Annotated in this window: 45 protein-coding genes, 1 tRNA gene and 1 other RNA gene; 5 read left to right on the top strand and 42 right to left on the bottom strand. The window is 29.8% G+C overall.

Features of this window, described 5'->3' with window-relative positions:
- Positions 1–129: 129 nt before the first annotated feature.
- From Q0F58_RS03470 to Q0F58_RS03480, 3 genes are all read right to left on the bottom strand, one after another.
- Positions 130–984: a PRD domain-containing protein gene (locus Q0F58_RS03470; RefSeq protein ID WP_294372630.1), complete on the bottom strand. Its 855-nt coding sequence runs from the start codon at positions 982–984 to the stop codon at positions 130–132.
- Between the two features lie 63 nt (positions 985–1,047).
- Positions 1,048–2,013 (bottom strand): GNAT family N-acetyltransferase, encoded by a 966-nt coding sequence (locus tag Q0F58_RS03475; RefSeq protein WP_294372633.1) that lies wholly within the window; start codon positions 2,011–2,013, stop codon positions 1,048–1,050.
- Between the two features lie 235 nt (positions 2,014–2,248).
- Positions 2,249–3,019, bottom strand: coding sequence for a tRNA threonylcarbamoyladenosine dehydratase (locus tag Q0F58_RS03480; RefSeq protein ID WP_294372635.1), 771 nt, complete (start codon positions 3,017–3,019; stop codon positions 2,249–2,251).
- A gap of 454 nt (positions 3,020–3,473) precedes the next feature.
- Between Q0F58_RS03480 and Q0F58_RS03485 the strand changes: the two genes are divergently transcribed.
- Positions 3,474–4,166 carry a 5'-methylthioadenosine/adenosylhomocysteine nucleosidase gene (locus tag Q0F58_RS03485; RefSeq protein WP_294372637.1) on the top strand — a complete coding sequence of 231 codons (693 nt, stop codon included), beginning with the start codon at positions 3,474–3,476 and terminating at the stop codon, positions 4,164–4,166.
- 58 nt (positions 4,167–4,224) lie between these two features.
- Here Q0F58_RS03485 and Q0F58_RS03490 read toward each other — a convergent pair whose 3' ends face one another.
- The 10 genes from Q0F58_RS03490 to dnaX form a co-directional block, all read right to left on the bottom strand.
- Positions 4,225–5,481, bottom strand: a complete 1,257-nt coding sequence (locus Q0F58_RS03490; RefSeq protein ID WP_294372640.1) for a DUF1015 domain-containing protein — start codon at positions 5,479–5,481, stop codon at positions 4,225–4,227.
- Between the two features lie 227 nt (positions 5,482–5,708).
- Positions 5,709–6,617 carry a D-2-hydroxyacid dehydrogenase gene (locus tag Q0F58_RS03495; protein WP_294372643.1) on the bottom strand — a complete coding sequence of 303 codons (909 nt, stop codon included), beginning with the start codon at positions 6,615–6,617 and terminating at the stop codon, positions 5,709–5,711.
- A gap of 157 nt (positions 6,618–6,774) precedes the next feature.
- Entirely contained in the window at positions 6,775–7,857 is a 1,083-nt protein-coding gene (gene serC / locus Q0F58_RS03500) for a 3-phosphoserine/phosphohydroxythreonine transaminase (RefSeq protein WP_294372646.1), read from the bottom strand.
- A gap of 255 nt (positions 7,858–8,112) precedes the next feature.
- Positions 8,113–8,298 carry a hypothetical protein gene (locus Q0F58_RS03505; RefSeq protein ID WP_294372649.1) on the bottom strand — a complete coding sequence of 62 codons (186 nt, stop codon included), beginning with the start codon at positions 8,296–8,298 and terminating at the stop codon, positions 8,113–8,115.
- Positions 8,299–8,371: 73 nt separating this feature from the next.
- A complete protein-coding gene (locus Q0F58_RS03510; RefSeq protein WP_294372653.1) occupies positions 8,372–9,778 on the bottom strand; it encodes a CHAP domain-containing protein in 1,407 nt (468 codons plus the stop codon).
- Positions 9,779–10,248: 470 nt separating this feature from the next.
- Positions 10,249–10,518: a pro-sigmaK processing inhibitor BofA family protein gene (locus Q0F58_RS03515; RefSeq protein ID WP_294372655.1), complete on the bottom strand. Its 270-nt coding sequence runs from the start codon at positions 10,516–10,518 to the stop codon at positions 10,249–10,251.
- Between the two features lie 27 nt (positions 10,519–10,545).
- Positions 10,546–10,824 (bottom strand): DUF2508 family protein, encoded by a 279-nt coding sequence (locus Q0F58_RS03520; RefSeq protein WP_294372658.1) that lies wholly within the window; start codon positions 10,822–10,824, stop codon positions 10,546–10,548.
- 243 nt (positions 10,825–11,067) lie between these two features.
- Entirely contained in the window at positions 11,068–11,664 is a 597-nt protein-coding gene (gene recR / locus Q0F58_RS03525; RefSeq protein ID WP_294372746.1) for a recombination mediator RecR, read from the bottom strand.
- A 308-nt stretch (positions 11,665–11,972) separates the two neighbouring features.
- The gene (locus tag Q0F58_RS03530) at positions 11,973–12,311 is read right to left on the bottom strand and encodes a YbaB/EbfC family nucleoid-associated protein (protein WP_294372661.1); all 339 of its coding nucleotides are present in this window, start codon (positions 12,309–12,311) and stop codon (positions 11,973–11,975) included.
- An 85-nt stretch (positions 12,312–12,396) separates the two neighbouring features.
- Positions 12,397–14,040, bottom strand: a complete 1,644-nt coding sequence (dnaX, locus tag Q0F58_RS03535; protein ID WP_294372664.1) for a DNA polymerase III subunit gamma/tau — start codon at positions 14,038–14,040, stop codon at positions 12,397–12,399.
- Between the two features lie 180 nt (positions 14,041–14,220).
- Here dnaX and Q0F58_RS03540 point away from each other — a divergent pair, with 180 nt between their 5' ends.
- From Q0F58_RS03540 to Q0F58_RS03550, 3 genes are all read left to right on the top strand, one after another.
- Positions 14,221–14,628 (top strand): VOC family protein, encoded by a 408-nt coding sequence (locus Q0F58_RS03540; RefSeq protein WP_294372667.1) that lies wholly within the window; start codon positions 14,221–14,223, stop codon positions 14,626–14,628.
- Positions 14,629–14,776: 148 nt separating this feature from the next.
- Positions 14,777–15,568: a thymidylate synthase gene (locus Q0F58_RS03545; RefSeq protein ID WP_294372670.1), complete on the top strand. Its 792-nt coding sequence runs from the start codon at positions 14,777–14,779 to the stop codon at positions 15,566–15,568.
- A 28-nt stretch (positions 15,569–15,596) separates the two neighbouring features.
- On the top strand, positions 15,597–16,088 hold the full coding sequence (locus Q0F58_RS03550) for a dihydrofolate reductase (protein WP_294372672.1): 492 nt from the start codon (positions 15,597–15,599) through the stop codon (positions 16,086–16,088).
- Positions 16,089–16,296: 208 nt separating this feature from the next.
- Here Q0F58_RS03550 and ffs read toward each other — a convergent pair.
- The 24 genes from ffs to Q0F58_RS03670 all read right to left on the bottom strand — a co-directional run bounded on the left by ffs (position 16,297) and on the right by Q0F58_RS03670 (position 43,540).
- Positions 16,297–16,562, bottom strand: an RNA gene (gene ffs, locus Q0F58_RS03555) — signal recognition particle sRNA large type.
- A gap of 414 nt (positions 16,563–16,976) precedes the next feature.
- Positions 16,977–17,624, bottom strand: a complete 648-nt coding sequence (locus Q0F58_RS03560; RefSeq protein WP_294372679.1) for a CatA-like O-acetyltransferase, family 3 — start codon at positions 17,622–17,624, stop codon at positions 16,977–16,979.
- Between the two features lie 377 nt (positions 17,625–18,001).
- The gene (locus tag Q0F58_RS03565; protein WP_294372683.1) at positions 18,002–18,265 is read right to left on the bottom strand and encodes a CD3324 family protein; all 264 of its coding nucleotides are present in this window, start codon (positions 18,263–18,265) and stop codon (positions 18,002–18,004) included.
- Positions 18,266–18,606: 341 nt separating this feature from the next.
- Entirely contained in the window at positions 18,607–19,206 is a 600-nt protein-coding gene (locus Q0F58_RS03570; RefSeq protein WP_294372686.1) for a nucleotidyltransferase family protein, read from the bottom strand.
- A gap of 64 nt (positions 19,207–19,270) precedes the next feature.
- A complete protein-coding gene (gene xdh, locus Q0F58_RS03575; protein WP_294372688.1) occupies positions 19,271–21,823 on the bottom strand; it encodes a selenium-dependent xanthine dehydrogenase in 2,553 nt (850 codons plus the stop codon).
- A 16-nt stretch (positions 21,824–21,839) separates the two neighbouring features.
- The gene (locus Q0F58_RS03580; protein WP_294372690.1) at positions 21,840–23,444 is read right to left on the bottom strand and encodes an amidohydrolase family protein; all 1,605 of its coding nucleotides are present in this window, start codon (positions 23,442–23,444) and stop codon (positions 21,840–21,842) included.
- 15 nt (positions 23,445–23,459) lie between these two features.
- Positions 23,460–24,644, bottom strand: a complete 1,185-nt coding sequence (locus Q0F58_RS03585) for a YgeY family selenium metabolism-linked hydrolase (protein ID WP_294372691.1) — start codon at positions 24,642–24,644, stop codon at positions 23,460–23,462.
- A gap of 12 nt (positions 24,645–24,656) precedes the next feature.
- Positions 24,657–25,850, bottom strand: a complete 1,194-nt coding sequence (gene dpaL, locus Q0F58_RS03590; protein WP_294372693.1) for a diaminopropionate ammonia-lyase — start codon at positions 25,848–25,850, stop codon at positions 24,657–24,659.
- A 1-nt stretch (position 25,851) separates the two neighbouring features.
- The gene (locus Q0F58_RS03595) at positions 25,852–27,453 is read right to left on the bottom strand and encodes a selenate reductase (protein WP_294372694.1); all 1,602 of its coding nucleotides are present in this window, start codon (positions 27,451–27,453) and stop codon (positions 25,852–25,854) included.
- 34 nt (positions 27,454–27,487) lie between these two features.
- A complete protein-coding gene (gene ssnA, locus Q0F58_RS03600) occupies positions 27,488–28,813 on the bottom strand; it encodes a putative aminohydrolase SsnA (protein WP_294372697.1) in 1,326 nt (441 codons plus the stop codon).
- Positions 28,810–29,661, bottom strand: coding sequence for a xanthine dehydrogenase family protein subunit M (locus tag Q0F58_RS03605; RefSeq protein ID WP_294372700.1), 852 nt, complete (start codon positions 29,659–29,661; stop codon positions 28,810–28,812). Before Q0F58_RS03605 ends, ssnA begins: the two co-directional genes overlap by 4 nt.
- Positions 29,655–30,131: a (2Fe-2S)-binding protein gene (locus Q0F58_RS03610; RefSeq protein ID WP_294372749.1), complete on the bottom strand. Its 477-nt coding sequence runs from the start codon at positions 30,129–30,131 to the stop codon at positions 29,655–29,657. Before Q0F58_RS03610 ends, Q0F58_RS03605 begins: the two co-directional genes overlap by 7 nt.
- Before the next feature lie 15 nt (positions 30,132–30,146).
- Positions 30,147–32,246, bottom strand: coding sequence for a xanthine dehydrogenase family protein molybdopterin-binding subunit (locus tag Q0F58_RS03615; protein WP_294372703.1), 2,100 nt, complete (start codon positions 32,244–32,246; stop codon positions 30,147–30,149).
- A 1-nt stretch (position 32,247) separates the two neighbouring features.
- A complete protein-coding gene (locus tag Q0F58_RS03620) occupies positions 32,248–33,543 on the bottom strand; it encodes a dihydroorotase family protein (RefSeq protein WP_294372706.1) in 1,296 nt (431 codons plus the stop codon).
- A 145-nt stretch (positions 33,544–33,688) separates the two neighbouring features.
- On the bottom strand, positions 33,689–34,708 hold the full coding sequence (locus tag Q0F58_RS03625) for a molybdopterin-binding protein (RefSeq protein WP_294372709.1): 1,020 nt from the start codon (positions 34,706–34,708) through the stop codon (positions 33,689–33,691).
- 13 nt (positions 34,709–34,721) lie between these two features.
- Positions 34,722–35,315 (bottom strand): TetR/AcrR family transcriptional regulator, encoded by a 594-nt coding sequence (locus Q0F58_RS03630; protein WP_294372712.1) that lies wholly within the window; start codon positions 35,313–35,315, stop codon positions 34,722–34,724.
- A 230-nt stretch (positions 35,316–35,545) separates the two neighbouring features.
- Complete coding sequence (locus Q0F58_RS03635) at positions 35,546–36,526, bottom strand: ABC transporter permease (RefSeq protein WP_294372714.1); 981 nt, start codon at positions 36,524–36,526, stop codon at positions 35,546–35,548.
- Positions 36,527–36,528: 2 nt separating this feature from the next.
- Positions 36,529–37,638 carry an ABC transporter permease gene (locus Q0F58_RS03640; RefSeq protein WP_294372716.1) on the bottom strand — a complete coding sequence of 370 codons (1,110 nt, stop codon included), beginning with the start codon at positions 37,636–37,638 and terminating at the stop codon, positions 36,529–36,531.
- Positions 37,631–39,169 (bottom strand): ABC transporter ATP-binding protein, encoded by a 1,539-nt coding sequence (locus Q0F58_RS03645; RefSeq protein ID WP_294372718.1) that lies wholly within the window; start codon positions 39,167–39,169, stop codon positions 37,631–37,633. The genes Q0F58_RS03640 and Q0F58_RS03645 overlap by 8 nt, the downstream gene beginning before the upstream one ends.
- Positions 39,170–39,246: 77 nt before the next feature.
- Positions 39,247–40,476 carry a BMP family ABC transporter substrate-binding protein gene (locus Q0F58_RS03650; protein WP_294372720.1) on the bottom strand — a complete coding sequence of 410 codons (1,230 nt, stop codon included), beginning with the start codon at positions 40,474–40,476 and terminating at the stop codon, positions 39,247–39,249.
- Between the two features lie 395 nt (positions 40,477–40,871).
- Positions 40,872–40,962 (bottom strand) — tRNA-Ser (locus Q0F58_RS03655).
- A 60-nt stretch (positions 40,963–41,022) separates the two neighbouring features.
- The gene (locus tag Q0F58_RS03660) at positions 41,023–41,589 is read right to left on the bottom strand and encodes a phosphatase PAP2 family protein (protein ID WP_294372722.1); all 567 of its coding nucleotides are present in this window, start codon (positions 41,587–41,589) and stop codon (positions 41,023–41,025) included.
- Between the two features lie 133 nt (positions 41,590–41,722).
- Complete coding sequence (locus Q0F58_RS03665; protein WP_294372726.1) at positions 41,723–42,184, bottom strand: nucleoside deaminase; 462 nt, start codon at positions 42,182–42,184, stop codon at positions 41,723–41,725.
- Positions 42,185–42,256: 72 nt separating this feature from the next.
- Positions 42,257–43,540, bottom strand: coding sequence for an HlyC/CorC family transporter (locus tag Q0F58_RS03670; RefSeq protein ID WP_294372728.1), 1,284 nt, complete (start codon positions 43,538–43,540; stop codon positions 42,257–42,259).
- A gap of 326 nt (positions 43,541–43,866) precedes the next feature.
- Between Q0F58_RS03670 and Q0F58_RS03675 the strand changes: the two genes are divergently transcribed.
- On the top strand, positions 43,867–44,124 hold the full coding sequence (locus Q0F58_RS03675; protein WP_367118149.1) for a TM2 domain-containing protein: 258 nt from the start codon (positions 43,867–43,869) through the stop codon (positions 44,122–44,124).
- Positions 44,125–44,306: 182 nt separating this feature from the next.
- Here the strand turns inward: Q0F58_RS03675 and adhE are convergent, their stop codons facing one another.
- From adhE to Q0F58_RS03700, 5 genes are all read right to left on the bottom strand, one after another.
- Complete coding sequence (adhE, locus tag Q0F58_RS03680; RefSeq protein ID WP_294372733.1) at positions 44,307–46,934, bottom strand: bifunctional acetaldehyde-CoA/alcohol dehydrogenase; 2,628 nt, start codon at positions 46,932–46,934, stop codon at positions 44,307–44,309.
- Between the two features lie 454 nt (positions 46,935–47,388).
- Positions 47,389–48,555, bottom strand: a complete 1,167-nt coding sequence (locus tag Q0F58_RS03685; RefSeq protein WP_294372736.1) for an iron-containing alcohol dehydrogenase — start codon at positions 48,553–48,555, stop codon at positions 47,389–47,391.
- A gap of 126 nt (positions 48,556–48,681) precedes the next feature.
- Positions 48,682–49,629 (bottom strand): carbohydrate kinase, encoded by a 948-nt coding sequence (locus Q0F58_RS03690; RefSeq protein WP_294372738.1) that lies wholly within the window; start codon positions 49,627–49,629, stop codon positions 48,682–48,684.
- Positions 49,622–51,076, bottom strand: coding sequence for a sucrose-6-phosphate hydrolase (locus Q0F58_RS03695; RefSeq protein ID WP_294372740.1), 1,455 nt, complete (start codon positions 51,074–51,076; stop codon positions 49,622–49,624). The genes Q0F58_RS03690 and Q0F58_RS03695 overlap by 8 nt, the downstream gene beginning before the upstream one ends.
- A gap of 21 nt (positions 51,077–51,097) precedes the next feature.
- On the bottom strand, positions 51,098–52,096 hold the full coding sequence (locus Q0F58_RS03700) for a LacI family DNA-binding transcriptional regulator (RefSeq protein WP_294372743.1): 999 nt from the start codon (positions 52,094–52,096) through the stop codon (positions 51,098–51,100).
- Positions 52,097–52,705 lie beyond the last annotated feature (609 nt).

The raw sequence follows: 52,705 nt of genomic DNA on the forward strand, positions 1-52,705 counted from the left end.
TTTAGAATACACTCTTTAATGAATAAAAAACCACACTGATGTTTTTAATTACTTTCCATTATTGAAATGGTAAAAAACTGAAAGCATGCTTTCACCAATCTCTGCAACATCGATGTGGTTTATATTCGATTATTCTTTTCTACACACTCTAAATCTCTCAATATGAATACTCAAACATGCTATTTCTTCTTCTGTAACTAAAACCCCTATATTTTCTTCAATTATTTTGGCTACTCCTTCAGATATTTTATATGACTTTTTATATGCTTTTTTTATAATAGATGCCAAATCATTATCAACAGTATTGTTAGTCAATATTCTCTGAATTGCAAATTTAACATGAGTTGAGAATCTTGCATAATCTAACGAATTTTTATTTATTGACATGCCTATCTTCTTTTCTACATAGCAGGCAATTTCATTTAATAAGCTTGTATTTTTAACAGTATTAGATATTTTTTCTCCATTTAATGCAGAATATATATGTAAAGCTATAAACCCAATTTCTCCATCAGGTATACTTATACTTGAATAGTCTGATATTATTCTTCCAACTATCTTTGCCAGCTCATATGCTTTAGGATATAATGTTTTTGTCTCTATTAAAAACGGATTTTCAATTTCTTCATTATTCTTAAGTCTCTTTACTGCAAAAAACAAATGATCTACAAGTCCTATATGTATCCTTTCATTTAATTCTATATCTATCATATTTGAAATTTTATAAATAGCTTCTTCACATACAGCAAAAAAATCATTATCTATTTCATCAACAAGATATTTTAAATCATTTATATTTTCTTTATTTTCTATAACAAAAACTTTTTCAACATCTGTTCCTTGAGGGATTACTTCATTAGGCTTCTTAGCAAAACCTATTCCCTTTGCAAAAAGTATCTTTTCTTTATCATTTGAATTAACCAAAACAATGTTATTATTGAATACTTTTGACACAACTTCATCTTTAACAAGTCTTATCCCCATAATTTTACTCCTTATAAATAATATCCATTTTAATGATATTTTTCATTAATTATAAACAAACTATTATTTAAAAACACAATGATTTATTTTATAGAAATCATCTTTAATCATATAGTATGTAACATGATCTTGCCATTTGCCATTTACCATAAGATACTTTTCATTAATTCCTGTCTCTTTAAAACCTATAGATTTTAAAACGGCTTTAGATTTTTCATTATCCAATAATACTGAAGCTTCTACTCTATGAAGTTCCCATTCATCAAAAGCATATTCTAGAAAGAGACAGACGCTCTCTTTCATATATCCTTTTCCTTGTTCATCTTCATCTATTGAATATCCTAATATCCCACTTTTTAAAGAACCATAAACAATATTAGATAATTTAATTTTTCCTATAAGTCTATTGCTTTTAAATATTCCTAATTCTATATTAGTCCCATTTATTAGCTGTTTATAGCTCTCATTAAGAAGATTTCGTTGTCCTTCTAATGAATAAAAATTATTATCTCTAGCTGGTTCAAATGGTGCAAGATAATTTTTATTCTTTATATAATAATTGAGAAGTTCTTCTGCATTACCTGGTGTCAAATTTTTTAATGTTACATTTTCTCCTATAAGTTCAATAGCTGTAGCACTTTTACGCTTTAAATATTCAGCTCTTGTTATTCCAAAAGAAAACTCTGTAAGATATTCTCCTTTATAATATTCATTCTGACTTAACACGCCTTCTAAAGTAAATCCAATATCTAAAAAAGCCCTTATATCTATATTTTCTAGAACCCTTATGTTTACTTTAAATGTATTATTGTTATTAAAAGCTGCTTTTACAATCATATTTAAAGTCTCAATTAGCAATTCATAATTACTTTTTCTATAAAAATTCAGTTTTATATCGCATCGTTTTGTAGAATTACTAAGCTCAATCATATTAAATCGACCTATTATTATATCATTACTATCTTTTATTATATATTCTTCTTCAGATGATTTATCTGTGAATATCTTCACCTTTAAATCAGATTTCATAATTATTCTCTCCCAAAATTCTAATGATTGATATTGTTTTATTATTTTTACTTGTCTATATACATGATTATATTATACTATATAGAACTCTTATTATTAATAACATAAATCTTCAATAGAATTTTATATTTTATCCACAATTTTTTCATTATATAATTACTTATACACAAAATCCACAATATATTGTGGATAACTTTTTTGTCGTTTCAATATATTGTGGATTTTTTACTTTTTTCTATTTTTTATTATTTATTCCGACTATATCCTTTATAACTTCTCCTGCTATTATCATACCTGCAACTGGAGGTACAAATGATATACTGCCAGGAATCTGTCTTTTTTGAGCACATTTTTTAGTTCCTCCTGTACATACGCATCCAGTTTTGCATGTAACTACATCTTCTACTTTAGGTTTCATAGGAATCTCTTCAGAATATACTACTTTTAATTTTTCAACTCCTCTTTTACGTAATTCATATCTCATAACCTTAGCTAATGGACATACTTTTGTTTTAAACACATCTGTAACTTTAAACTGTGTAGGATCTAATTTGTTTCCTGTTCCCATACTGCTCATTATTCTTATGTTGTTTTTATAACAATATTCTGCTAATCCAAGTTTTGCAGACACTGTATCAATTGCGTCCACTACATAATCTATATCTTTGGGTACTATTTCTTCAATATTATCTTTAGTAACAAAAGTCTGATGAGTTATAACATTACATTTTCTATTTATAGATAAAATTCTTTCTTTCATAACTTCAACTTTAGGTTTACTTATAGTATCATATGTAGCATGTATCTGTCTGTTAAGATTAGTTAAACATACAGTATCATCATCAATAAGCGTTATTTCTCCAACTCCAGCTCTTGCTAAAGCTTCTACTGTAAAACTTCCAACTCCTCCAACTCCAAAAACTATAACTCTGCTGTTTCTTAATTTTTCTAAGCCCTCTTTTCCTATTAAAAGCTCTGTTCTTGATAAAGAATGTTGTACTTGCATTTCATCTACTCCTTAAATTTAACAATTTATTTTATATTGTTTCAATATATATTCCAATTAACAATGCACAATTGACAATAAATAATGAACTCTTTGATCAATATACAGTAACTATACTTGCTTATAATATACTATATGTTGATTTACATTTTATATTTATGTTAGTATTAAAAATTCTCAATTATCTTTTTTAATCTCAAGCTTTATACTTTACAAATATTAGATAGATTTTAAATATAATTTTTTTAACTAAACATCTGCTTATATTTATTACAGACTAATTATACAACAACTCAATTAATTAAATCTATCTGTTTACTATATATTTTATTCTTATAGTTAATATTACTGTAAAAAATAGCTATTAAATTTTATTTTTAATGTTTATAATAATAATTGAGACTTCAAATAATTTTGATCATGTAATTTTATTTTTAATATCGGAGGAATAACAATGACAATAGGAATCATTGCTGCTATGGCAGAAGAGTTAGAAATTTTATTAAAAGATTTATCTCTAGAAGAAAAAAAAGAAAAAGCTAATATGACTTTTCATAAAGGAACTTTATATGGAAAAAACGTTGTAGCTGTAGTCTGCGGAATTGGTAAAGTAAACTCTGCTGTCTGCACTCAGATACTAATTTCTGAGTATAACGTAGATAAAGTAATAAATGTTGGTGTTGCTGGAGGAATTGGTAAAGATATTTACCCAGGTGACATTGTTATTGCTGAAAATTTAGTTCAACATGATATGGATACAAGTGCATTTGGTGATAAACTAGGACAAATTCCTAGACTTGACACATTTGATTTTAAATGTGATCCAGAATTAATATCTTTTGCTAAAAAGTCATGTGAAGAACTTTCAGATTTAAACAGTTTTACAGGAAGAATTGCTTCAGGAGATCAATTTATTGCAAATATTGAAAAAATCCAATGGCTTGATAAGGAATTTGGAGCTATTTCATGTGAAATGGAAGGTGCAAGTATTGCTCAAGTATGTTATTTAAACTCTGTACCATTTGTAGTTATAAGATCAATTTCTGATAATGCAAATAATGGAGCTCATATGGATTATGAAAAATTTGTTCCAATAGCTGTTCAAAATTCAACTAAAATTTTAAAAAGAATGTTAGAAATGATGTAAAATTCACAAAGCAAAAAAGAATGTAAGCAAAATACTTACATTCTTTTTTGTGATACAATTATTTTAATTTATGAATAAATAATCCACTTCTAAGTTTTGGTTCAAACCAAGTTGATTTAGGAGGCATTACTTCTCCCATATCTGCAACATCCATTATGTCATGAACTTCAGTTGGATACATTGAAAAAGCAACTTTCATATCAGTATTTACTCTTTTTTCAAGTTCCTTTATTCCTCTTATTCCACCAATAAAGTCTATTCTGTCTGATGTTCTTACGTCTTCGATTCCCAAAATAGGAGTCAATACATTATTTTGAAGAATTGCAACATCAAGTTGTTCTATTGCATCAAATTCATTAAATGAACCTGGTTTAGCTTCAAGAAGATACCATTCTCCTTCTAAATCCATTCCAAAAGTATGCTTTTTATAAGGTTTTATTGGTGCATTTTCTTCAGACTTGCTTATTATAAATTTATCCTCTAATTTGTTTAAGAATTCTTCTTTTGTCAATCCATTTAAGTCCTTAACTACTCTGTTATAGTCCATTACCATTAAATCATTATCAGGGAATGCAACTGCTAAGAAATAGTTAAATTCCTCATCTCCAGTATAATCTGGATGTTCTTCTCTTCTCTTTAATCCAACCTTTACAGCTGATGCTGACCTATGATGTCCATCTGCAATATATAAGTAATCTACTTCTTTAAATAAATCAACCAATTCACTTATTATTATTTCATTATCTATCACCCATACAATGTGTTGAATTCCATCTTCAGCTACAAAATTATATACTGGTTTTCTTTTACTTTCATTTTCGATCCATGCTTCAATAATTTCTGAAGCAATTTGTTCTTCTTTATAAGTTAAGAATATTGGACCTGTATTAGCATCACAGTAATCAACATGATTTATTCTATCTTGTTCCTTATCGGCTCTTGTAAATTCATGTTTCTTTATTATATTGTTCATATAATCATCTATTGATGCACAAAATACAATACCAGTCTGTGCTCTTCCATTCATTATTTGTCTATAAATATATAAACATGGATGTTCATCCTGAATATATTCTCCATCATTAATCATTCTATCAAGATTTTCTCTAGCTTTTTCATAAACCTTTTTATCATGAACATCAATTGATGGATCTAAATCAATTTCAGCTCTATCAACATGAAGAAATGAATATGGATTTCCTACAACCATTTCTCTCGCTTCTTCGCTGTTCATAACATCATAAGGTAATGCAGCTATTTTTGATGCTAATTCACTGATAGGTCTTATACCTTTAAATGGTCTAACTATTGCCATTAGAAACTCCTCCTGTTCTATATGAATATTATCAATTCTGAATTTCTCAATTCAATACATGATAATTATCTTTAATAATTAATCCTATAATTAATATATATTCTATATGTAAAATAAATGATACATAATAATTATATTTTATCTTACATCTATTTTCTTCTACTTATTAAAGCTCAGAAGAGCAGACTTTTGTAAGTACACTCTCTGAGCTGAAAACTTACTTAATATTATAAGTTAAAAAATTCTTTTATTATTGATACTACTTCTTCACCAATTCTAGTCTGTGCTTCATTAGTAGCAGCTCCAATATGAGGAGTTACACTTACCTTTGCATTATTAACTAATGAAGTATTCTTTGTTGGTTCTTCTTCAAAAACATCAAGACCTGCACCAGCAATCACTCCATTATTAAGAGCTTCTTCTAATGCTGCTTCTTCAACAACTTTACCTCTTGCACAGTCAATTAAGAATGCAGTATTCTTCATTAATTCTAATTCTTTCTTTCCAATTAATGATCCAGCTTTCTTATCATATGGAACATGAAGAGAAACGAAATCTGAAGTCTTTAATAAATCTTCTAATGATAAGAAATCATATGCTAATGAATCATTCTTTCCAAATAAATCAGTATATACAACCTTCATTCCTAAAGCTTCAGCTTTCTTTGCTAAGGATTGTCCAATTCTACCCATACCAATGATACCTAAAGTCTTACCTAAAATTTCAGTTCCTTGGTATTTCTTTTTATTCCATTCACCATTTCTCATTGTGTAGTTTGATATTCCTACAAATCTTGCAAGTGCAAACATATGAGCTAAAGCAAGTTCTGCAACTGAATTTGAGCTTGCAGCTGGAGTATTCTTTGTAGTTACTCCTACTTCATTACCTGCTGGTATATCTATATTATCAACACCAACACCTGCTCTTATAGCTAACTTTAATTTTCCGCCTTTTTCTGCATTGAAAACATCAGCAGTAAGCTTTGTAGCTGATCTTATAACAACTGCATCAAAATCCTTTAATTTTTCACCTAATACATCTTGTTCAATATGTTCGTTAACAACTTCAACACCTAAAGCTTTTAATGCTTCAATTGATGCTGCTTGTAAACCATCGTTTGTTAATACTCTAACCATTTTAACTAAATCCCCCTTGATATTATGCTTATCAGATTCTTGTAATAATCTTATCTTTTTCTTTCATGTAAATTTCCCCAAACAATGAAAGAATTCTATCAGAACATGACTAATAGAATTTCACTTCTTAACATCATTGTCCAATATTTATCTTAAACTATTTATTTTCTGCTTCAAACTTCTTCATAAATTCAACTAAGTATTTTACACCTTCTATTGGCATTGCATTGTATATACTAGCTCTCATTCCACCAACTGTTCTGTGTCCCTTAATATTTTCAATTCCGGCTTTTTTAGCTTCTGCTACAAATTTAGCATCTAATTCTTCATTTCCAGTTACAAATGGAACATTCATTAATGAACGGTCTTCTTTTACAACTGTTCCTTTAAATAATTCACTTTGATCTAAGAAATCATAAAGAATTTTAGCTTTTTCTTCATTTCTCTTCTTCATAACTTCAAGACCACCTAATTTCTTAAGATGCTTGAATACTTTTCCGCATATATAAATACCATATGCTGGTGGAGTATTATATAAAGATTTTGCATCTGCATGTGTCTTATATGTTAACATTGTTGGTGTTCCTTCAAGTACATCTTCTGTAATTAAATCTTCACGAATAATTACAACTACAGTACCAGCTGGTCCAATGTTCTTTTGAACTCCAGCAAAAATCAATCCATATTTAGTAACATCAACTGGTTGTGATAATATGTCTGATGACATATCTGCAACTAATATCTTTCCTTTAGTATCTGGAAGATCATGATATGTAGTTCCGTAAATTGTATTGTTGTGACAGATGTATACATAATCTGCATCATCACTAATTTTTAAATTCTTTAAATCTGGAATATAAGTAAATGTCTTATCAGCTGAAGATGCTATTCTATTTACCTTACCATATTTTTCTGCTTCAGCTGCTGCTTTTTTTGCCCATTGCCCTGTTATGATGTAATCTGCAACTTTATTCTTCATCAAGTTCATTGGAACCATTGCAAATTGTGTTGATCCACCACCTTGAAGAAATAATACTTTGTAATTATCAGGAATGTTCATTAATTCTCTTAAATCTTTTTCTGCATCTTGAATAATTTCTTCGAATGCTTTGGAACGATGACTCATTTCCATTACTGACATTCCAGTCCCCTTATAATCTAACATTTCTTCTGCAGCTTCTTTTAAAACCTCTTCTGGTAATACAGCAGGTCCTGCTGCAAAATTATAAACTCTTGACATGAAAATTGCCCCCCAATTTTTATATTTTATAACTATTATAACATATTTTATATGATTAGGAATAACATATCAATAAAATTATTTCTATTTTTCATTGATATGTTATTCTTTGCCCTAAAACTTTATCGACTTATTTTTTAAATCCCAAATACCTTAAAAATATGAAAATACATATTTTTATTTATTAATACATTTTTTTCATATTTTCATTGATAAATTAAAAGCACTAGAAATATTTTTTCTAGTGCTTTTAATTTAATCGTACATTTTATCATCATCAAAATATAATACAGATTCTGTTTCTCTGCAATATTTTACGCACATACATTGAGCCAATTTTCTAGGACATCTATAACACAGACAAGTTAAATCTTTTCCATTACAGTTTCCTTTCTTTAATTCCACACAGTCGCTACAGTTTACTCCATTTCCTGCTGCCATAATTATCACTACTCCTTAAAAATTATACTGCTACATTAAATCTTAACTCAAAGTTCTTGAATGTCAACAAATCTTAATAGTTAGGTTCATCAATATATATGTATCCATACAAATATTCTTTAGAATATATTTCTTGATAATTAAAACATTCTCCATGCCATGCAGATTCGGATATATACACTTTATCATTATCTACTTTTTCTACCACAGCAACATGTCCAAATCCACCTGATCCTGGAAGATCTGCTTTCCATACTGCAATAGCTCCCACTTTAGGTTCAGAACCATATCTATATTTCCCACTTTTTAAGTTTGCATTCCACCATTCATATGCATTGCCTATAAGATTGGCTTCAGTCGGTTGCTTTCCTGTTAACTCCCATATACGTCCCCATGCATACCATGTACAATTTCCCTTAATTTGTTCACCTGTACTCTTAAAAAATGGAGGAGATAATCTTACTTTATAGAATATATTTGAATCAGAATAATAATGTATATCATTTTTATCTGGTTCTGTAGTTCTGATTCCTCCTAAAGTAACTTTAATATTCTCTTTAGGTTTATCCTTGTCATTATTTTCAATACTATTTTCCTCAGATTCCTTTCTGTCCACAACTGTGTCTTTATTTGTTTCACTTGAAGAATTAAAAAAGGATTCATTATTATCTACTGGTTTATCAAAACTTATCCAATCAGCACTTACCCATGCTGTCATGTTGTTAAATTTAATAGGATAAAATCCATTTTTTCTTTCTCCTGTAATAATAATTTCAGTTCCTCTTGGAAGTTTTCCTAAAACAGCTGAATTCACATCTGAATCTGAACGCACATTTAAAATGCCACTATTAGTATTAACATATCCAGTAATTGTATAGTCTTCTTTGGAATCAATTATTGTTTCTTTATCAGAATTAGTTTCATTTTCACTTATAAGAGCTCCACCTTCTGAAAATTTATAGACCTTTCCATCAATACTTAATTCACCTTTTTCCAATTTTCCATTTATCCCTGCATAGTACCATGTTCCATTATCATCAATCCATCCAGTTTTCATGATACCACTGTCATCAAACATATACCATTCTCCATTTATTTGAACCCATCCAGTATCCATGTTTCCGCCACTAGACATATAATACCACTTTTCATTATCTTGAACCCAGTCCGTCTGCATTACTCCAGAATTATTAAAGTAATACCACTTATCATTAATTAATTCCCATCCAGTACTCATTTCTCCATCATTGTTAAATCGATACCATTTGTCATTATCTTTAAACCACCCTGTATTCATATAACCATTTTCATCAAAATGATACCATTTATTATCTACCTGTTTCCATCCATTAATTTTTTGTCCATTTTCCATCCAAATCCATTTGTCACTTTCTTTATTCCATTCTGCAGAAACAGGTATAGAAATTGTAAAACTCATAAAAATACCAAAAATTATTTTTCTAATATACGACCTTTTCACTGCTTTTTCCCCTTTTTACTTCATTATTTAATAAAATGTCATTCATATAACACTTAATAAGTTTTTTAACTTTATCTTCTCTTGTTGATTTTAATTATGTAAAACAATAAATCCATATATTACAAGATAAAACTGCATTTAAAATTTATCTCATCAATGAAATATCAAAAAAATCTTAAAAAGATTTCGTCCTTTATTCATTATAAATTATTAAATGTTCATTATTAATTGTAATATATATAAAAAACTATCATACTTCATATCAAAATTCCACCTATTACATATTATATTATAATAATCCATATAACAAACTAAAAATATATATTTTTAGAAAATTTATACTAAACAAAAAATACTTGTCCAACAAAAAGGTTTTTTAACATATATTTATACTTAATAAACAAAATATTTGTATTAATATAAAACATATATAAAACCTTATTGTAGACAAGTATAATTAAAATTTCAACTTATAAAAATAATACAATTAATGCTATAACTACAACTCCAGGAATACCTAAAAAACCTGCAATCAACGCCGTTATGGGATTGATTGGTAATGTGAAGCTTGTATTAAGACCAATTATCCCTAGATTAGAAGTTATAATATTAACTATATATAATAAAATAACTCCTGCTATCCCATTTATAAGTATTTTTAATGGCCATTTTAAAAGTTTTATTAAAAGAAATAAAACAACAATTCCTATTAAGCCATATAAAATATATTGTTCACTCATAATTAACTCCTGATATATTTTTTCTATTTATTCAACTACTTTTAAATTTTTTTCATATATATAATCATATCCGACTTGAATATCCATAGATCTCGCTATTGATAACAAATAATCATATCTTTTTCTTGCTACATTTTCTGAATAAATGGCAACTTCTATAAGTGTCTCATCACTGACATTATTAAACATACTGCGTGCTGCATTAATTTCTTTTTTTGCTTCTTCCATTTCCTGCAGAAGATTTTCATAAAATCGGGATGAATCTGTGTCATTTAATACATATTTTAGAATCTTTTTTCTGTTCACATAAATCCCTCCAAAAAAGTTCTTATTATAATTTTATCCATTTTTGGAATTATTTATGCATGCCTTAAATAAAATTTAATAAATATCTATTATTAAATTTTATCTACCTTGTAACAAATTATTAATATATTAATATAATATGAGTATAAGAAGCTTTTCACTCATGTCAAACAAAAACTTCTAACTCCCATCTATGTAACACCTTTTTCTAGGAATCCAAAGACCCTCTTTGGATTCCATTATTTATATTTCTTTTCTTCCTTCAAGAGCTTTTGATAAAGTAACTTCGTCAGCATATTCAAGATCTCCGCCTACTGGTATTCCTGCTGCAATTCTTGTCACTTTTACATCTAAGGGTTTTAATACCTTTGAAATATACATTGCTGTAGCTTCTCCTTCAATATTAGGATTAGTAGCTAATATAACTTCTTTTATGTCAGAATTCATTCTAGCTACAAGCTCTCTTATTCTTATATCCTGAGGTCCTCTTCCCTGCATTGGTGATATATTTCCATGAAGCACATGATAGACACCATTATATTCTTTCACTTTTTCCATGGTCATAATATCTTTTGGCTGCTCAACAACACAAATCGTTCCTTTATCTCTATTTGGATTTGAACATAAAGAACATGGATCTGAATCTGTAAAATTTCCACATACAGAACAATATTTTATTGTTCCTCGTGCTTTTACTAAAGCATTTGCAAATTCTTTCACTTCATCTTCAGGAAGATTTAATACATGGAGTGTCAGTCTTTGTGCTGTCTTCTTTCCTATACTTGGAAGCTTTGCAAATTCTTCTATTAATTTTTCTATGGCTACTGGATAAAATTCCATCATAATTTCTAATATCTCCTTTTATTCCTAATTATACTTTACACATTTATTTTTATTGTTCATATGCAACTATCAAATTACTCTATATATTTCAATAATAAAACTACATAATAATTAAAGAAATCTTGAAAAGATTTCATCATTTATTGTTCATTGCTAATTAGAATCTATATATGATAATATAATTTTTTAATTTTCTTAAATTATCTATTATTATTAATCAAATTACAATCTTTCATTTAAAAAAGCATACAAGCTGATGGATAATCCAACATTCCTGTATGCCATATTCAACCAATTAAAACCAATTAGAATAGTCCACCCATTCCACCAGTTAATTTACCCATTTTACTTGAAGTTTCTTCATCAGCTTTCTTCATTGCTTCATTAACAGCACTTAGCACTAAATCTTCAAGCATTTCAACATCATCTGGATCTACAACTTCTGGTTTTATGTTTATAGCAGATACTTCCTTCTTTCCAGTTACCTTAACTACTACAGCTCCGCCACCTACAGATGCTTCAAATTCTTTGCTTTCGATTTCTTTCTGCATATCTTCCATTTGCTTTTGAAGTTTTTGAGCCTGTTTCATAAGATTATTCATGTTTCCGCCGCCAAAACCTCCTGGGAATCCACCTCTTGCCATAAAAAATCCTCCTCTTCATTCTTTAAATATCATTTTTTTATTATAAAACATCTTCAGATAATAAACAAGTTTCACATAAATTTCACTATTCATCGTATACTTCAAATGGTATTCCATCTATTTTACTTTTAATCATCTGTTCATTATTTATTATATCTTCTTTTTCTTCTATAAGAGTATAATTAACTATTACTTTTTCCCCTAAAACTTTAGAAAATACTTCATTTACTACTGGCTTAAAATCAGGATTTTCAAGTCTAGGCTTACTTTTAGAATATAGTTCATTAAAACCTATTGTAACAATTCCATTTTTAAAAGAATAAGGTTTTCCTGTAAGTAAAGACGCATGAATTACCCTTGCCCTCATAGATTTAAACATCTCCAATATCTCAGTCCATGACCTTGCCACATCATCAATAGTAAGTTTTGAATCTTTATTAAAGCCTTCACTAAAATCTGCTTCTGGAACTTTTGCTTTATCATCCGCTTTTTTATGCACTCTTGATATTGTGTCATTTACATTATCCCGTACTATTTCATTTTTCTCATTTGATTCGCCTTTTACAATTTGAATTGATCCATTTTTCAAATTTTCTTCTAATCTATTTATTCTTGTTAAAATAACTTCATTTGATGTATCATATTCTATTTTGCACATTTTTATTATAGATAATTCCAAATATAATCTGCTTTGTTTGCTCATTTTAGAAGTAACTTCTGCTTCTTGAAGAATTCTGATATCTCTCATTATTTCTTCCACACGTATTTTTCGTCCCTGTTCCCTCATCAATGTAATATTTTCAAGGGACATATCCAAAACTTCTTCTGGATTAGTAGTAACTTTTATCATAAGAAGATTTCTAAAATGAGCTATCAAATCTTTTATAAACAACTGTATATCTTTTCCCGAATATACAAGTTTATCAACTATAATCATTGATTTTTCTATATTTTTTTCTATTATTGAATCAGTAATATTAAATAAATATTCATTAGTAACTAATCCAAGAATACCTACAAGATCTGTATAATTTATCTCATTCTCACCCATTGCAATAGCCTGATCTAAAATACTTAAAGCATCTCTCATCGCACCATCGCATACCCTTGCAATAAGATCCAGACTCTTTTCTTCACATTGAACATTCTGAGCCTCTGTAATTTTTCTCAATCTATCAGATATTTCTTTATGATTAATTCTTTTAAAGTCAAATCTTTGACATCTTGAAAGGATTGTTATTGGAAGTTTCTGAGGATCTGTTGTTGCAAGTATAAAAACCACGTTAGCAGGAGGTTCTTCTAAAGTTTTTAAAAATGCATTAACAGCAGAAATACTAAGCATATGTACTTCATCTAAAATATAAACTTTATATTTTGCCTCTTGAGGTGGATATTTTGTATCATCTATAAGTGTCCTTATATCTTCAACTTTATTATTAGATGCTGCATCCAGTTCAGTTACATCTATAGCTAATCCTTCATTTATTTTCCTGCACATTTCACACTTATTACATGGCTCTCCATCTTGTAGATTAAGACAATTTAGAGCTTTAGCCATTACTTTTGCAGTAGATGTCTTACCTGTACCTCTTGTTCCACAAAAAAGATATGCATGTGCTACCCTGTCATTTATGATTTCATTTTTTAATGTTGTAGTTATGTGTTCCTGACCAACTACATCATCAAAAGTTTTTGGTCTCCATTCTCTATATAATGCTGTATAACCCAAAGGCATGTCACCTCTCTATTTATCTTAAATATATCCTTATTATACACTACTGATACTTCAATTCAAAATATCTATAAATAATTGAATTTATGTATTTATTTCAGTTAAAATTAAAATAATATCTTAGTATAATTACTTTTACTTTTATAAATAATCTTTAAAGGAGAGATTTCTTCAATTATGTCAAAGAAAATTATTCATCATGTATGTATCCAAACAAACAAATATCATGAATCACTGGATTTTTATACAAAAATACTCGATTTTGAAATTATTCATGAAACTAAAAATTTTCATAATCGAGAATATAACACTTGGCTCAAATGTGAAAATTTTATGATTGAACTGCAAACATCTAAAAATAATACCACATTAAATGAATATAATACTTTAAATGAAGGAATTGTTCATATGTGCTTTTATGTTGATGATATTCATTCAGAATATGAAAATATAAAAAAATGCGGCTATTCAAATTTTAAAATAAAAAATGAAAAAGAAATATATAAAGTCGAAGATGGATATCTTTTTAAAGTAAAAGCTCCAGAAGGAACAGAAATCGAATTTAGAGATAGCTTAATCATCTAAATAATATAGTATATTTTTATAATTTTCCAAGTATTTTTCTCTAATAATTAAATAAATTTGTTATTAATATAATTAGGAATGATTTTTTGCTTTCAAGTATATGATACAATAAATGTACACTATATATTAAATGGAGGAATTTATATTAATGAGTACTTATGATGATAAATATTTATCAATTGCTAAAGATATATTAGAAAACGGCTATTACGATAACAATAGAACTGGTATGCCTACTTATAAGCTGCCTCATCAAATAATGCAGTTTAACTTAGAAAAAGAATTTCCTATTTTAACAACAAAATTTGTTGCATTTAAAACTGCTGTAAAAGAACTTTTATGGATATTCAAAGATCAATCAAACAGTGTTAAAGAATTACAGGAACAAAATGTCCATATATGGGATGAATGGGAAATGGAAGATGGTACTATAGGTACATCTTACGGATGGGTTGTTAAGAAGTTCAACCAAATTGACAAATTAATTGATGCATTAAAAAATAATCCTCAAGACAGAAGAATGATGCTTAACTTATGGCAATGGGATTATCTTGATAGTGGTGCATTGTACCCTTGTTGTTGGGCAACTATGTGGGATGTAACTGATGGAAGACTTAACTGTATGCTTGTACAGCGTAGTGGTGACTGGCCACTTGGAGTTCCTTTCAATACCAGCCAATATGCAGTTTTAGTACACTTATTAGCTCAAGTCACAGGACTTAAGCCAGGATTATTTACACATGTAGTAAATAATGCTCACATTTATGAAAATCAAGTTGAAGGAATGAAGACTCAATTAACTAGAAAAGATGATAGTTATGATGCTCCAAAGCTTTGGATTAATCCAGAAATCAAAAATTTCTACGACTTTACACCAGATGATATAAAACTTGTTGATTACAAGCATCATGAATCAATAAAAATGCCAGTATCGGTTTAATTCATATTAAATTTAAGGAGGGCTATATATGTTTTCATTAATCGTAGCTGTTGCTGATGAAAATGTAATCGGTAAAAATAACAAATTAATATGGCATCTTTCAGAAGATCTGAAAAGATTCAAATCTATTACTTCAGGACATACAATGCTTATGGGAAGAAAAACTTTTGAATCACTTCCTGGAGTACTTCCTAACAGAAAACACGTAATAATTACGCATGATAATAATTATTCTGTTGGTTCTAATCAGGTTTCTACAATTACTGATTTAGATTCATTTATAAAGGAGCATGAAAATTCAGAGGAAGAAATCTTTGTTATTGGTGGTGCCGAAATTTACAGACAGCTACTGCCACACTGCAACAAGCTTTATATTACTAGAGTTCATAAATCTTTTGAAGGTGACACTTTCTTTCCTGAAATAGATTTCTCTAAATTTATTAAAGATTATGAATCAGATAAAATAACTGATGAAAAAAGTGGAATTGAATTTTCTTTTATAAATTTCATAAGAAAATAATATATGCCGATATATGAACTAAGCATTTCATATATCGGCTTTAATTAAATTTCAGAAAAAGAAAATGAGGGTATTTCATTTACATGAAATCCCCTCATTTTCTTATCCTATTGATTGTGTCCTATATTGTTAATCCTATTGAAGAATAACCTATTTAATTCAGTAAAAATTTCTTCATATTAAGCATGAAGAATCATTAATTAATAAACCACGCACCTTGCGTTGTTATCAACTTTCTGCACGTTACTTCTGCAGTTAGCTCAGACCAGATTGATCCACGGCACATGAAAGTGACCACTTATCGCTGCTTCCTTCCAGACCTGACGAGGTTCATGGGCTTCCATTGCGTGGGACCCGATCATCAACACCACTTACAAAAGTCGACTACAAATTATTGATACCTAAGCAAGGAATTCAATCCTGCTATAGCGGATTGCAGGTTACAGGGCACCGCTAACTCCCCATCTAGCGTGGCAATGGCGGAATGAAGAGGGATTGAACCTCCAAACTATTTTCTTAAATCTTTTAAGAAAAAGTCTCGCTCCCAGTGAACGTCAGACCATAATAACATTGCATTGCTCTAAAATATTTATATATATCTTATGTCAATAACATATCTTTTATCACAACAATTAAACAAATTCCATTGTTTTGATACTTGTTAATGATAACATATAAAATATTTAAATTCAAGGCTATAATGTTTAATTTTTGCATCATATTTGTAATTGCCATTATTTTTATTTCAAAAGATAAAAAATAGAAATGTCATATTAAAGAATTGTAGCTACAATATTTAAATATCTATTTAACATTTACTTCTCAAAAAAGTAAAGTATTTAAACCAAAATCATCATATTAATTATTTCCAATAAATAAAACATACATTTATTTTTTCAATAATGGTATTTCTTTTTCAAGTAATCTGAATACCTTAGAAATAAGATATCCATCAGCTATCGCATGATTCATTCTCACACTAACAGGCATCACATATCTTTCGTCTTCCTTCCTATATCTTCCCCAGTTTACTATTGGCATAAAATATAAATATCCATCTGGGAGTTCTATATTAAGCGAATCATATGAAAGCCATGAAATATATGATGCATCAAACCAGTTTGGATGGTTTTCCATATCTAATCCATACTTTCTTGTTTCCTTTGCCTTCTGTATATCTTGTTCACATGATTTATAAAATACCTCATAATCATCAAAATATTCTGTATAAACTGGTGTACATGTTTCAGTATCTTCATAGAATATATATTGAGTTGGATTAATCTTGTCATATACAATAAGCTCATCAGTCTTATATAAATATGACATCCTGTAATCTTCTCTTGAATTCAATACTTTTGAAAGTACATATAAAAAATTTATATAAAACTTTGTTCCTGAATTCTTAGAATATTCTACAAGTTTTGTTACATCAATTCTACAAGTCATTGATACTGAACATTTACAGTCTTCTGAGAAATGACGAAACACTCCCTTTCTATAATATTTTTCCATATCAACAATTTTATAATTCATTTTATTCCTCCTTAAAATAATTATATATATGTTATAAGATTAAAATTACATTCAAAATTTACCTGATGCATGAAATATCAAAAATATTGAAAGGATTTCAATCTTAATTGTAAATTCTAAATTGTACATTATTAATTACAATATATATTAATTCAAATTTTACAAACTCTTTTAACTAACATTTCAAATGCTAACTCTTCAAATTTTTTATACATTAGTTAAAATGGATTATATAAATTTTTAAGTTAACATTGTTTACAATAATATTTTAAGTCCTTAAGATACAAAATTGATATGCCTAAAATTTTTATAACAAAAAACTACAGAAGGCTGCTGTACAAAAGTTAATTTCTTTTAATACAACAGCCCTTTTATGTTTAGCTTGAATATATTATTTTCTTTATAGTTTCAATAGACAGATAATATATATCTGAAAGCTCATCTAATGAATTACCATTTTTATACTTAGTTCGTATTTCATCATTTCTTTCTCTACATTTGTTTTTAGTACCATTCTTTTCTCCCCATCCCACTCTTTTTCCTTCTTTATTAGGGATATATATTATATTACCTTCTACATATTTTTGTATTTCAGAAATAAGCTCCTTTGGAAGTATTTCAGATGCATTTACATATTTCATATAAACTCCACTCCTCAATTATTTAATATTAAGGATATAAAGTCTGCCTATTCTCTGAATTAACATCGATGATAATTACTGCTACTCCATATAAAGCATCATCAACTATTTAGCAGACTTTATATGGAATTTTTCCACAGCTAATATTCTCATAACTACACATCTCCAAACAAATTATTATTTATTACATTATATCATAAACCTTCATTTATTTTCCTATAATTTCTTAGTAACTGAACTTCTCAATAAAACTATGTTCTCAATTTTATAGCTTTAATATAAATTTTGTTATTAGAATATATATTGAATTTGTACTTATTAAATGTAATTTTAGTGTCAGTTTATTGATGAGATATTTTTTCTTTATTATATTCTAATAATCTTTTAAAATCTTCCTGAGTATCTGCATCCAATAGTATTCCTATATCATCAACTTCAATTCTCATTATTTCTGCATTTGTTTCAAGTAATGCATTTTTCAAACCACCTGATCCATTATAAGATAGTATGAACTGAACTATTTTTGTATCTAATAATATAGGATGTCCTCCTCTTCCTTTATATATAGGTTTTACTACCATCCCTTCAGAATTTATAATCTTTTTTACTGTATCTATTGAAAATAGTGGAATATCAGCAGGCGTAAATAAAATTTTATCACATTTATCAACCAGATAGGTAAAGCCTATTTTTGCTGAATCAAACATTTCAGTAGTCTCATACTTTTCATTATATATACATACTACATTTTTACCTGATAAATGTTCATTCAATATTTCTGATTGAAAGCCTGTTATTACAACAATTATTTCTGCTCCTGCACATTTCAGTGTAGATATTACTCTGCTTAGAATTGTTATTGAATCAATCTTCATCATCGGCTTAAAATCATTCATACGAGATGACATTCCTGCGGCAACTATTACCGCTCCTATCTTCATATAAATTCCCCCTGCCCTATCTTTTATAACTTATTTCATAGCAAGTATTTAAATATTTATTATTTTATTTACTATATGCTGTATTTTTTAAAGGGAGCGATGTACGAAAAATTCCATCTCTTTTATAATAAGCACCTTGCACAGCAGGTGCTGTTGGAACCAATGTAATTTCTCCTACGCCCTTTGCTCCATAAGCTAATTTTGATTTATTCTTTTCAATAATAATTGTCTTAATTTCTGGTACATCAGTTGCTCTCATCAATCCCAATGTTCCAAACTTTGCAGTTGGTCTTCCATCAACTATTTTCAGATTTTCAGTCAACGCATATCCCATTCCCATAACAACTCCGCCTTCAATTTGGCCTTCTACATTTAATGGATTTATAGCTCTTCCAACATCATGTGCTGCAATAACCTTACTAATTTTTCCATTATTATTTAAAATTACGACTTGAGTAGCATAGCCATAAGCAATATGACTTACCGGATTTGGTTTATCTGATCCCATTGGATCAGTTACTGCTACAAATTCATCATAATATTCATTACCTTCAAGTTCTTTTAATGTATGATTTTTAAGATCCGCTTTTAATTTTAATGAAACTCTTCTTGTTGTTTCACCTGTAATAACAGTTTGACGAGAAGCTGTACTTGTTCCTGAATCAGGAGTTATAGCTGTGTCTGGAGACTCTATTATCACATCTTTTGCTTTTAATCCTGTTGTTTCACAGCATATTGTTCTTACAATTGAAGCTATTCCTTGTCCCATGCATGCTGCACTTGTTCTTAAACTTACTTTTCCATTTACTATTTTTAATTTCACTCGTCCAGTATCTGGCACACCAACACCTAAACCAGCATTTTTTATTGCACATGCAATTCCTGCATTTTTCTCATTAGCATAATAACTATCTTTTACTGCTTCCAATGTTTCTACAATTGCTGTTCCTTCATCTGCAATTTGACCATTAGGTAAAACTTGTCCCGGTCTTAACGCATTTAAATAACGTATTTTATAAGGATCAATCCCTGACATTTCTGAAAGTTTATTAAGATTACATTCAGTTGCAAATATTGTCTGAGTTACACCAAATCCACGAAATGCACCTGCTGGTACATTATTTGTATATACAGCAGTTCCTATTATATCTATATTTTGATAATTATATGGTCCAGCTGCATGAGTGCATGCTCTTTGAAGTACAGGTCCCCCTAATGATGCATAAGCACCAGTATCACTTATAAGACGCAATTTCATAGCAGTAAGTTTTCCTTCTTTATCACATCCTGTTGTCAATTCCATTTCCATTGGATGACGCTTTGGATGAACCAGCATACTTTCTTGTCTTGTAAGAGTTACTTTTACAGGAACTTTAGCAAGATATGCAAGTAATGCAGCATGATGCTGTACGCTCATATCTTCTTTTCCTCCAAATCCACCTCCTACATATGCACTTTTAATTCTTAATTTTTCTTTTGGAATTCCAAGAAGTCTTTGTATTTCCCTATACTCATCATATATAGATTGTCCTGCTGTATAAACAGTAAGAGTGTCACCTTCAGGAACTGCCAAAGCACTTTCAGGTTCTAAAAATGCATGTTCCTGTGCTGGAGTTTTATAAGTATTTGTCACTACATAAGCAGATTCCTTTAAAGCTTTATCAACATTTCCTCTTTTAATATGTTCAACTTTATAGACATTTCCTTCTTCATGAATCTTATAATTATGTAAATTCATAGATTCTTTAGGATCAAAAACAGGTATTCTTTCTTCATATTCTACTTCTATAAGATCTTTTATCTCTTTTAATGATTTCTTTGTTTTTGCAGCAACAAGCGCAACTGCATCTCCTAAATAACGTGTTTCCTCACCTGTTGCAATCAAAGCAGGCCAATCCTTAGTTAAATGTCCAAGGATTCTATTTCCAGGTATGTCCTCTGCTAATACTATTTTTATAACATCTGGATGTTCTAGCGCTTTTTCTATGTTTATTGATTTTACCAAAGCTCTTGGATATTTAGTACGTAATGCACTTCCATATGCCATTCCTTCTACTTTTAAATCATCTGCAAATTTTCCTGTTCCAAGGATTTTATCTTTAGCATCAGGACGTACACTTCTTTCTCCAACATATCCTTCTACTTCATTTAAAATTGGTTTTTCCTCTCCCTTAAAACATTTTGCTGCTAAAAAAATAGCTTTTATAATTTTTCTATACCCTGTACAACGGCATATATTTCCCTTTATAGCCTGACATATATCTTTTTCTGTAGGATTAAGATTACTATCTAGCAATGATTTTGCACTTATTATCATTCCTGGAATACAGAATCCGCATTGAACTGCACCTACTTTTGAAAATGAATATTCATATATATCTTTTTCCATTTGGGTAAGACCTTCTACGGTTATAATTTCCTTATTATCAGCTCTAGCAGTTGTTAGTATGCATGCTCTCATTTTTCTTCCATCAACTAAAAGAGTACAGGCACCACATGCTCCTTCACCACATCCATTTTTTACTGATGTAATATCTAATTCCTCTCTTAAATATTCTAAAAAATTCATATCTTTTTCTGTGGAGTACTTCTGCCCATTTATGATAAAACTGTACATTCATTATACCTCCCTTCTATTTCCTACGTATTATTTTTCCATTTCTATCTTCTGATACCTTTCCCTTTTCTAAAGCCACTTCTCCATTTACCAGAACATATTCAATTCCTTCTGGATATTGTTCAGGTTCTGTAAAAGTTCCCTTATCAATTATTGTTTCTGGATTAAAAATTGTTATATCTGCAAAATATCCTTCCTTTATAAATCCACGATTTTTCATATTAAATGCTTTTGCTGCCTTTCCAGTCATTTTATATACTGCTTCTTCCAAGGAAATAACTTTTTCTTCTCTTACATATTTTCCAAGTATTCTTGGAAAAGATCCATATACCCTTGGATGTGGTTTCCCAGCTAAAAGTCCATCAGTACACGCATTCATTTCAGGGCGTTTTATAATTCTTTTTACATGTTCTTCAACTCCATAAAAGTCAACCATTCCCACAGCATTTTTCTCTTCAAGAAGCAGATCAAATGTAGCATCTAATGCTTCTTTGCCTCTCTTTTCTCCTAATTCATCAAGGCTTAATCCAACTACATCCTGATTTTTTTCAGAAACAACACTTGTTATATAAATCCCCTCTGTTCCTGCAAATTGAATAAAATTATCCCAGCCTGGAATTCCATCAATAATATCTTTTTTCATTTTTCTTCGTAATTCCTCATCTTTTAAACGTTCAACTAATTTATCTGTTCCTCCATCATGCACCCATGGTGGAAGTATTACTCCAAGCATTGTACTTCCTGCTATATAAGGATATTGATCAAATGATACTTCTATATTTTCCTTTTCTGCATCATCTAAAATTTCAAACATTTCATCCAGTTTATCCCAATTAATCTTTCCACATACTTTAAAATGTGAAAAATGAATATGTACACCAGACTCTTTCCCGATTCTAACAATTTCCTCCATAGAATCTAAAATAGTATCTGCTTCACTTCTCTGATGAACTACAAAAAGTCCATTATATTCTTTTACAACCTTGCACATTTCAATAATTTCTTCAGTTTTTGAATATGCACATGGCATATATATTAAGCCAGAAGATAAACCTACACATCCAGCTTCCATTTCTCTTCTTGTAATCTCGCACATCTTTTGAATCTCTTCTTTTGTAGCTTCTCTGTCTTCCAAGCCCATTGCTTCCATTCTTACATTTCCATGAGGAAGAAGATAACATTCATTTAACGCTGGCTTCACTTTTTCTATCATGTTTAAATAATGTTCTGAATCTTTATAAGTCCAGTCAATATCATCATTTTTCCCATCTAGTCCAGCAATATTCTTTTTCCATGGTTCGATATATTGAATAGGAAGCGGAGCCATGGACACTCCATCCTGCCCCAATACTTCTGTTGTTATTCCTTGATGCAGTTTAGGAAGAAGCTGTGGCTTAGATAACACTTCCAGATCACTATGACTATGAGTATCAATAAAACCTGGTGCACATATTAATCCATCTGCATTTATTATCTTATTTGCTTTGTCTTCAAATTTCTGAATCTCATTTTTTCCAGTTAATATCTTTTCAATCTTTTCTTTTTCTATATAAACTGCTCCATCATAAGCTTTATTTCCACTGCCATCTATAATCTTTGCATTTTTTATCAACAAAGCCATATAAATCCCTTCTTCCTATTTCAATAATGCCTTCATAATTCCATAGTAGCATTCAGTTACTTTTAACAATTGATCTATCTCAACATATTCATCAATTGTATGTGCAAGACTTTCAACAGAAGGTCCCATACCTATTGTCTGTATTTTTGCTTCTCCTGCATAATGGCTTCCATTTGTACAGAAATTATATTGAGTTATTTCAGGTTTAAATCCCATTTGGTTAAGTTCTTTATATACATCCTGAATATATTGTTCATTTTTATCAAACAGCCATCCTGGGAAGAAACGTTCACCATGAATTTTATTGCCTGTATAACACATTTCTTCACCTGTTGCAAAAGACACCTTTGCTTTTAATTTTTCATCCTTTTCCATTAATTCATCTAATACTTTTTGAATAGGTTCAATTACGCTTTCTTTTGTTTCACCCACTAAAAGCCTTCTATCATAAGTAGCCATACAATAATCAGGAACTACTGATGCTCCTGGATAAGGACTTGATTTTATATCTGTAAGTTCTAATATTCCATCGCCTAATACATCATGATGAGGTGCCTTAATATTTTTAATTGCATCTACTACTTTACACATTCCATAAACTGCATTTACACCTTTCTCAGGATTTGCAGAATGGGCTGGAACTCCAAATGTCTCTACCTTAATTTCTCCACGTCCTCTTTGTCCAATTTTCAAATTCAAATTAGAAGCTTCTCCAATTACTACATAATCTGGTTTTACAATTTCACTTATGCTCCTTGCTGCAACTCCTTCAAAACATTCTTCATGTACAACTCCAGCTACATATATCTCACCTGCAAAATTCTTATTACAGTCTTTTACGAAATTAGCTGCTGCATTAGCCATTGCTGCAAGCGCTCCTTTCATGTCGGTTGTTCCTCTTCCATACATCTTTCCATCACATATTTCAGCACCAAATGGGTTATGTGTCCATTTGCTTTCATCTTCAACAGGTACTGTATCCATATGACCATCAAAGAGAATTTTCTTTCCTGGTCTGTTTCCCTTTATCTTGCCTATTGTATTTCCATATTTATCAATTATCACTTCATCAAAACCATTTGCTTCACAAAATGCTTTTAATTCATCTGACACCTTATTTTCTTCTCCTGAATAACTTCTTGCCTTTATAAATTTTTCACATAATTTAATTACAGATTCTTCTCTTTCTTTTTCTAACATAAAATCTCCCCCTTATTTAGCATAAGCTCCATTCCATACAATTTTTTTATAATTTTCTTTATCAGTATCACCTTCTGTACTAAAAAATAAGATTACAGAATTTTCATCTATCTTTAAACGTTCCTTCAATTCTTTTAAATCTAGATTTGTCAGTATTTCAAATGCAGCTCCAAATCCAGCAGCTCCGCTTTCTCCTGACACAATACGCTCATCTCCTATAACTGGTGAAGATAATACTCTCATTCCCTGTGCAGCTACATAATCTGGACATGAGATAAAATAATCTGCATAATTTCTTAATATGTCAATTCCAACAGTTACTGGCTCTCCACACGCAAGTCCTGCCATTATTGTATTCATATCTCCTGCAACAGGATGAATCTTTCCATCATCTGCTTTTATAGTTTTAAAAATACACGCTGCTTCATTTGGTTCTACAATTGTGATTATTGGCTTATCTTCTTTATAAACATCAGAGAAGAATCCTGTAACAGCTGTTGAAAAAGAACCAACTCCTGCCTGAAGAAAAATATGTGTTGGTCTTTTTCCTTCAAGCTGTTCATAAGCTTCATCCGCCATTGTAGTATATCCTTTCATTATATTTACTGGTATTTTTTCATAGCCTGTCCATGAAGTATCCTGTACTAAAATCCATCCATTTTTTTTAGCATTTTTATCAGCAAGTCTTACTGCATCATCATAATTTAAATCAGTAATTGAAGCATCTGCTCCTTCTGCCCTAATATTTTCAAGACGTTCTGCTACACTTCCTTTAGGCATATATATTATTGATTTTTGTCCCAACTCTCTTGCTGTCCAGGCTACTCCTCTTCCATGATTACCATCTGTTGCAGATATAAAAGTAATATCTCCTAATTTGTCTTTTACTTCTTTTGAGATGATTTTCTCATATGGAAGTTCATCAATATCAACCCCCAGCTGTTCCGCTATATAATTTCCAATTGCAAAACTTCCTCCTAAAACCTTGAATGCATTTAATCCAAAACGATATGATTCATCTTTAACATATATATCTGAAACACCTAACTCATGTGCAAGATTATTCAATTTTCGAAGTGGAGTTTTCTTATATATTGGAAAACTTTCATGAAATCTTCTAGACTTTTCTGCTGTTTTCTTTCCTAAAAATCCTACTGAAGGTTTTTCTTTATTGTTAGTTTTATTAGAAATCATTTCAAAACTCATATTAAAAACATCCTTTCTCATAACCTGCTTTAATTACATTTTTTATCCACTCTTTTATCTTCTCTGTATGTTCATCAAATTTATATTTTCCTTCATTTTTTATATATAAAACTTTAGATCCATTACATATTTCAAATTGCTTCTCATTTTCAGTCAGCATAATCTTTTCTTTATAAGGGATATGTCCCATTGCGCATGAAAAAGTACAGCAACCACATTCATTACAGAGACGATCACGATGAACCACATATTTTTTATCCTCTATTGTGACTTTTACATTTGCACGATTAGGACACACATCTACACAATTGTTGCATACACTACACAATGAACTATATTCTTTACAATTTGTCTTTCTGATTTTTGTTTCCTTCCAGTCATACTTCATGTTTATTTCTGCATCCTCAGAAATTTTTTTAAGAAGGTCTGCATCTATTGACTTTTTTTCCTTACATGAATCTATTTTTTCAACAAGCCTAGTTATATTTTTATAGCCTCCCTGCTTTAATAAAAATGAAGACAGAGTAACTGGTTTAATTCCTGTATCTAATATTTCAGAAATATTAGATACATCTATTCCTCCTGAATAAGAAATAGGAATTTCCCCTTGAAATTTTTCTGCTAATAAATATGCTACATAAATAGAAATTGGATATAATGCTGGACCTGACATATACATATCTTCTCCATCTAATTCATTATTTTCAATAATTACTGGAAAAGTATTAGTAAGTTTAATTCCAAATTCATTTCCTTTTTTATCTGCTTCTTTTTTTACATTCTTAATCATTTCTACAGCATTTTCTAAAGTTATATCTTTTTCAAATATCTCATTTTTGAAATGTATATTTTTATATCCTTTATGTGCTAAAATCTCCTGAATTTTTTCTTTTCCTGCTAGAGTTGGATTCATCTTTATATATGTATTTAAATTTTTTTCATTGATAAGATATAATGCAATCTTTTCAATTTCATCACTCTTACATCCATGCATTGTTGAAAGCGTAACTGTATTGCATATGTTTGGCGATATATTTTCAATATATTCTTCTTTAATATTTTGAAATAAATTTAAGTTCTCTTTGACATATTCAATATCATTCTTCCACTCAGCAGTATTTCTTGCATCAATCATATTATTCAAAAATGTATCCACTTTCAGAGATTTAATTCCTTCTAAGTCATAACCAACACTCATAATAAAATGAATAGAATTTTTTGTACCTAGATTAAATTCTTTAGCTAATATCATTATTAAAAGATAAGCCTTAATATATTCATTCTGTGCCTCTTCTACTGTCAATTCCGTAGACCATTCTGTATTAAAAACTTCATGACCGACATAAATACATGGCTTTTTTATTTGAAGTTCTTCACCTTCCAATATCTGAACTGTCTTCAATTCAAAATAAGATGCTCCTGCAGCATAAGCCGCTACTATATTTCCTGCCATCTGTGTATGTGGGCCTGCAGCTGGCCCTATTGGTACATCATCCATAATCCTTTTTACTGGAACCTGCATAAAAGTTTTACTTTCCTTATATTCTCTTATAAGCTTTCCAAGCAACTCCTCAAATGAAATTGGAATCATCTTATTCGTCATTTTAATCACCAACCTTCCATCTATTTTTAATCAGCTAAAGCCTGCTCCATAAATCCTTTGCAGATTCTGCACTTTCCTTGAGCAATCGTTCTTCATCCACAAAGCACATCTTTCTATTCCTCATTAATATCTTTCCATTAATTATTGTTGTATCGGTCATACCTCCACTCATTCCAAACATCATATGGCCATTAATATTTCCATCATTTATTTTTGTATATGGACGATAATCCATAATTACCAAATCTGCTAACGCACCATATTTTAAAATTCCAATTTCTTCTCCAAATATTTTTGAAGCTATTTTCTTGTTGTTTTCAAAGAGTAATTCTGATGCTTCTGAAAATCCTCTATCTGGAATACCTCTCTTATGTTTCTGAAGTATATTAGCCACCTTTAATGACTCAAACATATCATTTGTATATCCATCTGTTCCAAGGCCTACTAAAATTCCCTTATCTATCATTTCTATTACATCAGGTGCTCCAACTGCATTTCCCATATTTGATTCTGGATTGTGAACCACAGTAGTTTTTGTATTCTTTAAAATATCCATATCAGATTCTTTTATATGAATACAATGTCCAGCAATCGTATTTATTCCTAATATTCCAAATTTGTTCATCCTCTCTATAATTGACATATTATAATTTTTTTTACAGTGCTCGGCATCATAGATTCCTTCAGCAATATGTATATGGTACCCTGCATTATCTTTATTCTGCTTAATACAATAATCTAATGTTTTATCACTCAACGTAAATGATGCATGCATCCCAACAAGAGCTTTTATCATACTACTCTTTTTTTCTTTTGAATAATGTATAAAATCCATGTTTTCCTTTACTGCACTTTTCATTTTATCCAATCCATCACGATCTGATATTTCATAAGAAAGGCAAGTTCTTATAGATAATTCTTGTGCAGCTTCTGCTATTTTAAACAAACTTCCTTCCACTGCTCCATATCCCGCATGATGATCTACAACTGTGGTAACTCCATTTCTAATACATTCTAAATATATTGCAATTGCACTGTAGTACGTGTTTTTCAGACTCAATTTTCTATCAATATGCCACCATGTTCCTTCGAGTACATCAATAAAGTTTTTAGGTGGTTTTTCTGGAATTGATGCACCTCTTGCAAATGCACTATAAATGTGTTCATGTGCATTTATAAGTCCAGGCATAATAATCATTCCATTTGCATCTATAAATTCTGCTTCAGGATATTTAGCTTTTAAGTCACAATACTTTCCTACTTCTTGAATCTTTCTTCCTCTAATCAATACTGCTCCATTTTCATAATAGGGATTATTTTTATCCCTTGTGATAAGTTTTCCATTCCCAACTAAAATCATAAGCTGTCACCACCATTACTTAAAAATGATCCTAAAAGATTCAAACTCACTTTTTTTCTATATACAGCTGTCGAACGCTGATCATCAATTGGAGTTATAAATTCAGAATACTCCTCTATAAACTCTTCTTTTTTATTGTCTAGTTGATCTAATGTAAGTCCAATTATTTTCTTTTCAATTTCAGATTTTCTTACTACCTTTATGCTGACTGATCCAAATGCTATTCTTGCATCAATAATTTTTTCTTTATCTGTTTTTATAAGTCCAACAAATGAAAGTTTAGAAATTGCTTCTGATTTTCTTGCTCCTACTTTCTCATAATACATTTTTGAAACATTAGAATAGCTCTCAATTGGAATTTCTATTTCTGTTACTAAAGCTTCTTTTTTTAACGCAATTTTTCGGATTCCCAATATAAACTTTTCAATAGGAAACTTTTCCGTTACAACTTCTCCACTGTCATTTAAATACTTTGAAACAACTATTGCTGACAAAGCATACAGTACTGGAAGGCTGTCACCTGCAGGTGACGCATTGCATATATTTCCTGATAATGTTCCAGAGCTTCTGACTGCTGGTGATGCAATCTGTTTCATAACTGTCTTTAGGATTTCTGGAATTCTGCTATCATTAATCATTTCTGAATAAGTACATTCTGCACCAATCCTTAACAAGCCATCTTCTTCACATATATTTTTTAATTCTTCAACACCATTTAGAAACATCATATGCTCAGATCTTTTGCCTGAAACCATAACATCAGTTCCCCCAGATACAATTATCATATCTTCATGCTCTTTAACATCTTTTAATGCTTCCAAAAGATTGACTGGATAATATCCTACCATAATCCATCCCCCTGTTCTGCTGCCATCTGCACAGCATCAACAATCATGTTATATCCTGTACATCTACATAAATTTCCAGAAATACTTTCTCTTATATCATCTAATGTTGGATGTGGAACTCTCCTCAAAAGCGCTTCTGCTGCCATAATCATTCCTGGTGTACAAAATCCACATTGAACTGCACCTGCCTGTGCAAATGTTTTTTCTAATAATTTATAACGTTTTGTATCCCTAAAACCTTCAACTGTAATGACTTCTTTATTCATAACATTTCCAAGTGGAGTAATACATGAATTCATTAATTCCCCATCAACAAGTACTGAACAAGCCCCACACTCACCTTCCTTACATCCTTCTTTAGGTCCTGTAAGTTTAAACTCGCCTCTTAATACATCCAATAATCTTTCACATGGATCAGTTTCTGTTTTAATTTCTTTTCCATTTAATTTAAATGTAACCATATACCCAATCCTTCTTTCTTTAAACTATATTACTTCCATAAGTCTTTCTGGTGTCACTGGAATTGCATACATATCTTTTGATACTGCCTGCTCTATTGCTGCTTCATAAGCTGGTGCTGTTCCAATTAAAGTAAGTTCTCCTGCTCCTTTTGCTCCAAATGGTCCGCCTTCATAAGGATTATCCACAAATTCTATTCCAAATGGTACTGTATCTTTAGATGTTGGTATTATATAATCTGTCATACTTGCCTGACGTATAGTTCCATTAATATTTTCCATTTTCTCCATAGAACCATAACCAAGTCCCTGTAACATTCCACCTTCTGCCTGGCCTTTCATTATAGTTTTATCAATTGTCTTTCCTACATCAAATACTCCCCATACTCCTAGCAATTTAGATTGAGCAGTCAACATATCAACTTCAAGTTCTACCACATTAACCCCATATGAATATGTTGGATAAGCATCTCCTTGGAATGTTTCCATATCCCATGGAATCATATCTGTATGCTGATAATGTTCTTCTATAACCAAAGCTTTTCCATCTTCCCATTGTTCCTTCATTTTCTTTGATGCACGTTCCAATAACTTTCCTACAATCATAAGAGAACGCGATGCTACTGTTGGTCCTGAATTTGGAACCTTATCCGTATCTGGATTTTCTATTTTTATTCTTTCCAATGGTACCTCTAATATTTGAGCAACTATTTTGGAAAATGTTGTTTTAATACCTTGTCCTATATCTGCGTTGCTTGCAAGTATTTCTAAAGTATCATCTTCATGTTTAACCAGCTTTACTACAGATTTTATAAGATCCTTTTCTGCTGATCCTGTAAATCCACATCCATGTAAAAATATAGACATTCCTATTCCTTTTCTATATCTTCCAGTCTGAATTTTTTTATATTCTGAATACTTTCTGCTGTAATTACACATATCCTCGATTTTATCTATCATTTCCATTAAAGGCACATGATGATGATATTCTCCATTAGTTGAAGTCTTATCTCCTTGCTTTATCATATACATCTTTTTAAAATCTAAAGGAATAATATTTAATTTCTTAGCAATATGATTCATCAATGTTTCAATAGCAAAAAAGCTTTGTGGTGCACCAAAACCTCTATAAGCACCATTGCAAACTGTATTAGTAATCATTGCTTTCCCATCTATATGTAAATTTTCAATGTTATATACACCACATGCTGCAATTAGTGAACGCTGTAAAACCACACTTGATAATCCAGCATATGCACCTGCATCTAATTTGATATCTGCATATATAGCTGTAACTTTACTATTCTCATCTAATGCAGCTTTATAAACTAATTTTCCTGGATGACGTTTAGGTGTTACTGCCATATCTTCTCTTCTATTCAATATAAGCTGTACTGGATGTCCAGTTTTGAATGCTGCTACTGCTGCTTGACATCCTAACATAGATGGATAATCTTCTTTACCACCAAAACCTCCTCCTGTAACTGTCTGTATAATTTGTACTTTATCTTCATCAAGGCCCATAGCCTGCATAACTGCATTTTTAACATAATATGGACACTGCATTGAACCATAAACTGTTGATTTTCCACCCTTGTATATTCCAATTGCTCCCTGTGGTTCTAGATATGCTTGTTCCTGATATCCTGTAAAAAAAGTTTCTTCTATAATTTGCGATGCATTTTCAAATGCTTCATCAGGGTTTCCCTTTATATAATTATAAGAAGCAGCTGATTCTGTAGAATCATCAATTTTTAATACTGGTTTAAATTCTTCATATTCAATTTCAACCTGTTTAGCATATATATTAACTTTTTCTTTATCTGGTCCTGCAATCATCAGAACGCCTTCACCAATATATCTAACAATATTATTGGAGAATATTGGTTGCTCACTTGTAATAACTTTCAATTTATTTTCTCCAGGAACATCTTCTGCTCCAATAACTTCATAGCCATGTTCCATTTTAGGAATATTTATATTCTTTATTTTCCCATAAGAAATTGTAGATCTTACCATAACACCATAAAGCATTCCTTCAAATTTCATATCTGCAATATAGATAGCTTTGCCACTCATTTTTTCATCATGATCTTTTTTCTTAACTGATTCACTAATATCTCTCATGCTACTCGCCTCTTCTTATATATTTTCCCAAATGCTCTTTGCCTAATATTTTCCCACCTGTTACTATAAGTCTTCCTCTACTATAAACCTTCTCTATTTTTCCTCTTAATATTTTTCCATCATAAACACTCATTTCATCATTAACAATTGTATTTTTTTTAGGATTGAATATTGTAATATCAGCATCATATCCTGGAAGCAGATTTCCTTTGTGCTTTAATCCATATGCTTTGGCTGGTCCTTTTGTAAATTTATCAACAATATTTATTCCATTTTGACCGTACATATTCAAAAATGAATATCGAATCCCCCCAATTCCCATAGGTATTTCTCTTGTATATTTATGTTTTTTCTGTTCTTTTGTATATGGACAGTGATCTGTTCCAATAGTACTTATAACCTCTATTTCTTCATTCAAAAGAATCCTCTCTTCCTCTGAACGTATTGGTGGAGTCATTGTATATTTATATCCGTCTTCACTCTCTAACTTGCTACTATTTAATAAAAAGTAGTGTGGACAGCTTTCTAATATAATCTGATGATTCTTCAATTCTTTATAAAACTGTTGATCTAATGCTTTTGCACTGCTTCCAGCACTTACATGAACAATATACAAATTTCCTCCAGTCTTTCTCGCCATCTGTGCTAATTTAATAACTTCTATATTTTCAGTTATTACAGGTCGTGATTTTTCATGATCTTTTACCAGTATATTTTTTTCTTTCGAAATAAGATCATCATTCTCCGCATGTACAACAATAACTGCATTTTCTGTAGCAGATTCTTTTAATAATTCATAAATATAATCATCATATGTCCTTCTATCTGTATTTGAATATGTTGTAAATAATTTAATAGAATTAATTCCATATTTTTTACTTTCTTCTATTATTAATTTTGCAGAATCAACAGGATTTGCAATAGTTGTATGAAAAGAGTAGTCTACAAGACTTCTTTCTGCCATTTTATTTCTTTTATTAAATTCCTCAGAAATCTGTTCTGCTTTTTTTACAGGATCCAAAAAATCAATATAAGTTGTCACCCCTCCTAAAGCTGCTTCTTTAGAACCTGCTTCAAAATCATCCTTAGATATGTTGTTGCCTACGCCTAATGCAAAATGTACATGAGGATCAATAAATCCAGGTAAAACATAACAGCCTGATACATCAACTTCGTTTTTAGAATCAAATTTTTCTGTTGAAACAGCACTTATTTTTTCATTTTTTATATAAATATTCATATTTTGTAATTCTCCATCTAAATAAACAGAACCATTTTTTATACCTAAATCAAACATATCTCTTCCTCCTTTTTACATCAGTAAATATGCAATTTAATTTCATTTTATTTGAATATATATAAAAATAAGTAAATAAATTTTAAAAACATTTCTAGACTTCTTATAATATTTATTAAACAAATTAAAATAATTAAATAATATTCTATTTTCCAAATCCACAATTAGGAAATGTACATTGACTACATCCTAAACATAATCCACCTTCGCCAAGGACACTTAAATCTTTTTGTGTGATTTTATCATCTGCAATAATTCTTGGAAGAACTAAATCAAAAATAGTTCTCTTATTATACATTACACATCCTGGTAATCCCATTATAGGTATATTTTCTTGAAAATAAGCTAATAAAAACATTGCTCCTGGTAATACTGGTGCTCCATAAGATATTATTTGTGCTCCAGTATTTTTAATTGCTGTTGGTGTTGTATCATCTGGATCAACACTCATTCCTCCAGTGCATATTATAAGATCTGCTCCATCATTAATAGATTTCTTAATTTCTTCTGTTATCAATGATGGATTATCATTCAATATTTTCTGTCCTAATACTTCAACATCATATTCAGCTAATTTTTCTCGTATTACAGGTCCAAATGCATCTTTTATTCTTCCATAAAAAACTTCATTTCCTGTTGTAATAATAACTGCTCTTTTTTTATTAAATGGAAGTAATTGTAATATAGGTTCATCTCCAGCTAATTCTACTGCATGCTTCATTTTTTTCTCTTCAATAATTAATGGAATTATTCTTGTACCTGCAAGTTTATCACCCTTTTTGATCGGAAAATTTCCATGTCTTGTTGCTATCATCATTTCTCCAATTCCATTAATTTTATTAAGACGTTCTGTATCAACCTTAAATAATCCATCAATTTCAGCTATAAGTTCAATTTTTCCTTCCTTTACATCTGAGCCCTTCATATTATCATTTTTGCAGATTCTATATAAAATTTCTGCAGCCTCATTTTCATGAAGAATTCCTTCCTTTTTCTCCCATACATAAAGATTATCTTTTCCCATCGATAACAATACAGGTATATCTTCTTCTGTTACTATATGACCTTTTTTAAACACTGCATCTTTCTTTTTACCTGGAATAATCTGCGTCATATCATGACACAAAACATGTCCAATTGCATTCTCTGTTCTTATCAGCTTCACTTTTTTTACACCTCTATTTCATTTCAACACTTTCAACTTCTTGTTGAATTGATTTTAAAATCATGTTCTTTCCAAATTCAAAATACTTATCTAGATTGAATCTTTTTTCATCAATTAAAAATTGTATCGTAGCACCCTCTAAATATGAAACTATTTGATATGGCAGATATTCCTTTGTTTCTTCTGATAATTGTGGAACATGTTTTTCTAACATTTGGCGTATCTCGCTTCTCCAGCCTTCAAAAGATTCTGAAAAATTTGATTTTATCTGTTTATTAATACGCCCCTGTACCCAGAAATCAACTTCTGCATAATCAAATTCTTTATACTTTGTAATAAATGCCTTCTTTTGATCTATAAATATATCTAATTGCTCTTCTAATGTATCTTTTTTGTTTTTTCCATAATGTTCTCTAAGCTTTAAGCATTTTTCAAGAACTTTTTTCTGCAATGCAAACATAAGCTCACTTTTCGTTTTAAAATAATAATGTAAATTAGACTGAACCATTCCTGCTTTTTCCGCAATTAAATGCATTCTTGTTCCACTTATTGTATATTCTCGCACAACATCCAAAGCAGCTTTTAAAATTTTATCCTCATTCTTCATAGACATTCCTCTTTTTCACTTCAAATGCATTAATAAAAAATAAAAAGAGGTCGAACGCCATAAAGCGTTCAACCTCTTTGTTATAACTAATTTAAGTATATCATTTGGAACAGATTTGTCAATATTTTTTGATCATTTAATCAATCTTTTTTTGACTATTTAATCAATATATTCCATATACACAAAAGATCAATTACCAAAATACACAATTTAATATTATTATAAAATCATCAACGATCTTCTCTGAAATATGATTGTCCAAGTGCAGCTGGCGGCTGATTCTCCATTCTATTTCTTGCACTTGTTATAATTAATACAATTATTGTGACAACATATGGAAGCATTTTAAACAATTCTTGAGCTCCTCTGCTCAATCCTGGAATATATATATAACAAATATACAATGCACCAAATACAATTGATCCTAATATGGCATTTACAGGTTTCCATAATGCAAATATAACTAATGCAATTGCAAGCCATCCTCTATCGCCAAATCCATTATTTGTCCATGTTCCCCCTAGAAATTCCATTACAAAATATAATCCACCAAGACCACTGATAGCTCCACCTGCTACAGTTGCAATATACTTGTATTTAGATACATTTATTCCTACTGAATCTGCTGTTGCTGGATCTTCACCAACAGCTCTTAAATTCAATCCCTTTTTAGTTTTTTTCAAAAAGATAGATAGACATATTGCAATAACAATAGATAAATACGTTAATATACCATATGAAAATAAAACATCTCCTAATATTGGAATCTGAGATAATCCTGGGATTTTAGCTTGATATGCACTAGCAGTTACTGCAACAGAAATTTGTCCAACACCACCTGCTATATTACTTATAGAACCTCCAAAAAAGTTACCAAATCCAATACCAAAAGTAGTAAGTGCTAGTCCAACTACATTCTGATTAGCTCTTAAAGTTATTGTAAGAAAACTATATATTAACCCAGCCAAAGAAGAACATAACAATGCACATATTAATGATATAAAAAAACCAGTCAAGGCATTTGGATTGCTGTTTCCATTTTCATAAAAGAAGGCACCCATAAGTCCTGCAATTCCTCCCATATACATAATACCTGGAATTCCAAGGTTTAAATTACCTGATTTTTCAGTTACAATTTCGCCACATGCCCCAAACAAAATTCCAATTCCTTGGGCTATGGCTTTTTGAATAAATACAAAAATCACACTCATACTTAAGCCTCCTTATTGTTTTTTACAAATTCAAGTTTGTAGTTTATAAAGAATTCACATCCAATTAAGAAAAATAATATTATTCCAGTTATAATATCTGATGCATTTTCATTTAATCCAAATTGTGTTGCAATTTGAATAGAACCCTGCTGCATAAATATTAATATTCCAGAAACTAATATCATTGCAAATGTATTAAATTTAGCCATCCATGCAACAATTATAGCTGTAAATCCAAATCCTCCAGATGTACTTGTTGATATTGTATGACTTGCTCCACTTACAATAATACTTCCAGCAAATCCACATATTGCTCCTGAAAGGGCCATTGTCTTCATAATTACTTTTTTTACATTAATACCAGCATAACGAGCTGTATCAACGCTTTCTCCAACTACAGATATTTCATATCCCATCTTGCTCTTTTTCATAAAAAAGAACATTCCTATAGTTAACATTGCTACTAAAAGCACATTAAGACCATAAGTCAATCCAAACAATTCCGGAAACCATCCAGCTTTTGTTGAAGAATTTATTATTCCAACAACATTTGAACCTGCAGGATTTTCCCAAAAAACAATACAGAATGTTACTATCTGCATCGCTACATAATTTAGCATTAATGTAAATAATGTTTCATTTGTATTAAAACGCGCTTTAAAAGCAGCAGGAATTAATCCCCATACCATACCAGCTATTGAACTTGCAATAAAAATACATATTATTAAAATACTATTAGGAATTTTATCTCCTGCATAAATCATAAGTGCTGCGGTTGCAACTCCACCCATAAGTATTTGTCCCTGAGCCCCTATATTCCAGAACTTCATTTTAAATGCTGGTGTTAATCCTATTGCTATACATAATAATACTGTTATTTCACGAATTGTAACCCATGTTCTTCTTGTATTTCCTACTGCTCCTTTTACTATTCCTGCATATATTTCTAAAGGATTTAAATGAGTAATAGGTATTATAAATAATGCACATGTAATTAATGCTAAACAAAGAGCTACACCTCGAATCAGCCAGGCTTTTTGTATAGATATAGAATCTCTTTTCACCATATGAAATATTGGTTCTTTATTAGAAATACTTTCATTGTTACTCATTTACTGCTTTCTCCTCTCTATTTTTCGTCATAAGAAATCCAATTTCTTCTTTACTTGTTGTTCTTGCATCTACTATTCCAGTTACTTCGCCTCCATTTAAAACAAGAATTCTATCACTTAATTCAATAAGTACATCTAAATCTTCAATAACAGTAATAACTGCTACTCCTTTTCTCTTTTGTTCATTCATTAAATTATAAATTGTATATGATGAATTTATATCTAATCCACGTACAGGATATGCAAGCATTAATACTGTTGGTTCTGCCGCTATTTCACGTCCTACTAATACTTTCTGTACATTACCACCAGATAATCTTCCAACTGGTGTTTCTGTTCCTGGTGTAACAATTCCTAAATCCTTAATAAGAGAGTCTGCCAATTCTTTAGGTTTTTTCCTATCAACAAAAAATCCACGTGTTTTCTTATAATTCTTAAGCATCATGTTATCTGTCATTCCCAAAGATGCTACAAGTCCCATTCCCAAACGATCTTCTGGAACAAATGAAACTTTTATCCCCTTATTCTGAATATCTGCTGCTTTCATTTGATCAAGCTGAATACTTTCTCCTTCAGGCGAATTATAAATAATTTTCCCTCCATGCACATTCTGAAGACCAGCTATAGCTTCTAACAATTCTTTTTGACCACTTCCTGCAATTCCTGCAATTCCTAATATCTCACCACTATTTGCTGTAAATGAAATATTATTTAATGTCTTTCTTCCTTCAGCATTTATGCATGTAAGATTAGTTATTTCAATTCTCTTCTCACAATTTTTAGGTTCATCTCTTTCAATATTCAAGCTTACTTTTTCTCCAACCATCATTTCTGTCAATGATGAAACTGTTGCAGATTTTGTTTCTATGGTTCCTATGTATTTCCCTTTTCTCAAAACAGAAACTCTATCTGAAAGTTCTAATACTTCATTTAATTTATGAGTAATTATTATGATTGATTTTCCAGATTTTCTCATGTTTCTAAGCACATTAAATAACTTTTCTGTTTCTTGCGGTGTTAAAACTGCAGTAGGCTCGTCTAATATTAATATATCTGCACCTCTATACAATACTTTAACTATTTCCACTGTCTGTTTTTGTGATACTGACATATTATATACTTTCTGAGAAGGGTCTAATTCAAAGCCATATTGAGCAGTTAATTCATTAATTTCCTTCTCAACTTTCTGCATATCAAGTTTTTCTTTTCCAGGCATACCAAGAATAATATTTTCTGCTGCTGTTAATATATTAATCAGCTTAAAGTGTTGATGAATCATTCCTATTCCTAGAGAAAAAGCATCTTTGGGAGAACGGATTGTAACTTCCCTACCATCAATAAATATGTGTCCTTCATCAGGAAAATATATACCTGAAATCATATTCATAAGTGTTGTTTTTCCACTTCCATTTTCCCCTAATATAGAAAGAATCTCTCCTTTTTTTACAGAAAGATTTACATTATCATTTGCTATCACTTTTCCAAAACGTTTAGTTACATTTTTTAATTCAATTGCATTATTCTGCTCCATAACAACCTCCTAAAAAATCATGGAACTGCATAAAGCAGTTCCTAAGATATTATTTCTATTAAATTTTTACAGGTATATTAGTTGCTTTTTGTTAATTCTGTAATACCATCAATTCTAATATCAAATGATGGAGCTGATGTCTTTTCAGATTCATGATAATATCCATCAGATACAAAATTCGCATATTTTTTGTAGTTTTCATCAGATTTAATTAAATCCTCAAGAGATGAACCATTTACTGTAAATTTACTTGTATCAAATACATGTAACGAACCATTTTTGATAGCATTTTCAACTTCAGCCACTTTTTCTTCTGTACCTGGTGCAACAACATCTTTATTTAATTCAGTAATGCAGTCAGCGCCTTCAGAATATCCTTGACACCAGTCTGTATCAATTGATTTACCTTCCATTACACATTTTACAGCATAAGTATAATAAGGTCCCCAATTAATAGATGCAGATGTTAATGCAGTCTTTGGAGCAGTTGCAATCATACTTACATTGTAGCCAACAACTGGAACGCCTGCCGCCTCACAAGCAGTTGGTGCACCTGTTGTATCAGCATGTTGACTTATTAATACACAACCATCAGCAATTAAAGCTTCAGCAGTAGATTTTTCTAAATCCATGCTTGCCCAGCTATTTGTATATTGAACTTCCATTGTTGCAGCATCACATACACTCTTAATTCCAAGATAGAAAGCTGTATAACCAGAAACAACTTCAGCATATGGATAAGCACCAACATAACCAACTTTACATTTATCTTTAGTAATAGTACCATCTTCAATCATTTTATTTAATTTTAAACCAGCAACTACACCAGATACGTAACGTGATTCATATACAGATGTAAAATAATTATGCATATTGCTTAAACCTGAAGTTGCAGCTTGGAAACCAGTTGCATGACAGAATTGAATCTCTGGATATTCTTTTGCTGCCTGTATTATATAATCTTCATGTCCAAAGCTATTAGAAAAAATAATGTTACATCCTTCTTCTGCTAAATCTACAGCTGCATCATAGCATTTTTCATCCTCTGGAATACTCTTCTTTTCAATTATTTGATTATCAGCTAATCCAAGGGATTTTTTCATTTCACTAATTCCCTTCATATGAGCTTCTGTATACCCTTCATTTTCATCTCCAATATAGATAACCCCTACTTTAATCTTAGAAGCTTCTGTTGAAGCATTCTTATCTTCTGTAGAACTTCCACCTGTTGCTCCTCCTGAACCACAGCCTATCAGCATCAAGGCTGCCATTGATAATGCTAAAAGTGTGCTTATTGCTTTTTTCATAACCATTTTCCTCCTAAAATAAAATCTATACATTGATTTTTTGTATCAACAAATCACATTTATTACTTAATATGTATTTTCTTGATTTTTTATACATATACATGATAAAAAATAGCGTTAAACATATCAATGATATGCTCAACGCCTTTGTTGTATACCATATTTCTCTATTTATTTAAAGTATATCACTAAGGATTGATTTGTCAATACATTTTTTATCAACTAATCAATTTAATTCATATTTATTTTATATATAACTTAATTGTAATTAAATGTTTATAGCAAAACTTAATTTTTCTTTTCATTATCCCATATTTAAATTAATTAAAAAAATTACACACAAATAGTCTTTTACTATTAAGTGTGTAATATATAGTAAAATATTTCAAGCAAAATGGCGGAGAGAAGGGGATTCGAACCCCTGATAGAGATATTCCCTATACATACTTTCCAGGCATGCTCCTTAGACCTCTCGGACACCTCTCCGTTTCAATTTTAATTCTTAATCATTTTATCATAGATGCTATTTTATCTCAATAATAACATCTAACTCCATAATGAAGGATATTTATGTGATAAAAATTCATTTACTTTTTCATTTTTAATCAATAAATTATATAAAAAAATAGAACATATTATTCCTAATACAGCACCTACAAAAACATCTGTAAAATAGTGAGCATATAAATATACTCTTGAAAATGCTGTTAAAAAAGCAAGTATAAAAGCTGGAATCCCAATTTTTTTATTTACTTTAAATAAAATAGTTGCAGCTCCAAAACTACGAATTGAATGCCCTGACGGAAAAGAATATCCAGATGGTTTTGCTATTATTAAATTTAAAGTTTGATAAACATCACAAGGCCTCAATCTCTTAACTATAGGTTTTATACACAGACTTGCTAATACTATACATACTCCTAATGAAATTAATAATACTATTCCATACTTTCTATATTTTTTAATGCTTATAAATACAGCTGCTATAATAAGCCATATTATAACTCCTCCCAAATGACTTATTACTGGCATTATCTTGTCTAAAAAATCACATTGTATACTATTTTCAACAATATTAAGTATGCTATTATCTATAGCAGTTATAATGTTCATAATTTTTTTGTTCCCCCGATTCTAATTCTTTATCATTTGTTTTTATATAAAAACTTTAAATTCCTATCAATTATACTATTTTATCGATATATATATCTTACAAACTTATTAAATAAAACACTTATCTATCATTTCAAATAAACACTCTATTTGTTTTATTTTTTCTGCTTTCCTCAAAAAATCTCACAAGAAGCTTAGAACACTCTTCATCATACAACCATTTAACTTCAACAAATGAATTTAATCTTCTGCTATCCAAAAGACTTATTACTGAACCGCAAGCTCCCATATCCTTATTAAATGTTCCTATATATACTTTTGAAATTCTGCTCTGGACTATTGCACTTGCACACATTGGACATGGTTCAAGTGTTACATACATTTCTGCTCCATCCAGTCTCCAATCTCCTATATTTTTTGCTGCTTCTTTTATTGCTAATATTTCAGCATGAGCAGTTACATCATTTAAAACTTCTTTTAAATTATGTCCCCTACCTATTATCACACCATCCTTTACAATCACTGCTCCAACAGGAATTTCTCCTTCATTATATGCTTTAAGTGCTTCAATTTTTGCTTCATCAATAAAATCCATTCATTCTCATCTCCCTTTAATTCATCAAGATAAATTCTAAAAAAACTGCTGATAAATTCAGCAGTTTCAAAATTAATTATCTAGTTCTTCTTTTTCAGAATCTTCAACTTTATCAATAAACATCCTTACTTTTTTTACTCTGTTCTTTTCTACTTCTTCTGCAACAAGTCTTAGATTACGGAACAATACTTCTTCATTTTTTTCAGGCATTCTTCCAAGTTCTCCAATCATTAATCCACCAATTGAATCAAATTCTTCTGAATCAATATTCATTCCAATTAAATCACTTATATCATGAAGTCGCACACTTCCATCAAATACATATTCACCATCTTTTACAATCTCAACTGATTTGTTATAATCATCATACTCATCTTCAATGTCTCCAACTATTTCTTCTACCAAATCTTCAATTGTTATTATACCTACAGTTCCACCATATTCATCCAAAACTACTGCAATATGATTTCTGCTTTTTTTCATTTCTTTAAATAGTTCTACTATCTTTTTAAATTCAAATGTATAAAATGGCTCTCTCATATATTTTTTAACATTAAAATCTTCACGTAAGTTTTCAACCATAGCCAAATCCTTAACATTCAAAAAGCCAATGATATTATCAATAGTTTCATTATAAACAGGTATTCTTGAAAATTGTTCACTTTTAATTACATTCATCACTTCATCATAAGTTGCTTCCTGATCAATTGAAACAATATCAACTCTCTGAACCATAACGTCTTTAACTTGTTGGTCAGCAAAATCAAAAACATTAAAAATCATTTCTTTTTCAACATTTTCTAAAACTCCTTCTTCTTCACTTACGCCAACCATAGTCTTTAATTCTTCTTCTGTTATAAATGATTCATCTTCATTAGGATTACATCCAACAAGACGTATAAAAAAAGATGATATCATTGTAAAAATATATATAAATGGCTTAAAAATAATTACCACAAATTCTATGAACTTTGATACTTTCATTGAAACTGATTCAGCTTTCTGCTTTGCTATTGACTTTGGTGTTATTTCTCCAAAAATAAGTATTAATATTGTCATAACGCCAGTTGCGATACCAGCTCCACTGCTTCCAAAAATATTTGTAGCTAATATTGTAGCAATAGATGATGCTCCAATGTTAACAACATTATTTCCTATTAATATTGCCCCTAAAAGTTTATTAGGATCTTCAATAAGTTTTTCAACACGCTTTGCTTTTGGCACGCCTTCTTCAACCATATGTCTCAATCTGATTTTACTTAGTGACATCAACGCTGTTTCTGACATTGAAAAAAAGCTTGATAATGCAATTAATATAATTAACACAATTATCTGCCATATATAACTAGGGTCCAAAAATAATCACTCTCCTCGATAAATTTAAGTATTAATTTAAATTATACCATAATATGTTTAAAAGTAATATAAATCTATTCATTTTATAACATTCAAATTTTAATATCATATAAATTTTCTCTATTATCTTTTTACATTTAAAACTTTATATTCCATATATCTTAATATAAATTTTAATTTTGCAATATATTTTGATTTTTATAGTATCTAATATTTTTATCCCAAAAACATGCATTTTATCCCATTTTGTGGATATGAACCCATAATAATAGTAGAATTATGTTAAAGAATTTTCAAATTTATAATAAATTTAGGGGGATTAGATTATGGAAAATCAACTATTAAATAATGGAATAAATCCATCTTGGCCAGTAAAAAATAAGATAGTAGCAGCTCTTCTTGCTATATTTGTAGGAGGTTTAGGAATCCATAAATTCTATTTAGGTAAAATAGGACTTGGAATAGTTTATTTGGTTCTATGTTGGACATGTATTCCATCATTTATAGCTTTTATTGAAGGTATTATCTATTTGTGTTCAGATGATTACAAATTTCAAATTAAAAATCAAGTTAGATTAGGATAATTTTTCATGATTAGTATCATAAAATTTAATTTATCTTCTACATACTAATTTAAATTTCACATTTTTAAATAAAAAGGACTGTCTCATTAGATTATAACCATAGCATCAGTATTACTTATAGCTTAATCTTTATGTGACAGTCCTTCTTATTTATATATTGTAATTAGGAATAATTTTTATTACTACTTCTTTTTATTGTCTTTCTTTTCTTTGCTGTCAGCAGACTTAACCCCATATGCATTTAAGTACATTTCCTTTAATTCTCTCATTAATGGATATCTTGGGTTAGCTCCTGTACATTGATCATCAAATGCCTGTTCAACCATTTCATCTAATTCTGCTCTGAATTTATCTTCATCAACACCAGCTTCTTTTATAGTCATTGGCATTCCAACTTTTCTTTGTAATTCTTCTACAGCTTTGATTAATAGTTCTACCTTTTCAGCTTCAGTCTTTCCACCCAATCCTAAGTGATCAGCTATTCTAGCATATCTAGCTACAGCTTCTGGATATTTGTATTGTGCAAATGCTCCTTGCTTAGTTGGTGCTTCAGTAGCATTAAATCTGATTACTTCTTTTAATAATAATGAATTAGCCATACCATGTGGTAAGTGGTGGAATGAACCTAATTTATGAGCCATTGAGTGACAAATTCCTAAGAATGCATTTGAGAATGCCATACCAGCTATACATGATGCATTAGCCATTTTTTCTCTAGCCTCAACATTAGTTGTTCCTTCATTATATGCTAATGGTAAATAATCAAATACTAATTTGATTGCTTCTAAAGCCATTCCATTTGTGAATTCAGTTGCCATTATCGAAACATAAGCTTCCATAGCATGAACTAATACGTCAATACCAGCACAAGCAGTTAATCCTTTTGGTGAAGTCATCATTAATTCTGGATCTACTATAGCCATGTCTGGAGTTAATTCATAGTCAGCTAATGGATATTTTACTCCTGCTTCTTCATCAGTTATAACTGCAAATGGAGTAACTTCTGAACCTGTACCAGCTGAAGTTGCTATAGCTACCATCATAGCTTTTTGACCCATAGTTGGGAATTTGTATATTCTCTTTCTGATGTCCATGAATGTCATTGCTAAATCTTCAAATGATACTTCTGGATGTTCATACATAACCCACATAATTTTAGCAGCATCCATTGCTGATCCACCACCAAGTGAAATTACAACATCTGGATTAAAGCTTAACATTTCTTTAGCTCCAGCTCTTGCACATCTTAAAGTTGGATCTGGCTCAACATCGCAGAATATCTTGTATTGAATTCCATGTGCTGATAATACATCTGTAATTTTATTAGTATATCCTAAGTCAAATAATACTTTGTCTGTTACGATAAATGCTTTCTTTTTACCCATTTCAGCTAATTCTTCTAAAGCTATTGGTAAACAACCATATTTAAAGTAAGTTTTTTCTGGAACTCTGAACCAAAGCATATTTTCTCTCCTTTTAGCAATAGACTTAACATTTATTAAATGTTTAGGACCAACATTTTCAGAAACTGAGTTTCCTCCCCATGATCCACAACCAAGAGTTAATGATGGTGCTAATTTGAAGTTGAATAAATCACCTATAGCACCTTGAGATGCTGGCATGTTTATTAATGTTCTAGCAGTTTTCATTGTATGTCCAAATGCCATTATTCTGTCTTTACATTTTATTTCATCAGTATAAAGAATTGATGTGTGGCCTAATCCACCTAACTCTATTAATCTGTCTGCTTTTTCTAAACCTTCTTCAAAATTCTTAACTTTATACATAGCTAATACTGGAGATAACTTTTCGTGTGAGAATGGTTCTTCTAATTCTACTGAAGTAACTTCTCCAACTAAAACTTTAGCACTTTCAGGAACAGTAACTCCTGCCATTTTAGCTATCTTATAAGCAGATTGACCAACCATGTCAGCATTTAATCCGCCTTTTTCATTTAAGATTATTTTTCTTACTTTATCTATTTCTTCCCCTTTAAGAATATATGCTCCTCTTATTGCTAATTCTTTTTTAACTTCTTCATATTTTTCTTCTACTACAAGAATTGATTGTTCTGATGCACAGATAACCCCATTATCGAATGTTTTAGATAAAAGTATTGAGTTTACAGCCATTTTTATATCAGCTGTTTCATCAATAATTGCTGGAGTGTTTCCTGCGCCAACTCCTAAAGCTGGTCTTCCAGATGAGTAAGCAGCCTTAACCATTGCTGGACCACCTGTAGCTAATATTATATCTGATTCAGCCATAACATTTTGTGATAATTCAACTGATGGTTGATCTATCCATCCGATTATTCCTTCTGGAGCACCAGCTTTAACTGCAGCTTCTAATACAACTTTAGCAGCTTCAATTGTAGCATTTTTAGCTCTTGGATGTGGAGAAATGATTATTGCATTTCTAGTCTTTAAAGCTATTAATGTTTTAAATATTGCTGTTGATGTTGGATTTGTAGTTGGAACAATAGCAGCAATAACTCCAATCGGTTCAGCTACTTTTGTAATTCCATAAGTGTTATCTTCTTCTAAAACACCACAAGTTTTCATATCCTTATATTTATTATATATATATTCAGCAGCAAAATGGTTCTTTATAACTTTATCTTCAACTATTCCCATTCCTGTTTCTTCTACAGCTAATTTAGCTAATCTTATTCTGTTGTGATTAGCTGCTAAAGCTGCTGCTCTAAATATCTTATCTACTTGTTCTTGAGTAAATTCTGCAAATTGCTTTTGGGCTTTTCTAAGCTCCGCAATTCTTTGTGTTAATTCTTGAGCGTTTGTAACCTTCATAATTAATTCCTCCAGATCCATTTATATTAATTGGATTAATTTCATCTTTACTATAATTGTTTGTTTTATTTTTTAATATACTTTTGATGTTTGTTATTTTTTTAACACATCTTACAAATTCATTGTAGTATATTGTTTATTTTTTGTCAAACTTTTTTTAATATTTTTTAGTCTAATTTAATTAATTTTTGCCGATTTTTTCTTATTTTTTTCATTTGCCCCTTTAAAATTCAGTCTTTTAGCTGTTTATTCTAAATTGAGCAAAAATTTATTTTTAATTATTTTTGTTTAACTTTGTTATTTTTTATCCATCCTTATTTTTACTTTTATTCCTTTTTGATTATATTTGTTATTTTTTTATCAAACATTTCAAATAAAAAGCAGTCAGATATAATCTTGACTGCTTTTTATATTATTGTAATTTCATTTAGAAAAACTCTCTATTATGCTAATTTTAAAAATCAACCTTATTTCCATAATATGTGCATTCAAATAATTTTTCCATTGTAGCATCATCTATTTTTCTTGGATTAGATCCTGTACACGCATCTAAAATTGCATTGTGTGCTATAAATTTTAAATTAGCTTTAAAATCAGTTTCCTCAACTCCATAATCTTTCATTGTATGAGGAATGTTCAACTTATCATTAAAATCATTTATCAATTTAACCAATGAATCTGTTAATTCTGCATCAGTATTTCCTTCTAATTTTAGCATTCTTGCTATATCAGCATATCTATCCTCACATACTTTTCTATTGTAGTTTATTACATATGGTAAGAAAATAGCATTTGCACATCCATGAGGAATATGAAATACTGCTCCAACTTTATGAGCCATAGAATGAACTATTCCAAGTAAAGCGTTTGAAAATGCCATACCAGCCAAACATTGTGCTTCATGCATTAAATTTCTTGCTTCCTTATCACCATTAAATGATTTCACTAAATATTTATTAACCATTTCTATAGCTTTCATTGCTAACGGATCAGTAAAATTAGATTTTAAAGTTGCAGTATATGCTTCAATCGCATGAGTTAATGCGTCCATTCCAGTATGGGCTACTAGTTTAGGCGGCATAGTCTGAGCTAATTCCGGATCTACTATTGCTATATCTGGTGTTATATTAAAATCTGCCAAAGGATATTTAATTTTCTCTGTATAATTTGTTATTACTGAAAATGCAGTAACTTCTGTAGCAGTACCACTAGTTGATGGAATAGCTACAAATTTAGCTTTCTGTCTAAGTTCCGGTAACCCAAACGGAACAACAGCCTGTTCAAAAGTAAAATCTGGATATTCATAAAATATCCACATAGCCTTTGCAGCATCTATAGGAGATCCTCCTCCCATAGCCACTATCCAGTCTGGTTCAAACTTTCTCATAGCTTCTGCGCCTTTCATAACTGTTTCAACAGATGGATCAGGTTCTACTCCTTCAAATAATTCTACTTCCATTCCTGCTTCTTTTAAGTAGTCTTCAACTTTTTGAAGAAATCCAAATCTCTTCATAGAACCTCCACCAACTACTACAAAAGCTTTTTTACCTTTTAATGTTTTTAATACTTCCAAAGAGCCTTCTCCATGATATATATCTCTTGGTAAAGTAAAACGTGCCATATAACATTCCTCCAATCCCCAATTATAAATATTATTTACAATATAATTATAACATATTTTTCAAACGATTACATAAAAATTAAAAAATCTACCCATTTAGAGAATCCCAATAGGTAGATTTTATTTCTATTTAATTGCATTGACTTCTGCTAATGTTGGCATTGAAGCTATTGCACCATAATTAGTACAAGTTATTGCTCCAACTTTATTAGCAAACGCTATTATTTCTTTCCATTTGTCCATACTTATATTCTTCTTATCTTCAATATCCGAAACTTGTTTTAATACTGCGCCGACAAATGAATCCCCAGCTCCAGTCGAATCAACCTGTTTAATTTTTATTGATGGTATTATTACATTTTCACCAGAAACACTTAAATAAGTTCCCTTAGAACCTAAGGTTACAGTTACAACTTTAACTCCTAATTCATGTAGAACTTTAACTCCTGCGTCTAAATCTTTTTGACCAGTAATTAATGTTAATTCTTCATCACTTAATTTAGTGAAATCACTATTTCTTAAAAATGCTTTACTATCTTCAACAAATTGAGCTAGCATATCATCCTTTATTAATGCATCTCTATAGTTAGGATCAAATGATACATATATATTATTCTTTTTTGCATAATCTAATAATTTAAAATAAGTATTTTTTAATTCTCCATCTAAAAATCCAGTAGCTGATCCAAAATGAATTATATCTGTTGATGTTATTTTTGATGTATCAATATTATTAAAAGAATATTCTCCATCACTTCCTCTTAAAAAATCAAAATTACGTTCTCCATTAGCATCAATTCCTACTAATGCAATTGTAGTGCTTCCTTTTTCAACTGTCATTTCTGTATTTATATTTAAATCTTTTAATATCTGAACTAAAAATTTGCCAAAGAAATCATCTCCAACCTGTCCTAAAAAAGCAGCATTTCCTTCAAGTTTAGTTATTGCAGCTGCAACATTAGCTGGTGCTCCTCCTGCTTTTTTTTCAAATTTTTCTCCATACATTAACCCTTTATTATCAACGCACACCATGTCAATTAATAATTCACCTATACAAAATACATTTTTATTCATATTTAATCCCCCTCATACTCCATACTTTTAATTCATTTATTTTTACCTTTTTATCATTTTCCAATTCAATGCTGAAATCATCATATTTAGGAAAATACATAAATGTAGTTGTCTCTAAACCATCCTGATAATATATTTCCATAACAGAATTATCAATAAATGCATGTAATTTCAATGACTTATCACTTTTAAGTTTGAATTTTCTTATTCCTTTTCCGCCAAGTTTCATATTGTTTCTATCTATAGTACAAACTTCACTTTCTTTATTATAATTTAAACTTATATATTCCTCATTAAATACAAATTTTAAATTAACCTCTTCAGTTTCTTCCAAAGACAAATCTAAATCTATTTCTAAATTTCTTGAAGGTAAATTAAGTATATATTTATCATCAACAAAATTATCCATCAATATAATTTGTTTTTCTCTTAAATTCTCTAATTCCTTTAAAGGTTTTTGATATAAAACATTATTTCTATATTCAATAATTCTTGGCATAGTTAATGTAAACATCCATCCACCATTATCTGAACTTGGATATTCTGAATCCTTATCAGGCATACCTACCCATCCAATCATTATATTCTGTCCATTATGGGTAAATACTTGAGGTGCATAAAAATCGAATCCCATATCAATCTCTTTAAATTGTGTATGATTTTTTAACTCTATAGTTTCAAAATCTAAATCACCTATTAAATATCCTGACTGATATATATTCTGATATTTAAATTCTTCTTCCTTTAAACCTTGTGGAGAAAATAGGAATGCATATTTATCATCTGAAACCTTAATCATATTAGGACATTCCCACATGTATCCGAATTCCTTTAAGTCAGTTTTTAACTCACCTGCAAGACTCCATTTTTCAATGTCATCAGATTTATATATTAATGATGTTCCTGTCATATTTTCTCTTTGAATTCCAAGAACCATATAATAAATACCTTCATGAGTAAATATCATAGGATCTCTAAAGTGAGCAGTATATCCTTCTGGCTGTTTAAATATTATAGGACCCTTTTTTTCAAATGAACCGTCTTTATTATAGTCTGCTATACATTGATAAGATTCTCTTTCATTTTTTTCGTTTTTCACATTTCCTGTATAAAATAATTTTAATGTTTCATCTTTTATATATGCTCCTCCTGAATAGCATCCATCTTTATCAAACCAATCTTCAGGTTTTAAAATTATCTCTGGTTTTGTAAAATTCACAAAATCTGATGTCTTTACTAATCCCCAGTGCTTAGTTTTATGCTCACATCCAAAAGGATTCCATTGATAAAATATATGATATTGACCATTAAAATAACTTAAGCCATTAGGGTCATTAACTAATCCAAACGGCATCTCAATATGATTTTTGTTTCTCCATATATTTTTATCATCTGCTTTATAAAATTCATCTAATTTTTGTTTGATTTTTTCATATACTTCAGCCATGGTTACCTCTCTTCTAATTCATTAATTAATTATTAAGTTGCCAACACTTTCTCTTTCTATTAATCTAAGTGGTATTTTGCTATCTCTGTCTATTTCTTTTCCATCAATTAATTGCAAGATTCCTTCTGCTGTTTTCTCACCAGTAAGTTCATAATCAAATTCAACTGTCGTTAATGCAGGATATGTTACACTGCTTATTTCATATCCTCCAAATCCAGCTACTGAAACTTCTTCTGGTACTTTTATATTATTTTCATGCAGATATCTTAATACTCCTAAACATATATTATCAGTTGCACATGCTACTGCAGTAGGGTGATATTTCAAAATTTCAGCTCCCATTTCATAAGACTTTTTAAATGAAAATCCTGTTTCAATAAAGTGCACATCAGCTTTTTCATTATTTTCTTTAAATGCATCAATAAATCCATTTTTTCTTTCAATTCCAACTGCCTTATCATCTTCTGTAACACCAGCAAATACAACTCTTTTATGTCCCTTGTCTTTAAAATATTCTCCCAATACTTTTCCAGCTTTATAATCATCAATTTTTATTGAATTTATAAATTCATTTTCCTGTCCTGTAAAAATCACTGGAATTGACAATCTACTGACCAATTTTATATGTTCTTTTGTAATTGCAATGGAATTAACTATTATTCCATCAACCCCTTGTTGAGATAAACTTTTTATGTTAGCCAATTCCTTTTCGACACTTAAATCACTTATTAAAATAATCCCTTGATAATTGTTCTGCTCCAATCTTCTATTAATCCCTGTAAGAAGTTCCCCTACAGTTACAGAATTAATTCTAGGAATAACAATTCCAATCAATCTGCTTCTCTTTGTCTTAAGTCTTTTTGCAAAAAAATTAGTTTCAAATCCTGTCTTTTCAATTGCCTCTTTTATTTTTTTTGCATTTTCTTCACTTACATATCCATTATTTAAATATCTAGAAACACTACTTTTTGATACATTAACCATATTCGCAATATCTTGAATTGTAACTTTTTGTTTCATTTTTACCTCCAAACAATCTTTAATTATCTACTTTACTATATTATATAGTTTTACGGAAACACTTAACAATGTACAATCCTATCTGATTAGATAATTAATTGTAGATTATATATTGCAATTAACAATGTACAATTAATTTATAATAAATGAAATCTTTGCAAAATTTCTTTAATATTTTTACATGTATCAGATAACTTTTCGCTTTAAAATATGTATTATAGATATTTCAATATTAATCTGTTTTATCTCTTTCTTTTAAAAATCGTTTTCACAAAAATATGATACCAATTCCATATTCATTATGTCAAGATTTTTTATAATTTATATAATAATTTAGCAATAATATTTTCATTTAATATATTTTGTATTGAATTTCTTTTTATTTTCTAGATATATTTTATGTTTAAGAAAAGTATTATAAAGATTTCTTCATTTATTTTAATTTACATATTATCACTTCGAACTTATATTTAATTGTTTTCTATTTTATAAATTATATTATTTTAAAATAATTAAAATCCCAAAAACGCTTTATAGAATCAATCTCATATAATTTTCTATATTAAATAATCTCCTTGCCATATTTATTGGCAAAGAGATTATTTATAT

Origin of the sequence: uncultured Clostridium sp., assembly GCF_934754915.1 — a bacterium.
Taxonomy (GTDB): Bacteria; Bacillota; Clostridia; order Clostridiales; family Clostridiaceae; genus Clostridium.

Coding starts and splice junctions, on each gene's coding strand:
- Q0F58_RS03665 (WP_294372726.1), bottom strand. CDS start 42,184: ATGGATTTTATTGATGAAGCAAAAATTGAAGCACTTAAAGCATATAAT.
- ssnA (WP_294372697.1), bottom strand. CDS start 28,813: ATGATTTTAGTTGGGAATGGAAAACTTATCACAAGGGATAAAAATAAT.
- Q0F58_RS03635 (WP_294372714.1), bottom strand. CDS start 36,526: ATGAGTGTGATTTTTGTATTTATTCAAAAAGCCATAGCCCAAGGAATT.
- Q0F58_RS03470 (WP_294372630.1), bottom strand. CDS start 984: ATGGGGATAAGACTTGTTAAAGATGAAGTTGTGTCAAAAGTATTCAAT.
- Q0F58_RS03485 (WP_294372637.1), top strand. CDS start 3,474: ATGACAATAGGAATCATTGCTGCTATGGCAGAAGAGTTAGAAATTTTA.
- Q0F58_RS03620 (WP_294372706.1), bottom strand. CDS start 33,543: ATGTTTGATTTAGGTATAAAAAATGGTTCTGTTTATTTAGATGGAGAA.
- Q0F58_RS03530 (WP_294372661.1), bottom strand. CDS start 12,311: ATGGCAAGAGGTGGATTCCCAGGAGGTTTTGGCGGCGGAAACATGAAT.
- Q0F58_RS03690 (WP_294372738.1), bottom strand. CDS start 49,629: ATGAATAAAAATGTATTTTGTATAGGTGAATTATTAATTGACATGGTG.
- Q0F58_RS03475 (WP_294372633.1), bottom strand. CDS start 2,013: ATGAAATCTGATTTAAAGGTGAAGATATTCACAGATAAATCATCTGAA.
- Q0F58_RS03550 (WP_294372672.1), top strand. CDS start 15,597: ATGTTTTCATTAATCGTAGCTGTTGCTGATGAAAATGTAATCGGTAAA.
- Q0F58_RS03700 (WP_294372743.1), bottom strand. CDS start 52,096: ATGAAACAAAAAGTTACAATTCAAGATATTGCGAATATGGTTAATGTA.
- Q0F58_RS03495 (WP_294372643.1), bottom strand. CDS start 6,617: ATGGTTAGAGTATTAACAAACGATGGTTTACAAGCAGCATCAATTGAA.
- Q0F58_RS03570 (WP_294372686.1), bottom strand. CDS start 19,206: ATGAAGATAGGAGCGGTAATAGTTGCCGCAGGAATGTCATCTCGTATG.
- Q0F58_RS03645 (WP_294372718.1), bottom strand. CDS start 39,169: ATGGAGCAGAATAATGCAATTGAATTAAAAAATGTAACTAAACGTTTT.
- Q0F58_RS03595 (WP_294372694.1), bottom strand. CDS start 27,453: ATGACGAATAAGATGATTCCAATTTCATTTGAGGAGTTGCTTGGAAAG.
- recR (WP_294372746.1), bottom strand. CDS start 11,664: ATGGAATTTTATCCAGTAGCCATAGAAAAATTAATAGAAGAATTTGCA.
- Q0F58_RS03630 (WP_294372712.1), bottom strand. CDS start 35,315: ATGAAGAATGAGGATAAAATTTTAAAAGCTGCTTTGGATGTTGTGCGA.
- Q0F58_RS03660 (WP_294372722.1), bottom strand. CDS start 41,589: ATGAACATTATAACTGCTATAGATAATAGCATACTTAATATTGTTGAA.
- Q0F58_RS03565 (WP_294372683.1), bottom strand. CDS start 18,265: ATGAAATATGTAAATGCATCTGAAATACTTCCAAAGGAGCTTATTTCT.
- Q0F58_RS03505 (WP_294372649.1), bottom strand. CDS start 8,298: ATGGCAGCAGGAAATGGAGTAAACTGTAGCGACTGTGTGGAATTAAAG.
- Q0F58_RS03490 (WP_294372640.1), bottom strand. CDS start 5,481: ATGGCAATAGTTAGACCATTTAAAGGTATAAGACCTATCAGTGAATTA.
- Q0F58_RS03675 (WP_367118149.1), top strand. CDS start 43,867: ATGGAAAATCAACTATTAAATAATGGAATAAATCCATCTTGGCCAGTA.
- Q0F58_RS03580 (WP_294372690.1), bottom strand. CDS start 23,444: ATGGCTTTGTTGATAAAAAATGCAAAGATTATAGATGGCAGTGGAAAT.
- xdh (WP_294372688.1), bottom strand. CDS start 21,823: ATGTACAGTTTTATCATAAATGGGCAGAAGTACTCCACAGAAAAAGAT.
- Q0F58_RS03545 (WP_294372670.1), top strand. CDS start 14,777: ATGAGTACTTATGATGATAAATATTTATCAATTGCTAAAGATATATTA.
- dpaL (WP_294372693.1), bottom strand. CDS start 25,850: ATGAGTTTTGAAATGATTTCTAATAAAACTAACAATAAAGAAAAACCT.
- Q0F58_RS03585 (WP_294372691.1), bottom strand. CDS start 24,644: ATGTTAGAAAAAGAAAGAGAAGAATCTGTAATTAAATTATGTGAAAAA.
- Q0F58_RS03605 (WP_294372700.1), bottom strand. CDS start 29,661: ATGGTAGGATATTATCCAGTCAATCTTTTGGAAGCATTAAAAGATGTT.
- Q0F58_RS03695 (WP_294372740.1), bottom strand. CDS start 51,076: ATGGCTGAAGTATATGAAAAAATCAAACAAAAATTAGATGAATTTTAT.
- Q0F58_RS03560 (WP_294372679.1), bottom strand. CDS start 17,624: ATGAATTATAAAATTGTTGATATGGAAAAATATTATAGAAAGGGAGTG.
- Q0F58_RS03615 (WP_294372703.1), bottom strand. CDS start 32,246: ATGAGAGATATTAGTGAATCAGTTAAGAAAAAAGATCATGATGAAAAA.
- Q0F58_RS03540 (WP_294372667.1), top strand. CDS start 14,221: ATGTCAAAGAAAATTATTCATCATGTATGTATCCAAACAAACAAATAT.
- Q0F58_RS03650 (WP_294372720.1), bottom strand. CDS start 40,476: ATGAAAAAAGCAATAAGCACACTTTTAGCATTATCAATGGCAGCCTTG.
- Q0F58_RS03515 (WP_294372655.1), bottom strand. CDS start 10,518: ATGAGTGAACAATATATTTTATATGGCTTAATAGGAATTGTTGTTTTA.
- adhE (WP_294372733.1), bottom strand. CDS start 46,934: ATGAAGGTTACAAACGCTCAAGAATTAACACAAAGAATTGCGGAGCTT.
- Q0F58_RS03640 (WP_294372716.1), bottom strand. CDS start 37,638: ATGAGTAACAATGAAAGTATTTCTAATAAAGAACCAATATTTCATATG.
- Q0F58_RS03480 (WP_294372635.1), bottom strand. CDS start 3,019: ATGCAAGTACAACATTCTTTATCAAGAACAGAGCTTTTAATAGGAAAA.
- serC (WP_294372646.1), bottom strand. CDS start 7,857: ATGTCAAGAGTTTATAATTTTGCAGCAGGACCTGCTGTATTACCAGAA.
- Q0F58_RS03685 (WP_294372736.1), bottom strand. CDS start 48,555: ATGGCACGTTTTACTTTACCAAGAGATATATATCATGGAGAAGGCTCT.